Below are 57,671 nucleotides of genomic sequence, written 5' to 3'. Positions count from 1 at the left end.
ACAGCTTGGGCGGATATCGGCCTTCCCCAGCTTTACGGCAGCATCACTGTGGGCACCACCGATCCCACTAAATCCAATTCCGGCAATATGTTCGCCGGCCTTTTGGCCAATACCCTCTGCGGCGGCGTGGCAGACGAAAGCAATCTCCCGGCAATCCTGCCCCGGCTTCAAAGCATCTTTCAGAAACTGGGGTATATGGAAAGTTCGTCCTCCGATCTGTTTGACCAGTTCCTAAAAACCGGCATGGGCGCCAAGCCCCTGATCGCCGGCTATGAAAACCAGCTGCTGGAATTTGCGGCGGAGAACCCGGATACCTGGGAACAGATAAAAGAGGATATCGTGATGATGTACCCGACGCCTACTGTCTGGTCCTCCCATGTATATATAGCGTTGGACGAGGCGGGGACCGCCGGGATTGACGCGCTGCTGGATGAGGACATCCAGCGGCTTGCCTGGGAAAAGCACGGGTTCCGTACCGGCGTGTATGATACCCCGACGGATGCAGAGCATTTTGGCGTATCGGGTATTGCGAATGAGATTACCCAGGTGGCGCCGATGCCTGACGCAAATACCATGGATCAAATTATCAAGGCCCTCTCATAGAGAGTGCAGGAAGGAATGAATAGGATATGGCAGAAGAAATTACTTTGGATACTTTAATGCAGGGGAAAGAGAATACTGCCCTGCAAAAACAGGAGCCGGTGGATGTGGAGACGGTCTGCACCCAGATAGAAGAATTGACCCCAGAGCAGAGAGAGCGGGTAGAAGAGTTAAAAAACAGTATCGACCTGATGGATTCCCAGACTGCGCTTCAGTACGGCATTGGAGCGCAGCGGAATATTTCCAGCTTTTCCGACAACATCCTCACACAGGTGCGCAGCAAGGACAGCGGCTATGTGGGAGAACTGATGTCGGATCTGGTCTTGAAGGTCAAGGATGTGGGCGTCGACCAGTTGGACAACGGCATTTTAGATAAAATCCCTTTTCTGAAGAACGCCTCCCGTGCAATCAAAAAATTTATGCAGCGGTATGAAAAGCTTGAGGTACAGATCGACCGCATCGAGCAGGAACTGGAACAGGCGCGGATGCAGATGCTCAAGGACGTCACCATGTTCGACGGGCTGTATGAAAAGAATCTTGAATATTTCCAGGAGCTGCAGATCTATATTGCCGCTGGCGAGGAAAAGTTGAAGGAATTGCGGGAAACCACCCTTCCAAAGCTCCATGCGGAGGCATCAGCCAAAGGCGATCCCATGAGCGCCCAGGCGGTGCGGGACTTTGAGGATACGGTGAACCGTTTTGAAAAGAAAATCCACGATCTGAAACTCAGCAAGACCATTGCCATCCAGACGGCGCCGCAGATCCGCCTGATCCAGAATAACGACAAAATGCTGGTGGATAAGATCCAGACGGCCGTGCTCAGCACCATCCCGCTTTGGAAAAGCCAGGTTGTCATTGCCCTGGGTCTGCACCGGCAGGAAACCGTGTTGCAGATGCAGAGGAGCGTAACCGACGCCACCAATACGCTGCTCACCAAAAATGCGGAACTGCTGAAGCAGAACAGCGTGGAAGTAGCTAGAGAATCCGAACGCGGCATCGTGGATCTGGAAACGCTGAAAAAGGTCAACGCCGATTTGATCTCTACCATAGAAGAAACCATCAAAATCCAGCAGGAGGGCCGCGCCGCCCGTCAGAATGCGGAAGTAGAGTTAGCGGGAATTGAAGAGCGGCTCAAGCAAACTCTGTTGTCAGCCGTGCAAAATCGATAACTTGCCAAATGCAGAACCCCCTTTCAAAACATCGAAATAGTTTAGAAAAGTGAGCGGCTGTATCGAGCATGGGTGATGTATAAAGTTTGGCGCCAACATAATATCTCAGTATGTCGACACAGCAGGTAAGAATGCAAAAAAGATTGCGGAGCAGTATACCTAAGACCAACTCAAAGAAGATCAAGATGAAGACTAGATGACAATTAAAGAATACATAGGCTCGTTTATGGGTAGCAAATAACAGTTTTTTCGCAGATGGCAGACCCGTACCAGGCTGGTTTCTTAGGATTTTGCCTGCATCTGAAGAACTACTGGGATCACACGGATGAGGAGCATCCTGCCACTGCGGCGGACATCATCCAATACCTTGCCTCCATCGGGATTTCCACCACGCGGAAAACTGTGGCGGAGGACGCTGCCGAGCTGCAGAACAGCGGCTTTGATGTGATATGCAACCGCAGCCGGCAGAACGAATACTTTATCGGCTCCCGCCATATGGAGCTTGCCGAGCTGAAGCTGCTGGTGGACGCAGTGCAGGCCGCCAAATTCATCTCCCCGAAAAAGAGCAAGGAATTGATCGGCAAGGTGACGGAGCTTGCAAGCCCCTATCAAAGCGATACGCTCAAACGCAGTCTCTTTGTGGACGGCAAGGTCAAAACCAGCAACGAGTCCGTCTATTATGCTGTGGACACGCTCCACGAAGCGATCCAGAAGCAAAAAACGGTAGCCTTCCGGTACATCGAATATACGCCGCAGAAGAAAAGGGCGTATAAGCATGGCGGACAGGTATATTATGAATAGCAATTGCCAGCACTGTAAATATGCCCATTCTCATCAATCGTTTCGGTTGCGGATCTTTAGTTTGCACATCTTCGATTTTCCTTATTTCATGGGGGTTTTCGCCTGGCGGAATCAGTTTGTCGATGATTGCGATGACCAGCATTCCGCCGAAAAAAGCAGCAACAGTGATCCAACTGCCTATACGATGTCCCATTTGAGCGACCAGTGCTTCTTGTGCTTTAAAGAAAATTTCAATCATGGAAACATAGATCATAACACCGGCAGAAAAGCCTAGGGCGACAGAAAGAAATTTTCGGTTTGTATGGCGGCAGAGAAAAGCGATGAAACTGCCGACACCGGTACTGAGACCGGCAAGAAGTGTCAGAAAAAAGCTGGAAAAACATGATCCAAAGTATCACTCCGTTCCTAAAACAACAATCAGTTAGTTAATGCTAACTGATTGTTGTTTTATCATGGTTTTCATGGTTTACTGCATTATTCAATTGTATTTTTAAATATGAATCTGTTAAATTTCATATTCAGAAAGAGACGGAACCTTACATAAAAGCAAACCAGAGACGCAAATAAACGCCTCTGGTTTTCGCATAATTATACTGATTCGAATGATACAGCTTTCTTTTCGTTGACATGTCGTTTAATCGCTTCAAAAGATTTGTCACTGATGTCATGTTCGATTTTACAGGCGTCTGCTGAAGCAGTTTCGCGGTCGACACCTAGCCGTATTAAAAATTCCGTTAAAAGCATGTGCCGCTCGTACATTTTAGCTGCAATTTCCTCTCCCATAGCAGTGAGATGCAGATACCCTTCCTGATCTACCGTAATGTATTCCCCTTGCTTTAACAAGCCAACCGCTCTGCTGACACTTGGTTTGGAAAAATTCATATATTCCGCGACATCCAGCGAGCGGACATCGTGATTCTTTTTGGTTAGGATATAGATCGTTTCCAAATACATTTCACCGGATTCTTGTAAATGCATAATAAAAACTCCTTTTAGTGAATTATAATATTATATCATAAAATGACATTTGATTCAAGCCGGGTGGTTATCTTTAAATGATAATCAAGAAAAAAATAATAATTTTTATAGTTTAGCTTGACAAAACAAAAAATATGGAGTATACTGTCAAATAGTTAGCAGTCGCTAACCTTATTTAAGCCGATCAAGTTAGCTTTCGCTAACGCCATAAAGTTGTTCTATTCGGATGATTAGGAGTGTAATTTAAGATGACCTTAAGAGAAGCGGTCGAAGGAACCGAATATATCATAAAGGCGATTGAAACTGACGATGAAGAGATGGATGCCTTTTTGTTTTCTTTAGGATGCTACACGGGGGAATCGATTACCGTTGTATCTCATCTCAAAGGTGGATGTGTCGTTTCTATCAAAGACGGCAGATATAACATTGATCATCAACTGGCAGGTGCTATTATTGTATAATAGCATCTGCAGCGGTTGATATATTTTTTGTTTGTTGGTTAGCGTATGCTAATTATACATAAAATCATGGACAAAATCTGAGGAGGAACCGCTATGAGAATTGCGTTGACAGGTAACCCGAATTCGGGTAAAACCACCATGTATAACGCGCTGACAGGCCGAAATGAAAAAGTCGGTAACTGGGCAGGAGTTACAGTAGAAAAGAAAGAGTATCCTATTAAAAAGAGCTATTACGCAGGGGGAGAGCAGTTAATCGCTGTCGACCTGCCGGGTGCATATTCCATGTCCCCGTTTACCAGCGAGGAAAGCATCACAAGCTCCTATGTCAAAAAAGAGAATCCGGATGTCATCATCAATATTGTTGACTCCACCAACTTGAGCAGAAGTCTGTTCTTTACCACACAGTTGCTGGAACTTGGGATTCCCGTTGTGGTAGCGCTGAACAAAAGCGATGTCAACAAAAAGAAAGAAACTAAGATTGACGCTGAAAAGCTTTCCGAGAAGTTGGGTTGCCCTGTTGTAGAAACAGTATCTATTTCTGCAGAAGGTTTAAAAGCGGTGGTAACGCAGGCGGCGGCTCAGGTCGGTACGGATCAAACAGCTCCGTTCCATCAGGGAAATATCGACCTGACCGATAAAAAGGCAGTAGAGGCTGCAGACCGTAAGCGTTTTGATTTTGTCAATGGAATTGTAAAAGAAGTGGAAACCCGCAAGGTTTTGACGAAAGATAAAAACCTCAACGATAAAATTGACCGCGTTCTGACCAACAAATGGCTGGGCATTCCGATTTTCGCCGTTGTCATGTTCTTGGTATTTGAAATTTCCCAGACTTATCTGGGCACCTGGATTGCTGAAGGCGTGGAACTGCCGAACGGCACCTTTATTCCGGGACTGGTCCCTCTGCTGGAAATGTTCCAGGGCTGGATCGGCGGCCTGATGGAAGGGGCGAATCCTCTCCTTTCGGCACTGCTGGTAGACGGCGTAATCGGCGGTGTGATTGCTGTTGTAGGATTCCTGCCGCTGGTTATGGTCATGTACTTCCTCATCGCTATTTTGGAAGACTGCGGATATATGTCCCGTGTGGCAGTGGTACTTGACCCGATCTTTAAAAAGGTTGGTCTTTCCGGTAAATCCGTTATCCCGTTTGTTATCACTATCGGCTGTGCAGTTCCTGGTATTATGGCAAGCCGTACCATCCGTAATGATCGTGAACGCAGAGCGACTGCAATGCTGGCTCCGTTTATGCCGTGTGGTGCGAAGATCCCGGTCATCGCTTTGTTTGCAGGTGCCTTTTTTGACAATGCAGGCTGGGTGAGCGCGACCATGTATCTGTCCGGTATCGTACTTATTTTCCTGGGCGCATTGCTGGTCAATAAAATTGCAGGCTACAAAAACAGAAAGTCCTTCTTTATCATTGAATTGCCGGAATATAAAGCACCGTCTCTCTGGTTTGCTTTTAAAGCAATGTGCAGCCGCGGCTGGGCTTACATCGTAAAAGCTGCTACTATTATCCTTTTGTGTAACACAGCTGTTCAGATTATGCAGACATTTAACTGGAGCTTCGGCGTTGCGGAAACTTCGGATTCTTCTATTCTCGCTTCCATCGCCGGTCCGTTTGCTTACCTCCTTGTCCCCATCGTGGGCGTTGTGTCCTGGCAGTTAGCGGCAGCGGCTGTAACTGGCTTTATCGCAAAGGAAAATGTCGTCGGTACTTTGGCTGTTTGCTTTGTAGGACTGGAAAACCTGATTGATGCCGATGAACTCGCTTTGATCGAAGGTGCAGGCGCAGAGGCTGCAAGCATTATCGCCATCACCAAAGTTGCAGCGCTGGCTTACCTGATGTTTAACCTTTACACACCGCCTTGCTTTGCGGCGATCGGTGCGATGAACTCCGAAATGAAGAGCAGCAAATGGGTTTGGGGCGCAATCGGCTTGCAGCTGGGCGTCGGCTATACCGTAGGTTATGCGGTTTATACCATCGGAACCCTTATCACGGCTCCGGAAACCTTGAATGTAGGCGCAGCTCTTGCAGGACTTGCGGCAGTGGCTGTGTTTGCGGCTGTTATCATCGGTTTGATCCGCAATACCAATAAAAAGCTGAAAACAGAATATGCTTTGGATAATGCAGGCAAAGCGTATGCTGCAAGCAAATCATAATGGAAAATTTGATTATCCTTTTGATTCTTGCGGTGATCGTGGGAAGCATTCTGGTTTATCTGTATAAAGCAAAAAAACGCGGCGAAAGCTGTATTGGCTGTCCTTATGCAAAACAGTGTGCTTCGAAAGGAAAATGCGATCGCCGGGAAAAGGATCGCAATCAATAAAAGCAAATGATGCGGGGTGCGGACATAGAACCGCGCCCCGCATTTGCTTTTAAAGTCTAGGAGAGCTGTGTATGAAAAAGCATGCGGAATTAACTGCTTCTCAGATACGATATTTGATTGCGATAAAGAGATTATATGAGAGGCAAGGAAGTGTACGCGGAGCAGATATTGCCAGGGAACTAAAAGTTTCAAAAGCCAGTGTGCATCGTATGATGGATTTTTTTGAGCAGGTGCAGTATGTAAAGAGAGATTGTGGTAAACATATTGTACTCACTGATGATGGAATGGGAAAGGCTTTGGAATATGAAAAGTACAGTATGGAATTGAATAAGCGGCTATTTCATTCAGAGCTATGTGACAACATAGAAGAAACAGCAATTTGTTATTTTCTGGCAAATTTATCTGAAGAAAAACTTGCCTGTCTCTTTCCGAAGGAAGCAGGTATTTAAAAGATGGATAGGTTGAATGGTTTACATCATTCTAACACAACCGGATATGATGTTTTTCCGGGAATCCGGCTGTTTTATCATAATATTCATGCAAAGGAATCCTCGCTGGGAATTTGTCAAACTGCAGGCAAAAATTTTTTAGAGATCATCCATTGCCGTGTTTGAAAGCGCATAAAATGGAATCGGCAGCATATATGCTGGAACACACTGAGGAAAGTGTGATTGAAATTGCGAGTAAGCATGGATATGAAAATGCAAGCAAATTTGCAAGTGCTTTTAAATCAGCAAAGGGACTCTCTCCGGTAAAATACAGATCTGTCTGCAAAAGAAGAAATATATCGGATACAGCTTCAATCTAAGGAGGTTATATGATGGAAAATATAATTGTTATTGTGCTGTTAGTAATCATTGTGTTGGTTGCGCTGCGTGCAACAATCAAGCGATTGAAAGGTAAAGGCGGGTGCTGTTCTGGAGGCGGATACAAGCCGAAGAAGAAAAAGCTGAAAACGGTGATTGAGAAAAAAACATTTTATGTGAACGGTATGCACTGTGAACATTGTAAAAACCGAATTGAAGAATCCGTTAACTGTATTGCGGGAGTTTCTGCAACGGTAAACCTGAAAAAGAATCAGGTTTTGGTGGAGTATGAAACTCCGGTAGATGACACTTCTATCATAAATCAGATAGAAAAACTAGGTTATGTAGTGATGTCTGTTTTATAAAGTTTTGGTCGGTTTGGATTATATACAACCTTTTTGGAGCAGAAAGTGGCGGTTTAATTTGCTACTATATTAACAACACCGCAGGAGCGGTGAAAAAAACATCTTTCAGTTAGCTTTAGCTAATCTAATAAGAGGTGAATGGTATGAGCGTGGTCATTGTGGGCGGAAATGAATGTATGGTTCGCCGTTATAAGGAAATCTGTGATGAGTATCATTGTAAATCCAAGGTTTTCCCAAAACGGACGGAGCCCTGAAAGGAATAGGATCACCAGATTTATTGGTGCTGTTTACAGGAACTGTTTCTCATAAAATGGTTCGCTCTACCTTGAATGAAACAAAAGGGAAAGATATTAAGATTGTGCGCTGTCACACCAGTTCGGCTTCGGCCTTGCGCAGTATTTTAAATGAACATGCGTAAAAAGGAGGAGATTCCTTGCCTGACGAAATGATTATCAGACATTGTGCTCCGACCCTTGCCGGAATGAAAACAGGTAATATGTTTACTTAATAAATTGGGATAACGGGAAGGAGGGGAACATGATGAGCGAATCATTTAAAAAGGCTGTTTTGACAAAATCGGGGTGCGATTTTAATATCGACGGAATGAAATTGTTTCGCTTTCATGTTTCCTCTTGTGCCGATTGCTTATTGTGGGATATACCTGAAAAATGTTTAAATCTTATCTTTTGCTCTACTGGTAAAATAAGAATTCGGTTATTGAACGGACAGGCAGTTTATGCTCATCAGCAGGAAATTGTCTGCGTCTCTGAGAAAGTTTGCGTTTTCTTATCTGACACAGAGAAAGAAACATCGGGATTTCTTTTGTCAGTGGAAATTCCAAAAATTCAAAATAGTCTTTGTGCTATAACCAAAATAATCGGAAATTGGAATTTGGATATTCATTTGGCTTTGCAGTATGCAGAGCAAATGAACGGAGGATTTCTGATCAAAGGAAATCCGTGGGTGTTTTCACTGTTTTCCGTTTTAAATATTCTGGATGATATAGAACAGGATTGTTATTGTGTGTGGAAATGCATTGAGCTGTTATATTTGCTGAGTCAAAAAATGATACAAGTACAACAGGTAGAAATGTTACAAAAAAACGGTTCAGTCCATGATCGTTTAAGGAGCGTTTGTTCCTATATGGAACTCCATTTAGATGAAAAAATGACAATTGACAGTTTATGCCGCAGATTTTATTTATCCCCTACTACCTTCAAAAGATATTTTCGAAGTGTCTATGATCAGCCTGTCCATAGCTGGCTGCTACAAAAACGAATGGAAAAAGCGGGTGAACTTCTTCGCTATTCGTCTATGACAGTGCTTGAAATCGCGCAGTCTGTCGGGTATTCCAGTTTGAGTCAATTCAATGTAGTTTTTAAAAAATACTATCATTGTACACCAAGAGAATATCGAAATAGGTCTGATTCCGTTAGTTTTTGTCTGTTTCCAAAAGAATGATTTAGCTAAAGTTGTTATAATAATTAGACAAAATCTATGAAGGAGGGATCTGGTTGAAACAGCACCGTTTTTGGGCATGGGGAGCCGTGATCTGCCTGCTCATGGTAATGATTACAGGATACAAAAGAAAATAACGGAAAGGAAGATTCTATATGAGTTTATACAGTAAATTGGCTCTTTTTGTAGGTGGCGCACTTTTCGGATCGGTTGGAATTAAACTGCTGTCCAGCAAAGACGCTAAAAAAGCATATGTTCACGCAACAGCCGCAGGATTGCGTATGAAAGATTATGTCATGGAAACGGTAACGACCGTACAGGAAAATGCATCGGATATTTTAGCTTCTGCCAAAGATCTGAATGAAGAAAGAGCTGCAAAAGAAGCGGAAGAAGCGGCAGCCGCACAACTTGAAAGTTCTAAGGAAGAGTAACAGAAAAGAGCCGTTGATACGGCTCTTTTTTTATGAAGGAGAAGCGACAAATGAAGGCAATTATTTTACACGAAAGCAAAGGGCGTATCCGTTTTCGAATCAGTCAGAAAAAAATGACTTTGCAGGAAGCAGATGTGCTGGAAAATTGGTTTCAAAAGAAATCATGGATCACACAAGTAACTGTCCATGAACGCACCGGGTGTGTGATTCTGCAATACTCCGGGTCACGTAAGGAAGTGCTGGCGGCTATCCGTGAGTTTAACTTGCAGGAAGCGCAATCACAAATCACTTTGCCACTGCACAGCAGCCGTGAATTAAACCGTAAATTTCAGGAAAAGCTGGTCGGAAAAGTGATACTGAAAGCAGCGTCTATGCTCTTTTTGCCGAAACCATTGCAGATCGCACGAATTGTATGGCATATGCTCCCTTTTTTGAAAAGGGGAATCCGATGCATTTTGAGAGGAAAACTGAAGGTAGATGTGCTGGATGCATTGTCCATAGGAATTTCCGTATTCAGGAAAGATTTCGGAACAGCAGGAACTGTCATGTTTCTGTTGGAACTGGGCGAACTGTTAGAAGAATGGACCAGAAAAAAATCAATGGAAGACCTTGCTCGCTGTATGGCCCTGAATGTGGATCGGGTATGGCTGAAGACACCGGAATCAGAAATTCTGACAGCAGTATCAGATATCCGCCCAGGTGACAAAATCGTGATTCGTACCGGGAGTATGATTCCTATGGACGGTATCTTAGCTGAGGGGGAAGTCACAGTCAATCAGGCTTCTTTGACCGGAGAGTCTGTACCGGTCGTAAAACACCCGGGAAACACCGTGTATGCCGGTACCGTTGTAGAAGAGGGCGAGTGCATACTGGAAGTAAAACAGGTGATGGGCTCGAGCCGATATGATCAAATTGTAACCATGATCGAAAAATCCGAACAGATGAAATCGGCGGTCGAAAGCAAAGCGGCTAACCTTGCAGATAAATTGGTTCCGTATACCTTTATCGGAAGTATCTTGAGCTTTCTGCTGACACGCAATATTCTGCGAGCTTTATCAGTGCTCATGGTGGATTTTTCCTGTGCGTTAAAATTTTCCATGCCGCTGGCGGTACTTTCTGCAATGCGCGAAGCCGGAAAAGAACATATCACTGTAAAAGGTGGTAAGTTCTTAGAAGCGGTGGCAGCTGCGGATACCATTATATTTGATAAAACAGGCACATTGACACACGCTTGTCCGAAGGTTGCGCAGATCATCACTTTCGGAGGGCGAGACGAGTCGGATATGCTGCGTCTTGCAGCCTGTTTAGAGGAACATTTCCCCCATTCTATTGCAAACGCCGTAGTACAAGAAGCGCAGTGCAGAGGGTTATCCCATGAAGAATTTCATTCCAAGGTAGAATACATAGTGGCTCACGGAATTGCCAGTACGGTGAATGAAGAGAAGGTGTTGATTGGAAGTGCGCACTTCATTTTTGAAGATGAGGGAATAACTGTTCCGCTAAATGAACAGGAGCGTTTTGATCATCTTCCTGAAGAATATTCTCATTTGTATTTGGCGATTGGCGGGGAACTTACGGCGGTGATTTGTATTTCCGATCCGCTGCGCAGGGAAGCTAAAGAAGTATTGTCTGCGCTGCGTGCTTTGGGAATTCAAAAAACAGTTATGCTGACAGGCGACAGCTATCGGACGGCATCTGCGGTTGCAAACCGCTTAGGGGTTGACGCATTCTGCGCTGAGGTTCTTCCTGCGGATAAAGCAAAATTTGTAGCCGATTTGCGCCAAAAAGGACATATTGTTTTAATGGTCGGAGATGGTATCAACGACTCTCCCGCCCTTTCAGAAGCGGATGCGGGAATTGCCATCAGTGACGGCGCAGCAATTGCCAGAGAAATTGCTGATATTACCATTGCGGCGGACAGTCTTTGGGAGCTTGTTAAGCTGCGTCGCATTGCAATGGCTTTGATGGCGAGAATTCACTCAAATTATCGGTTTGTCATCGGATTTAACGGGGCGCTGATAGGCTTGGGATTGGCAGGAATTTTACCTCCTGCAGCATCGGCCGCACTGCACAATCTTTCTACGCTTGGCGTCAGCCTGCGTAGTATGAGTGCTCTGCCGAAACCGAAACAGGATAATGACTGCTGTATATAGCCGGACAACCAAAAGAGAGAAATCTTTGTGTGGTTTCTCTCTTTTTATTCATCCATAAAAAATGCAGAAGCACTTGACATTCAGCTTACGGGCAGCTATAATATAGCAGTGATATATAGCGCCGCTATATTTTTTAGGGAGGTGTGTACCATAGATGAGAATCTGACAACCTTGGATCAAATCCATGAGGCGGCAAAGGCGGAGTTTTTGCAAAAAGGCTACAAGGACGCTTCTCTGCGGAATATCGTCAAATCTTTGGGCAAGACGCTGGGAGCCTTTTACGGTTATTATAAAAGCAAAGAAGAACTCTTTGAGGCACTGGTTGGCGAGCATTATCAGTACCTGATTGATCGTTTTAAGGACGCTCAGAAGCAATTTGCCGACCTGCCCCATGAACAGCAGCCGGAAGTGATGGGCGATATATCAGGGGTATGCATGTTTGATATGCTGCATTATGCCTATCAGCATTTAGAGGAATGTAAGCTCATTCTTTGTTGTTCCGAAGGGACCCGCTTTTCCGGGCTGATTGATGAGATGGTGGAAATTGAAGTGGAGGGGACACACGCTTATCAAAGAGTGCTGGCGGAATTAGGCAGACCCTCCCCGCCGCTTGACCCAACTCTGGAGCATATTTTGATCACCGGGATGTTTCATACGTTTTTTGAACTTGTTATCCATGAAATGCCGCTTCCCGATGCGGAAAACTATGTAAAGGAAATGCGGGCCTTTTACACCGCAGGATGGATGAAAATTATGGGGCAATAACGCCCTATAATTTTTGACTTGCAGTTAGCTTAAACTAACTAAATTAGATATCAGAAGGACAAATCATTGTCCTCTGTATCATAAATGAAATGTAAAGGAGGAATTCTCTTGAAAAAACAATCTAATTTATCGCGCCTGCTCACGATTGCGGGAAGTTACCGATATCTGACCTATGCGTCCTGGATCCTCTCCGCAATCAGCGCATTGATCGCACTCGTGCCTTATTATTTTATCTGGCAGGTCATGCGTGAAGTGCTGGAAGTCGCTCCGGATTTCAGCCGTGCGCAGAATCTGACCTACAACGGCTGGATGGCAGTGATGTTTGCGGTCATTGCGGTACTGGTGTACATCGCCGGGCTGATGTGCTCCCATCTGGGCGCATTTCGCATTGCCACCAATTTGCGTTTGCAGTCCATGAACCATATCGTAAAACTCCCCCTGGGATTTGCGGAACATTTTGGCAGCGGTAAGCTGCGCAAAATCGTCAATGAATCCAGCGCCGCTACGGAAACCTATCTGGCGCACCAGCTCCCGGACCGTGCGAACGCCCTTGCAACCCCCTGCGGTCTTCTGGTTCTGCTGTTTGTGTTTGACTGGCGGCTGGGTCTTTTGAGTCTGGCACCGGTACTTCTGGGCTTTCTCATTATGATGGCGATGACCGGAAAGGAAATGCAGCAGAAGATGAAGGAATACCAGAATGCGCTGGATGATATGTCCAATGAAGCGGTAGAGTATGTCCGAGGTATTCCGGTGGTAAAAACCTTTGGCCAAACCATCTTTTCCTTTAAGAAATTCAAAGACTCCATTGACCGTTATAAAGTATGGGTGATCGCCTATACCAAGCAGCTGCGCACGCCGATGATGTTCTATACCGCAGCTATCAACGGCGTATTTGTCTTCTTGATCGCAGGAGCCTTGTTGTTTACGCAGGATCAGGTCACGACAGAATTTTTACTCAATCTGGTATTCTATATCATCATTACGCCGATCATTTCCGTGACGCTCACACGAATTATGTTCCAGAGCGAAAACGCTATGATCGTGGACGATGCTTTACAGCGGATTGACAGCGTTCTGAATTTGGAGCCGCTGAAAGAAACAGCTCATCCCAAGCATCCGAAAGACGGCTCTGTAGAGCTTGAACAGGTGCATTTCAGCTATGACGGAGAAAAGGAGGTTTTAAAGGGCATATCTATTTCTATTCCTGCCGGGCAGACAGTCGCTTTTGTGGGACCGTCCGGCGGTGGAAAAACCACGCTGGCAAATCTGATCTCCCGCTTCTTCGATCCTCAAAGCGGTACTGTAAGGGTAGGCGGCGTGGACGTCCGTAATATTCCGAAGGAAGAACTGATGAACACGGTTTCCTTTGTGTTCCAGAACAGCCGACTGATCAAAGCTTCCATCTTTGAGAATGTGCGTCTGGGCAAACCGGAAGCTACCCGGGAGGAAGTCATGGCTGCCCTAAAAAATGCCCAGTGCGATGATATCCTTGAAAAACTGCCGGATGGTATGGATACGGTGATCGGCACCAAGGGTGTCTATCTTTCCGGCGGCGAGCAGCAGCGGATTGCCATTGCCCGCGTGATGCTGAAAAATACCCCCATCATTATTCTGGATGAAGCCACAGCTTTTGCGGATCCCGACAATGAAACCAGAGTACAGGCGGCTTTTTCCAAGCTGTCTCAGGGCAAAACGGTCATTATGATTGCCCACAGGCTTTCCACGGTGGCCGGTGCAGATCAGATTTACGTTGTAAAAGACGGGCAAATCGCAGAGAGCGGTTCCAGCCGTGAGCTGATGGAAAGAGGCGGTCTCTTCGCCCGGATGTGGAAGAACTATCAGACTTCCGTTCAGTGGAAAGTCCAAAAGGAGGTACAGTAAGATGATCAGACGTCTGCAAAAAAGATATGCCTTGTCCGAACAGGGCGCAAAGGATTTAATCAAGGGTTGCTTCGCCTGCGTTCTGCAAAATATCTCTTTTATGTTCCCTGTTGGGCTGCTGTACTGCATGGTGAGCGATCTGATGAACGGCGGTGTTCCGGAAAGCCGGTTGCCCTTCTATATTGTAGGCTGTATTCTCTGTGTGGGATTGATCCTGCTGACAACCTACTTCCAGTATAACGCCACTTATTTTGCCACCTATACGGAAAGCGGCGTGCGCCGTATTACATTGGCGGAACGGCTGCGGAAAATCCCCCTCTCCTTCTTCGGAAAGAAAGACCTTGCGGATCTTACCAGTACCATTATGGCGGACTGCACCTTTTTAGAGCAGAGCTTTTCCCACTTTATCCCGGAGCTTGCCGGCTCCATCATCTCTACGGTTTTGATTGCCGTCAGCCTGTTCTTCTATGACTGGCGTATGGCGCTGGCGGCTCTTTGGGTAATGCCGGTGGCGTTTGCCATTGTAGGTTTTTCCGCAAAGGTACAGGAAGGTTTCAATCAGAAGTCCATGGATGCGAAAATGGCCTGCGCGGACGGAATTCAGGAGTGCATCGAAACGGTACAGGATCTGAAAGCCAACAACGCTGAAAAAGAATACCTTAAAGGGTTGGAAAAGAAGATCCGCGCAGTGGAACACCGCTCCATTCTCAATGAGTTCGGTTTGGCGGCCTTTGTTGTATCCGCCTCCCTTGTGTTAAAGCTCGGGATTGCCACGGTCGCGCTTGCAGGCTCTGTTTTGTTGATGCAGGGCAGTTTGGATATTTTGACCTTCTTTCTGTTCCTGCTGGTGGTTTCCCGGCTCTATGATCCCTTGCAGGGTGCGCTGCAGAATCTGGCGGCGGTAATTTCCACCCGGACAAATATCGCCCGTATGAATGAAATCCTTGACCATCCCATTCAGCAGGGCAAAAACAGCCTTTCCAATAAAGGATACGATATTACCTTTGACCATGTTGGGTTTGCCTACAACACCGGAGAAACGGTTTTAAAGGATGTAAGCTTTACTGCCAAGCAGGGAGAAGTAACCGCGCTGGTGGGCCCCTCCGGCGGCGGCAAAACAACGGTCTCCCGTCTGGCAGCCCGGTTTTGGGATGTGAGCCGGGGAAAAATTACGGTAGGCGGTATGGATGTCTCGAAAGTGGATCCGGAAACGCTGCTTTCTCTTTATTCCATTGTGTTTCAGGATGTTACCCTGTTTGACAACACCATACTGGAAAATATCCGTATTGGCAACAAAGACGCCACAGACGAGGAGGTTCTGGCTGCGGCACGGCTTGCCAATGTGGATGAATTTGCCGAGAAGCTTCCTGATAAATGGAATACTAACATAGGCGAAAACGGTTGTGAGCTCTCCGGCGGAGAACGCCAGCGTATCTCTATTGCCCGTGCCTTCTTAAAGAACGCGCCGATCATCCTTCTTGACGAAGCCACAGCCTCTCTGGATGTGGAGAATGAAACGCTGATACAGACAGCTCTGTCACGGCTGATCAAAGACAAAACTGTTCTGGTGATCGCACACCGGATGCGCACGGTAGCCGGTGCGGATAAAATCGTCGTGCTTTCCGATGGTATGGTGGCGGAAGAGGGCGATCCGGATACCCTGCTCCGGCAAGACGGTATCTATACCCGCATGGTAAAATTACAGACAGAAAGCCAGAACTGGACGCTGGCATAGTGTGATTTTCTAATGCGGAAACAAACCGGATGACAGGCAAATGCCGCACGCAAAACACGGCTGTTTTTTGCGTGTGGCTTTGTCTTTATCCGAAAATACTTTAGCGCAGTATCTTGACAAAATGAAGCATGGTATGGTAAAATCAATTAGTTAGAATTAACTAACTGTTTTTTATTTATCGTGGTTAGCCTGCGCTAACTATGTGAGGATCGAATGATGATAAAAATAACAATGAAAATCGATGGAATGTCCTGCGAAATGTGTGAGGCCCATATAAACGATGCGATCAGAAAAGTATTTTCTGTTAAGAAAGTGGCTTCTTCTCATAGAAAAGGGATTACGGAACTGCTTATACAAGACCCCGTTGACACGCAGCTGCTGAAACATGCTGTGGAAGAATGCGGGTACAAGGTGTTGGATATTCGTTGTGAACCTCAGGACTATTGTTGATGAGATCATAAATATACGAGGAGATAATGCAATGAACAAGAAAGAATTAAAACAGGAGAATATTCGACTTGGAACTCACGGGGAAGACTACGGAAGCTGGATGTCCAATCCCGTGTTCTATATTATCGGCGGCATCACGGCTCTGGCCGTGGTTTTGGCCGTACTTTCTTTTTCGGTGTTCCATATCATGGCTCTCGGTGTTCTGTTCTCTGTTGTTGCGGCGGCGCTGGTGGCCCTGCTGGTCTGGATCACATGGATCAGGTGCCAGTATGCCTTTGGCGGCGGCGGAATCATGGAACAGGTTCACCGGGTTGTCCTCTCCCATCTGGACTATGACGGCGATGGAAAGATTCTCGAAGTTGGATGTGGCTCCGGAGCACTGGCAATCCGTGCGGCTCTGACATGGCCGAAAGCAAAAGTGATTGGCGTTGATTACTGGGGAGCTGTTTACAATTACAGCAAGACCCTCTGTGAGAAAAACGCCGCAAGTGAAGGCGTGGCCTCCCGGTGTGTGTTCCGGCATGGCGACGCCAATCATCTGGATTTCCCCGATGAGAGTTTTGATGCGGTCATCAGCAACTATGTCTACCACAATGTTATGGGTGCAGATATGCAGAAACTGCTGCTGGAGAGCCTGCGGGTGTTAAAAAAAGGAGGCGTCTTCGCTCTGAACGATGATATGAAGCCAAAAATGTATGGTGATATGGACGCCTTTGCTCAAAAACTGCGGGAGATGGGCTATCAGGATGTCCAGCTCATTGATACCGCGGAAGAAGCCTTCGGCTCCCACCGCCGAGCAGCTATGATGATGCTGGGGTCTTCCCGGCTGCTTGTGGGCAGAAAGTAATGTATCAATACAGGAGGTTTGGCTATGTCCAAGTTAGGCGTTGTGGAGGACACCCTGTTTGTCCCCATGCTGGGCAGGATCTATGCCAGTGAGCACTGTCCGCAGATCATATATGATAAAAAGGCTCTGGAATTAAAAGAAAAGCTGCCGTCCGACCTGCAGGAAAACGGCAGTCAGAGCCAGTATACCCTGCTGGCTTCAGCGGTGCGGTCTGCTAATATGGACCGTTTCATCCGGTCGTTTTTAAAGCGCAGACCGGACGGTGTGATTGTCCAGCTGGGCTGCGGACTTGAAACAACTTATTACCGCTGTGATAACGGAAAGACGCGCTGGTATGCCGTTGATTTGCCGCATGTCATTGACTACCGGCGGGAACTGCTCCCGGAGCCGGAACGGGAGACCTATCTTGCCGGAGATGCCTTTTCCAAGGACTGGATCAGGCAGGTTCGCACGGATTTGCCCGACGCCCCTATCCTTGTTACAGCAGGCGGGCTGTTTCACTATTTTGAGGAAGATAAGGTTATTTCCCTGTTTCGTATGCTCAGACAATTCGGAGATATAGAAGTCGTCTTTGATACAGTGAACAAAAAAGGCATGGCTATGATGCAAAAGAAGTACATGAAACAGGTAGGTCACGCCGATGCGCAGATGTTCTTTTATGTAGATTCGGCAGCGGAACTGGCCGGAAAGATCGGCGGTGGGCCTACGGACGTTACGGAAAAGCCTTATTACCGTTATATTCCCAAAAACGGCTTAAAACCATCCACCAAGGTCAGTATGGCTGTTTCTGACCGGTTTTGTATGGTGAAGATGATTTGTTTGAATTTATAGTGTTTATATTTGAATAGTTCATATCAGAAAAAGAGGGATTTTTGTGTCTGAAAAAGAAAGTTTGACGCCGCTTCAAATTCAGCTGTTGCTTTATTATCTGTCCACAGAACCATCGAAAAGAACTGTGACCGATTCTGCCAGAAATCTTAGGGTTGGCAAATGGGTCATTACACGCGCAATGGATTCATTGGAAAAACTGAATATTGTGGAACGTTTAGGAAATCGTAAAACTGTTTTGACGGTTTCGGGGGAAAAAATAGCCAAAACATATCAAAAACAAATGAAGGTACTGGAACAATACATGCTGTATCAGGATATTCCTCCTGCCCAGATTAAAGAGAATGCATTGCGTGCGTTGGCGGCCGGTTTTTCTGAAGATTTTATCAACCGTTTGACAGAGCAGGAAGGACGTATGGCATTGAAAGAAGTCTTTGCTGGACGGAAAAATATTACTGGTAATGAACTGTGTGAATATCTTAAAGATGGCAGCTATTTTTTTCCATTTATCGTTTATAGAGAACATATTAAAAACCACAATAATATTTCAATGGCGAATGAGGGGTTTGAGCATCCCTGCGAATTGATTGTAAAAAATCGAGAAGGCTTGGTTTATCTGACGGTAAGGACAATATCCGCTCAATCAGCTTCCAGCGGAAAGACTATGGAAGGGCGAATCAAAAAAATACAATACCTATACAAGGGAAAGTTTTTTGACGGCGGCATTGACGGGCGTTATGTGTTTTTTCCGGTAACGGCGCTGCGGTTTATCTCTATGGGAAAAGGCCGGGATACCCTGCTGCACGGAAGCGTATGCCTGAAAATGCAATGCAGTGTTGGGGATATGCATATGCCGGAGAGTACGGCTGTTTTCACCATGTTCATCCATTAAAAGCGGCTGATTCAGAAGAAACGAAAAATTTTTTGGAGCAGTTTTGCAACAAGGAGGATTGTGCCTTTATTACTGTATTCCAGAGCTTTTTGCGATGATAAGCAGCGGATTTGGAGCGGTTTTGCAACACAAAAACGGTTGACAAGGAAAATGCAAATTGCTATAATGACACACGCTAAAAAGACTCCATGAGGAGTATTTTTTAGAACACTTGGTTAGTGTTCGCTAACCAAGTGTTCTAAAAGTGCAATGATATATCAGGGCTGAGCAAGCGCACAGCTTGTTCCCTTGACCAAAATATTTTCATGGGAGGAATGGAAGTGAGAAAATCTTATTCGCCGTAGAAAAGACATATCTTTTTATAGTTTAGTTAGCTAACACTAACTAAATGTTGCTTAGAAAAGAATGGAGGTAGATAATAGTGACGACAGCAAAACAATCGTTGCTGAAACGCGGCCTTGCCGCCGTAATGGCAACAGTTATGACAACAAGCCTGTGCTCTGCAAATGTATTTGCGAGTGAGAGCAAAGCAAATACATATCCTGAAGGATCTCGTGAGGTGAAACAGCTTACAGCACCCGTGGAAGATGGAGTTTATACTGCTTCAATCAATATGATGAATGCCAATAGCAACGGCTCGTATTCTATGGGCAATGCGGCATTGAGAGGGAGCGAATCTTTCTTACAGAAAAATCCGGACGATACAGAATATCAATCGCTTGTAATTGTTGAGGATGGAAAAGCTACAGCATTGGTAGAATTCATGCCCATGGGATACATCGGACAATATGGATTTATGATGGAACTGGAGTCAGCTACTCCGGAAATATTGACGAAATACGGATATCCAGATGATGATTATTGTGTGTTCACTCCTGCAGAGATAATGACAGAGCACCGCACACAGCTGGGAACAGTAGTTTATGATCCGTATAATAATCCTGATTCAGAATATGTTTATGATGGTTCTGATCCGGCAACAATGACTCGTCCGGCAGGCTACGGGCATGATGAGGAGCGGCTAATCAATATTGCAGATCAACCTTATTCTCATCTGATGGCTTTAGATGTAACTCCTGTTGTATCCGCTGATAAAGACGGGAATATTAGCATTCCTGAAAATCCTGAAGATTTTACCGTTATGAACGCTGCGTATGTTCATGTGTTTGTACCGATCATGTTTTCAATCAGCCCAACTTCAGGTGATCAGTATGCCAGAATGCAGGTGGATTGGACCACTGTAGAAAAAGTGGAAAATCCGGAAAGCAACCTGACTTATCAGTTTTGGAAGGCACAGCAGATTGAGCAGGGAAATTATACAGCGGACTCTTATGATGCACTGAGAAGCTGCGTAGAGGATATTCAAACAAAACTTACAAATATCTGGCCGGATCAGACATTGGAAATGTCCGGAACAGGATTTACGGCAGTACCGGTTTTAAATATGAAAGAATATACCGCCGAAGAACAAGCTGATATGGCGGCACAACTAGTTGAAGCAGTTTCCGCCCTGGAAGTGAAGGGCGATAAATCTGCGCTGAATGACTTGCTGGCAGAGGCGGAAGAAAAAGAAGAAACAGCATATACTCCATCCAGTTGGAAAGTGTTTTCTGAAAAAGTTGATCTGGCAAAGCAGGTTCAGCTGGATTCAGAAGCAAGTACCGCAGAAGTAACAAAGGCAGTCGAGGAATTGACAAATGGGATGAACGGACTTGTTGAACGTGCAGATACTGCCGAGCTGAATAATCTGATTCAGGAAGCAGAATTGATTAAAAACAATGGATATACAGAATATTCATGGAATCAACTGCAAACAGCTATCCAGGAAGCGAAAGCCCTTTTGGCAAACGCAGATGCTTCTCAAAACGAAGTAAATAACCAGACTGCTGCTTTGCAGCAGGCGATGGACAGTCTTAAAAAAGACGGTGAATTGGATAAAAATAATTTGGAAGACGGCGTCTATTCCATTTATGGAGAAATGGTAAAAGTGAACCGCAAGGATTTTTCCATGTCGAATGATGCAATTAACCATACTGTTAAATTGACAGTAGAAAACGGACAGTACTACTTGACCATGGATTTCAAAGGTCTTTCCTATCTGAACAAATTCGGTTATTTGGCAGAACTTGCTTACTATGACAATGGGTTTGTGTATGATCAATACGGAGAGATCAATGGAACATTGATTGCGGCAGAAGTGCTGTCCACCCAAAAAAATGCTGACGGAACAGATGTTATGGATGAATTCAACCAGACAGGCGGTTCTTATGAAGGGAAACTCTATCCCGATCAGGTTAAATTCTCGTTGGTATCAGATGCACTTAACGATGAGGACGGTTGTGTTCCGCTTCAAGTGTTTGTGCCGGTAATGGAAGATATTTCTGCCGGAAGCGGCACTCAGAATGTTTTACTCAAACTCGACTGGTCTACTTTGAAAGAAACCACCGAGGATGATCCTGATTTCCAGCCGGAAGAACCTGTAGAACAATCCCCGGCAGTCAACGTCACCGATTCTACAACCGGAATCAAGGTTGAAGCCGATAAAGGCGTTTTCCCTGAAGGCGTTGAGCAGGTAGTAACCCAAATCACTTCCGGTGCTGATTATGACAGAGCTGCTTCTATTTTGAGCGATGTGGGCAAGAAGTTCCGCCTGTTTGAAATTCACTTTGAACTGAATGGCGCTGAGGTTCAGCCCAACGGTATTGTCACCGTGTATTACCCCATTCCCGAAGGATACGATGCCGACAAGGTGGTTTTGTATCGAATCAATGAAGACGGAACAAAAACCCTGGTTAAGGGCACGGTCGAAAACGGTTTCTACAAAGTCATGACAAAGAGCTTCAGTACCTATGCGCTGGTGGAACAGGGAAGCACAATCACCGATGCTGAAAACAGTGCAAACGTCGGTAGCGATATCCCGCAGACAGGAGACAGTACAAATGTACTTCCCTTTGCGCTCCTCGCACTGGCTTCTGGCGGCATGATCGGCGTTCTCTTTATCAGCAGAAAGCGTAAATTTACAGAAGGAGAATAAAACATGAAAAATACCGCAACAAGAGCTTTAAGGGCACTTTGCGGTATGGTTGTAATGCTCGCCCTAATGGCGGGCATTACTTCTGTACCCGTGTTAGCCGCCTCTAACGGCATTTACACCGCAACTGCAACCTCTCATTACCGCCATCCTACTACCGGTGTGATTGAAGACTCCGGCGGCGAAGGTTCTGCCGTACTGGGTCAGTCCATGACAGACAGTGCCCTTAACAAAAGCGCATTGGTAGAGGTGGATGCTAACGGAAATACCTGGGTTACGATTCGTTTGAATTTGATGGATAACATCCAGTCTCCAAAGTTTCAGGTGGATGGCAGTTCCGTGTCAGCAACCTTGATGCAGGAAGATTACAGCAACAATACAGCGGATTATCGTATGAAGGTCAACAGTGAAAATTCAATTATCCGCTGCAATATGTATGTTGTCCCTATGGGGCGTGAGGTTATCTTCTATATTACCGTAGGAAATCTGAAATCCGGTTCCGGTGACTTTATAACCAGTATTACCGTTGAGGAACCGGAACCCACGCCGGAACCTACTCCTGAACCTACACAGACTCCCTCTTCCTCTTCTCAAAGCACAGAATCTGAAAACTCAGTGCAGAACTCCTCAGAAACCCCAGACAGCAGTGCGGAGTCTTCTGAAGAGCCGGAGGCCTCAGAATCGGAAGAATCTTCTGAACCAAGCGGACTTGTTGAGTTTGATGAATCCGGCAATGAAGTAAGCGTGACTTCCGTAGAATCAGAGTCTGAAAGCAATGGTTCCGGAAGTGCGGTTCTTTGGTGGGGAATCGGCGGAATTGTTGTGATCGCCGCAGCAGGAGGCAGCGTATGGTATTTCTGCTTTGTGAGAAAGGGCAAAAATCCCTTTAAGAAAAAATAAAGGGAGGCACAGATCATGAAACTTAAAAAAATCTTTTCTCTTTGCCTTGCTGGGGCACTGGCACTATCAGCCAGCGGGTGTGTGAACCAACATCCGGAGCAGAACACAGATGATGTTTCGGATGAGGTGCGTATCGTTGCAACCTCGCCTGCCGCGGTGGATATCTGCGACCGGCTGGAACTTGACCTGGTGGGTGTTTGCTCGTCAACCCTCAGCACGATTCCCGAACGGTATCAGAATGTGACCACTGTCGGAACTGCTATGAGCCCGGATTTGGAAATCCTTAAATCGCTGAATCCGGACTATGTGCTTTCCCCCAACAGCCTGCAAAGTGATTTACAGCCTAAATACGCTTCTATTGGCGTCAATTCCCTGTTCCTGAATCTGCGTAGTGTGGAAGGTATGTACGCCTCGATTGAAGGTCTGGGCGAAAAGTTCGGACGCGAAGAACAGGCGCAGGCTCTGGTTGATGAATACGAGCAGTTCATGGAAGAATACCGCAGCCAAAACGAGGGGAAAGAATCCCCTACCGTACTGGTGCTTATGGGGCTTCCCGGCTCTTATATTGTGGCGACGGAAAGCAGTTATGTGGGCAACCTTGTGAAGCTGGCAGGCGGTATCAATGTGTACGGTGACGGTGACGGTCAGGAGTTTCTCACAGCCAATACCGAGGATATGAAAACGAAGGAGCCGGACATTATTCTCAGGGCTGCTCATGCCCTGCCTGACGATGTGGTGGAAATGTTTAAGGAGGAATTTGAAACCAACGATATCTGGAAACATTTCGAAGCCGTTCAGGAAGGGCGTGTTTATGATTTGCCCTATGAATTGTTCGGTATGAGCGCAAAGTTTAATTATCCCGATGCGCTGGAAGTACTGCAGCCGCTGCTCTACGGCGAGGAATAATTCAGAATTATAAAAGGAGGAATGTTTGTAATGACAACAACAAAACAGTCGTGGTTTAAACGGAGTTTGGCTGTGCTGCTGGCAGTCATGATGGTTATGAGTATGGGCATGACTAATGCATTGGCGGCGGACTTTTCCACTAAGACTTCAAACCTAATTGAAGTAACGCTATGGTAGGCGAAGTGACAGGAGGCAGCAATTCCGGTCAGAACCAAAACGGAGATACAACAATCCCGCAGACGGGAGACAGTACAAATGTACTTCCCTTTGCGCTCCTCGCGCTGGCTTCTGCCGGAATGATCGGCGTTCTCTTTGTCAGCAGAAAGCGTAAGACAGTGAAATAAAAAAGACTGCATATTGCATGTAAAAAAGCAATGGCCGGGTTGCCGAAATTCGGCGCCCGGCTGTTTGCTTTATCACGAAAAGGAGGCCTGCTTTATGATAAGCAGAAGAAAAAAGATTTTCTCCTTTGGTATTACAGCGGTGCTGCTTGTCGGACTTTTTCTCTTTTCCGTCAATACCGGCAGCTTAAAGGTGACACCTCTGGAACTTTTCAAAGGACTGTTTGTTGCATACAACGAAAATGTGGCGACCATATTCGATCTGCGTTTTCCCCGTATTTTTATCGCAATGTTCGGCGGGGCGGCCATGGCAGTTTCCGGCGTGCTTTTACAGGCTGTGATGAAAAATCCGCTGGCTGATCCGGGAATTATCGGCATCAGCTCAGGAGCCAGCCTTGCAGCGGTGCTGATTACCGCATTTTTCCCGGCGTTATACTTCTTTACGCCCCTGTTTGCGTTTTTGGGCGGTATGATCGCATTTTTACTGGTGTATTCTCTCTCCTGGAAGGGTGGGCTTTCCCCCCTGCGCATCATTCTGGTGGGCGTAGCGGTCAACGCCATGTTTACCGGACTGATGAGCGCGTTTAACTCCGGAACAGGAAGCAATTATTCGGGGGTTGCCAGCATCGTAAATGCAAATATCACCATGAAGACCTGGGATGATCTGCAAACTTTATTATTGTACGGCGTAGTAGGATTGATCGCTTCATTCTTCGTACTCGGTCAGTGCAATTTGCTGGCTCTGGAAGACAAGACAGCAAGAAGCCTCGGCGTCAATGTCAATAAAAGCCGTATCGTGATTTCGGTTATTGCAGTACTGTTGGCGGGCATTTCTACGGCGGTGATCGGTCCCATCAGCTTTTTAGGACTAATCGTACCCCATATTGCAAGGCTTTTGGTAGGAAGCAATCACAAGGTATTGGTTCCTTATACGATCCTGCTGGGTGCTTTTACTCTGCTTTTAGCGGATACGGTTGGGCGTACCATTGCAGCGCCTTATGAAATCAGCGCTTCGGTCATTATGTCCGTGGTAGGAGGCCCGTTCTTTATTATTCTGCTGAGGAGGTCAAGACAAAGCTATGGCCAGTAATATTTTTACCGTAAAAAATCTCTCCTTCTCCTACGGAAAGCAGCAGGTGCTGAACGGATTGGACTTTTCTCTTCACGAGGGGAGAATTACCACACTGATCGGTGCAAACGGATGCGGAAAATCCACATTGTTTAACCTGATGACAAAAAACTTAAAGCCCGATCAGGGGGAAGTGTTTCTGAGAGAAGAAAATATCGCAAATTTGCGTTTAAAAGATTTTGCCAGAGAAGCGGCGATTGTCCATCAATACAATACGGCGCCGCCGGATCTTACGGTCGAAAAGCTTGTAAGCTATGGGCGAACGCCCTATCACACAATGGGGCTTTCATCGGATCCGCAAAAAGATGAAGAAAAAATACAGTGGGCGCTGGAAATCACCCATACAAGCAAGCACAAGGATAAACCGGTAACAGAGCTTTCCGGCGGACAAAAACAGCGTGTGTGGATTGCCATGGCGCTGGCACAGGACACCAAGGTACTGTTTCTCGATGAACCGACCACCTATCTGGATGTCCGTTATCAGCTGCAGATTTTAAAACTCATTCAGAAGCTGAACCGGGAGTACGGTATTACCATCGTTATGGTTCTCCACGATATCAACCAGTCGCTGTATTACAGCGACGAAATCGTAGCGATGAAGGACGGACGAATGATTGCTCACGGTTTACCGGAGGAAATCATTACAAAGGAACTTGTCAAAGAGGTATACGGTGTCGATTTGACCATTCAGTCGGTAGATGGAAAACCCTTTGTGATCCCGGTATAAGGGGGTAACCCTGCATACATGGAAAGGAGGCACAAGCCGTATGAAACAAAGAAAAACAGTGGAGGATTATCTGAAAGCCGTGTATTTGCTGCAAAAGCAAAACGGCTCCGTACGTGGTGCGGATATTGCAGCAGAGCTTCATGTGTCGCGTCCCACAGTTTCCGTTTCGCTGAAAGAGTTGGAAAAAGAAGGCTATCTTTTCTTAGACAGTGCGCGGGAAGTACATCTCACGGATAAGGGGAAAACCGTTGCCAGAGAAACGTATGAGCGCCATCAGACATTCCGGTCCCTTTTAGAAGATCTGGGCGTGGATGGGAAAACTGCGGCGGAGGATGCCTGCCAAATGGAACATGCCGTAAGTCCGAAAAGCTATGAAGCGCTGAGAAAGTGGACGAACAGAAAGAAGGCGAGCGGCTGTGAATAATGCCATGCAATCCCTTTTTTACGGTTTTACATCAGTGCTGCTTGTAATAGCGGTTGCCGCTCTGTGTACAGGCGTTAAGAAAGTGATGAAAAAAATAACAAAAGGCGGACGAAAATATGATGATCAATAAACGGCTCATCGGTACCGTTGCCGAGAGCAAAAAATACATAGCGGGAAATGTAATTTTACAGTGGTGCTCCCTTGCGGCGAATATCGCCCTGATGCTCAGTATTTCCCGGATGCTTGCAGAGCTTTTCAGGGGTTCGGCCTCGGCGCAGCTTTTAACAGTGACGGGAATCGTTGTAATTCTGGCTCTGGCAGTCCGGTTTTTCTGCTCCATCGGGGCCGCCAAAATGGGGTATTTCTCCTCCAAAGCAGTCAAAAAGACCTTGCGCGAGAAGATCTATCAAAAGCTTCTGCGGCTGGGAAACTCCTACAACGAGCAGGTGAAAACTTCGGAAGTGGTGCAGGTGGCAGTCGAAGGCGTGGATCAGCTGGAAACCTATTTCGGCGCATATCTGCCTCAGTTTTTCTATGCGATGCTGGCGCCGCTCACACTGTTTATCGTGCTGTGCTTTGTGAATGTCCCGGCAGCTGTGGTATTGCTCATTTGTGTGCCGCTGATCCCCGTAGCTATTGCGGCGGTACAGACCTGGGCGAAAAAACTGCTCTCTAAATACTGGGGGCAGTACACGGAACTGGGCGACACTTTTCTTGAGAACTTACAGGGGCTCACCACCCTTAAAATCTATCAGGCGGATGCGTTTAAACAGCAGGAAATGAATGAGCGGGCGGAGAAATTCCGCAAAATCACCATGAAGGTGCTGACCATGCAGTTAAACTCCATCACCATTATGGACCTGATCGCTTACGGCGGCGCAGCGCTGGGTGTCATTATGGCGGTGACCCAGTACCAAAGCGGAGGCGTTTCCCTTGAGGGATGTCTGCTGATTATCCTGTTGGCGGCGGATTTCTTTATCCCCATGCGGCAGCTGGGCTCCTTTTTCCATATTGCCATGAACGGTATGGCGGCCAGCGACAAGATTTTCCGTCTGCTGGATTTGGAAGAAACAAAGCTTGAGATTACTGAAAGTTTCCCGTCGGATCATACAATCCGCTGTTCCGGTCTCTCCTTTTCCTATGATCCGGACCGGGAGATCCTCCACGGCGTTGACCTCACCTTCCCTCAGGGCAGCTTTACGGCATTGGTGGGAGAAAGCGGCTGCGGCAAATCCACACTGGCGGCAATTTTGATGGGAAGAAACAGAGGATATACCGGAACTGTTTCGGTGGGCGGCGTGCCCCTTTCCTCCATTCAGGAAGAAAGCCTTCTGCGGAATATTACCTATATCAGCCACCAAAGCTACCTGTTCAAGGGCACGGTACGGGATAATTTGCTTATGGGAAAACCCGCCGCTTCCGATGAAGAACTGTGGGCAGTGCTTTCCCGTGTAAACCTCGCAGAGTTTTTAAAAGCGGAACAGGGGCTTGATACCCGGCTTTTGGAAAAAGCGTCCAATCTTTCGGGCGGGCAGTGCCAGCGGCTGGCGCTTGCAAGGGCGCTTTTGCATGACAGCCCCGTCTATATTTTTGATGAAGCTACCTCCAACATTGATGTGGAGAGCGAAAACGATATTATGCGTGAAATCCATGAGCTGGCAAAAAGCAAAACGGTGATCCTCGTTTCCCACCGGCTTGCCAATGTAGTGGACGCCAACCATATTTATGTGCTGGATCACGGAACCGTTGCGGAAAGCGGGTCTCATGAAGAACTGCTTTCCCGCCACAGTCTGTATGAACGGCTGTGGACCGCCCAGCAGACATTAGAGCAATTTGGAAAGGAGTGTGCAGGCGTATGAAAAAGCGAAGCGGATTTGCTGTTATGGCACGGCTGATCGGACTGGTAAAACCCCTGAGCGGTTACATGGCGCTGGCGGTTTTGATGGGGCTCGTCGGGCATTTGTGCGCCGCCTTTATCACCATTTTCGGCGGATATGGTGTGCTGGCAGCCCTTCGGTTTGAAGTACCTTTTACTCTGACAACGGTTTTTATTTCCGTTCTTGTCTTCGCCCTTCTCCGGGGATTTTTGCGGTATGCGGAGCAGGCGTGCAACCACTTTATCGCATTTAAATTGCTGGCGCTTTTACGCGACCGGGTGTTCCGTGCGCTGAGAAAGCTCTGTCCGGCAAAACTGGAAGACCGGGACAAGGGGGATTTGATCTCGGTGATCACCTCCGATATTGAACTGCTGGAGGTGTTTTATGCTCATACCATCTCTCCGGCTGCCATCGCGCTGTTGTTTACCATTGTCATGTGCCTGTTCATCGGCTCGTTTCACTGGATCCTTGGCGTGATTGCGCTGGCGGCCTATCTGATCGTGGGAATCGTGATTCCAATGGTGATATCCAAATGCAGTGGGGACGACGGACTGCGTTTCCGCACCAGATCCGGTGAGCTTTCGGGCTTTGTACTGGATAGTCTGCGAGGGCTTTCCGAAATCCTCCAGTATGGGCAGGGGAAAAAGCGCCTTGCTAGGATGAATGAAAAGACGGATGAACTCTCCCGGGACGAAGAAAAGATGAAACGCACCGCCGGGCGAAATACAGCAGTTACCAATACGGTGGTGTTGGCGTTTGATCTTATCATGCTGTTTGTCTCGGTCTTGCTGTATCAAAGCGGCGCAGTGGGCTTCGACGGCGTTTTGATCCCTACCCTGGCGCTGTTTTCCTCCTTTGGTCCTGTAATTGCTCTGGCGGCGCTGGGCAGTACCCTGCAAAACACATTTGCGGCAGGCAACCGGGTATTGGACATTCTGGACGAAACGCCGGTAGTAGAGGAAATCAACGGGAAACCGAAAATCACATTCTCCGGCGCAAAGGCGGAACACGTTTCCTTCTCTTACGGCAATGAGACTATTCTTTCGGATGTTTCGGTGACGATTCCGGAAAACGCCGTAGTAGGGATTGTGGGCAGAAGCGGAAGCGGAAAATCCACCCTGTTAAAGCTTCTGATGCGGTTCTGGAAGGTGCAGAAAGGCAGCGTGGCGCTTTCCGACAGATCGGTAGAAGAGATCAACACCAAAAACCTGCGGGAACTGGAAAGCTTTGTCACGCAGGAAACTCAGCTGTTCCACGACAGCATCAAAAACAATCTGCGGATCGCCAAGCTGACAGCCACCGACGAAGAGATCGAAACTGCCTGTAAAAAGGCTTCCGTCCACGATTTTATTATGACGCTTCCAAAAGGCTACGACACGCCGGTAGGCGAATTGGGCGATACTCTTTCCGGCGGCGAGCGTCAGCGGCTGGGACTGGCGAGGGCATTTTTGCACGACGCACCCTTTATGCTTCTGGATGAGCCCACCAGCAACCTGGACAGCTTAAACGAAGCGGTGATCTTAAAATCCCTGCGGGAAGAGAGGGCGGGCAAAACCGTGGTGCTGGTCTCTCACCGGCAGTCAACCATGCGCATTGCCGATACCGTCTATTCGGTAGAACACGGGAGGATGAGCTGATGAAAAGCACAGCCGATAAACGCGAACGGGAAAAGCGGATGGTGTCGGAGATGATTGCCCTGTACTGCCGAAAAAAACATCATACTAAAACCGGCCTTTGCCCCGAATGCGCAGAGCTTGAAGCCTATGCCAGGATGAGGAGCGATAAGTGCCCGTTTATGGAGACCAAAACCTTTTGCTCCAACTGCAAGGTGCATTGCTACAAACCGGTTATGCGGGAGAAAATCCGGGAAGTCATGCGGTTTTCTGGACCGAGGATGTTGTTTTCCCATCCGGTGATGGCTATTTCCCATGTAATAGAATCGAAAAAAGAGAAAAAACGACTGGAGGAATCAAGGTGAAAATAAAGAAGCTTTTATATGTGATTTTAGGCTGTATCGGCTTGGCTCTCGGAGCCGTGGGGGCTGTATTGCCGCTTCTTCCGGCGTTTCCGTTTTTGCTTTTGGCGGCGTTTTGCTTGGCCAAAAGCTCCGAAAAACTGCACCGTTGGTTTACGGGAACAAAGCTGTATAAAAACAATCTGGAAAGCTATGTAAAAGGACAGGGCATGACGTGGAAGACCAAGATCCGGATCATGATTACGGTGACGGTTCTAATGTCGATCGGCTTTATTATGATGCATGCTGTTCCGGTGGGAAGGATCGTTCTGGCTTGTGTTTGGGTATTCCATATCCTTTACTTTGTTTTCCGGGTAAAGACCATTAAACAAACCAATGGTAATCGCTAACATATGAAATGACTTATCCCACCCTGCAGGACTATATCCGAGAAGTCATTATCCCGGATATGCAGGTAAAATTCCGGCAAGGGTTCGGACGGGCTATCCGTACTGAAACGGATACCTGTGTGGTGAGCATTCTGGACTATCGTGCAGCACTCGGAGAACGATAGCAAAAGCGAATCCATCATCTCCCACCAGGCTGAGTCTGGTCGCAATTCGCGTTCGGACTCTTTTCTTTTATATTTGGTAAGCTGCCCGCGTCGGGGATGAAAGAGTCAAACGGGCTTAGCCCGCACCTGCGGTGGGCAATTCGCGCCCGATGGGTTTTGTTTTGCTTTTGAAAAACAATGCCCGCGTCGGGGATGAAAGAGTCAAACGGGCTTAGCTCGCACCTGCGGTGGGTAATTCGCGCCCGATAGGTTTTATTTTGCTTTTGAAAAACAATGCCCGCGTCGGGGATGAAAGAATCAATCAGGCATAGCCCGCACCTGCGGTAGGCAACCCGCGCCCGAAGATTTTCTTTTCTATTTGGTGGAAAAATCGGGCGGAATGCGCGCATTTGATTGGAAAAACAATGCCGTTTTATATAGATTACGGCATGAAAAATGGATAAAAAAACCACCGGCGACAGCTGCCGGTGGTTTTTTATATCACAAAACTGTCCTTGAGCGGCGGACAGTGCGTGTTCGAGCACTCTTGCTTTTTATGGAAATGTTCGGCGGTCAGTCACTCGATATTCCTATATTATACATGTAAATACATTTTGTAGCTGATTTTTTGATTCAAAACGGAAAATAAATCTGAAAAAATCAAAAAACCTATAGTTTTTTACTATGAACTATAGTTTGTTGCATACGGTTATCGTAGCAAACTCAAAAAAAGTGTGTTTTAATGAAAAAGGAAGGAGGGATCTTCCGTTTGTGAAGACCAAACAATCTTTCGAAAAAAGGAGGGATGTCCGGGCGAATGCTGTGTGACTGCAGCCGGCGTACGAATTTCTTTACCTGACTGGAATACAAAATGGGACGCACTTCACCCAAATGTATTCTGAACACCGAAAATGAAGTGGGGAATCAAAACAAGATTCCGAACGTGAGAAAGGAATGAACATGATGAAGCACATGAAAAAGCGGATTCTTTCCGGTCTTTTGGCTGGATTGGTATCTGTGTCTTCGCTGGCAGTGCTTGCGCCCAGCAGCGTGTCTGCAGCAGGACTCGGATACTGGCCGGAGCCGCTGCCGATGGGCAACCAGTGGTACTATCAAAATGAAAGCCTGCAGCCGTATGGCTCCTGCTTCCAGATTGATGAATTAAAAAACTGGAGCCCGGACAACGACCCGGATGCTCGTTACAACCGTGGTTCCATCCCGCTGCGTGATCGCTGGATGGGCCCGTCCGTAAACCCGCTGGCATCCCGCGATGCAAAAGTCATGCCGCTTGCAATGTCAAACGCACGTGCAAGTGAGGCAGCTTCCCAGGGCGGCGACGGCGACTTTGTTTATGCATTCAACAACTTCCAGTATGTTGACACCTATAACTTCTGGGGCGGTTCTTCCGGTGAAGGCCCGATTGCAATTCCTTCGCCTGAGCACATCGACTCCGCACACAGAAACGGTGTTCCGGCAACCGGCACCATCTTTATTCCGTGGGGCGACTACGCTTACGGCAACCGCTTCGTTTCTGAATTGGTTGAAAAGAAACCTGACGGTACGTATCCGGCAGCAGACAAACTGATCGAAATCGCACAGTACTACGGTTTTGACGGCTATATCTTCAACGCAGAGTCCGGTACAGGCGTTCCCGGTTTCAAAGATTTCTTGGCATACATCCAGAAAAATAAACCGGACAACTTCACCATTTCCTGGTACAATGGTTCGGGTTCTCTTTCCACCGGCAGCATCCAGAACTGGATGCAGGACGGCGACACCCGCATCACCGACGAATGGTGGCTCGATATGAGCGGCAACGGAAACGTGGATGGCACAATCGCTGCTGCACAGGAGATGGGCGTTGATCCGTGGAACATTCACTCCACTTGGGAATACTGGCCGATGTCCGGCATGTCCGGCACAAAAGGCGGCGACTATCATGCTCGTTTGGATGAAAACGGTATGCTCAAAATCTCGCTTGGTATTCTCGCACCGACCGTTACGCTGACACAGTCGAAAAACTCGGACGACTTTATGAACGTTCAGGATCAGAAACTCTGGGTTGGCCCAACATTTGATCCGTCTTCGACTTATCGTCCGCGAAACGAATTCTGTGGCTTTGCAAGCATGGTTGCAGACAAAACACCGGTCATCGGCACCGATTTTGTCACAAACTTCACCACCGGCAACGGCTACAAATTCTATGAAAACGGCAAAGTGACCGGCAAAGAAGATGGCTGGTACAACCGTTCTCTGACAGACGTTCTGCCGACATGGCGTTGGATCATCGAGTCTGAGGGTGAAAAACTCTCCGCAAAAATCGATTTCGACGACGCTTGGTGGGGCGGCACATCCATGAAAGTTTACGGCAACATGGATGCAGACAAAGCAAACCACGTAAAACTGTACTCCTCGCAGCTCGACATCACAAAAGATTCGAAGTTCAGCATCACCTACAAGGCACCGAAAGGCGGCGTGGATGTAGAACTGGGTCTGTGCTTCGGCAACGACTACGCTGACGAGAACTTTAAGTTCTATCCGATCGAAACAACAGCAAACGGCGAATGGAACACCGCTACATTCGATCTGTCCGGCGACGCAGGCAAACGTGCGATTGCAATCTCGCTGCGTTTCAACGCACCGGAAGGTGTCAGCGACTACTCCATCAACGTCGGCCGTATGGCATTCACAACAACCGATGCTGCACCGGCAACTGTTACCGATATCACACTCGACGAGGTCATCTACCCGACCGATACCACCATGGAAGCACGCATCTACTGGGAAAAAGCAGACAACGCATTCATGTACATGATTCACCGCGTTCTGCCGGACGACACCCGTGAATTCGTAGGCGCTACCCCGAGCGATGCATTCTATCTTGGAAAATATGACCGCCTTGACAATGAGGAAGCAGCAACCTTTGAAATCACTCCGTACACCGAAAACGGCGTGAAAGGTTCGACCACTTCGTTCGCAATCGACTGGAAAGACATGCCGGAAGATTCGTTCGTTAAAGTTCCGCCGATGGGTGAAAACCTGGCACTCGGCCAGCCGGCAGTTTCGAGCGTTCCCTGCGTTGCAGACGGCCCGGTTGACAAAATCAACGACGGCGTTATCCCGAACTCCAAATGGTGCTCCCAACGTGTTCCGGGCTATGCAGTCATCGACCTTGGCAAAGAGGTTGACATCCAGAGATGGGTGGTTTACCACGCAAACGCACGCGGCGCCGGTGAAGGCGTTGACATGAACACCGTTGCATTCGACTTCTCGTATGCAAAAGACGACGGAAAGCCGCTGCTGACCGGCGATGACTATGCAAGCAAAGTAAGAGTCCAGAGCATGTCGTTTACACGGGTAGACAGTGTCACCGGCAATAAACAGAATGTTACCGACCGTAACCTGTCTGAGCCGATCAAAGCACGTTACATTAAACTCAACGTCACACAGAGTGATAACAGCCCGTGGCATGCAATCCGTGTATACGAGGTTGAAGTATACACCAATCCGGGCGTACTCTCCGTTGCAGCACCGTCTACTCCGCTTGCACGCAACGTGACAGTGAAAAACAACGCAGGCGCAACCGATACCGTCGTCATTGACAACGTCGGCATGCTCTACACCACCGGTACTTATGCAAGCGGCGGCACAATCAGTGAGAACACCGGCGTCGTCAAACTGTACGAAAGCATGGACGCTGAAGAACCGTTTGCACAGGTCAAAGCAGAACAGCCGAACGAATCGTACAAACAGCGTTCTGTTGGTATTGCAAAATTTGAAAATCTTGAACTCAAAGCAGAAGGCGGCCGCCTGTTCTATGAGATTCTCGACGAATCCGGCGGCGAAATTCTCCACAGTGCACGTTACAGTGTGGAATATGCACCGGAAACCGGCGAAGCAATCACCAAACCGGAAGCAAAACTGTTTGGTTCTGTCCGCGGCTTCCAGCTGCGCGATCGTTACGGCATTTTGAACCTGTCCGGTCTGCCGGAAGGTGCAGAAGTCACCGTTTATGCATCTGAGGATGCAGATCACCCGATTCGTTTCTCGAATCCGGCAGGTGCTGACGGCAAAGTTTCGATCGACGGCATTCCGCTGAATGCAGAAGGTGCTGGCAATGTCTACTATGAAGTATTCGTTTCCGGCCGTCCGAACTCCGATCGTTTCAGCGTTTCGTATGACAGTGCAATGGCTCTGCCGGCTGATCTGAGCGGTCTTCAGGAACTGATCGAAAAATGCAGCATTTACACTGAGGAAGAATGCACAACCGCTACATGGCCGGCATTCGAAGAAGCACTCAATGAAGCAAAAGCACTCTCTGAGACAAATACCGAAGAGGCAGAAGCTGCTCGTGCAAAACTGAGCGAAGCATTTGCAAACCTCCGCAAAAAAGCGGATACCCAGCGTCTTGCTGAAGTCACCGCAGCGTTTGATGAAGCACATCCGGAGATGGATTACACCGGTTCGAGCTATGCAAAATTCAAAGCAGAGCTTGACAAATGCTATGCACTCATCAAAGCAGACGATTCGAATGAATTCGAAGTCGAGCAGGCACGCATCAAACTCGAAGCAGCAATGCGCGGCCTGGTGGAAGATAACGGCGCAACCGTTACAGGCGTCACCGTTGATCCGGCAACCATCACACTCGACCGCGGTGTTTCGCAGAAATTCACTGCAACCGTTACCGGCGTAGGCGACCCGACACAGGCAGTCACCTGGACACTCTCCGGCAACCAGAGCAGCAAAACAACCATCAAAGCAGACGGCACACTGAAAATCTCTGTGGAAGAAACTGCAGAAACACTGACAGTGACCGCAACTTCGAAACTGGATGAAGGAAAATCCGCAACCGCAACCGTTACTGTGACAGACGAGGTCGTTGCACCGAACATCACCGTAACAGTCGCACCGGAAACACTCGAAGTCACCGCTGACCCGGGTCAGAAAGGCCAGTTTACCGCAACCGTTGAGGGTGCTGAAGATGAAACCGTTGTTTGGACCATCTCCGGCAACACCGACGAAAACACACTGATCGAAAACGGCCAGCTGTTCCTTGGAACAGACGAGACCGCATACGAAATGACTGTCACTGCAACCTCCGTTGAAAATCCGGATTGCAGCGGTACAGCAAAAGTCATCGTCATCCGCAGCAACAAAGAAGCACTGCAGGAAGCATACGATGCAAACAAAGACCGTGTTGAAGAAGAGTACACCTCCGATACATGGGCAGCATTCAAAGCAGCACTCGACAAAGCTGAAGAAGTGCTTGCAAAAACAGCTGCAACCCAGGATGAGGTTGACGCAGCAGAGGCTGAGCTCGAAAGAACCGCTTTGGCACTGGTAAAACGCGGCAACAAACTGCAGCTTGAGAATCTGATTGCTTATGCAAAAGCAGAGCAGGCAAAACCGGAATATCAGTACGTTGTGCCGGCTGTGAAAAAAGCATTTGAAGAAGCACTCACCAAAGCAGAAACAGTCGTGGCTGATATCGATGCAACACAGGCAGAAATCAATGCGGCATACGACGAACTGCTCGAGATGACATGGATGCTCGAGTACAAAGGCAACAAAGAAAACCTTCAGGATCTGTATGACTTCGCAGAGATGCTCGACCTTGAGCTGTACACCAGCAAAACTGCAGAGCCGGTACGCGCTGCACTGGAAGCAGCGAAAGCAATTCTCGACAACGAGAACGCGCTGCAGGCAGACATTGATGAAGCATACAACGGTCTGAAAGCAGCAGTTGACGGACTGAAACTGAAAGTGAACAAAGATGCACTCGGCGAGCTCATCGAAGGTGCAGAGGCAATTGACCTGTCGAAATATCTGGACAGCAGCAAAACTGATTTTGCAGCAGCACTCGAGAATGCAAAAGCAGTCTATGCAGATGATCAGGCAACAGATAAAGACGTATATGATGCATACAACCGTTTGCAGAAAGCAATCTTTGATCTGCGTTTGATCCCGGATAAATCGGTTCTGGAAGATTTGCTCAACAAAGCATCCGAAATGGACGAAAGCAAGTACACAGCAGAGAGCTTTGCAGTACTCAAAGCGGCAATGGCAGAAGCACAGGCTGTCTTCAATGATACAGAAGCAACCGAAGCAGACGTCAAAGCAGCAGAGGCAAAACTTGAAGATGCAATGGACGGACTGGTTCTGACCGATGCAGGAACAGATACAGACAGCGACAAAGAGGATTCGCCGAATACAGACGACTACACACCGCTCATGGGCGTTGCAGTTGCACTGGCAGCAATCGGCGCAGGCGCACTGATTCTCCGCCGCCGTCTGGACAGAAAATAATCGTAGAAGTCGTTTCTGATACGAGAAGTTTTATACAAACATGAAGCGATTGGCTGTCAAAACGGACAGCCAATCGCTTTTGTGCATCTATGAGAAAACAGCCCGCTTCAATGAATATAAGGAACAATAAAAAAGCAGGAGAACGATTGGGTTCTCCTGCTTTTGCTGTTTAAAAAAATCAGTTTGTGTCTTTTGGCAGATGCTTAAAATACCGAAGAAGCAGCGGAACACAAACGAAAAACGAAAGAACATCCGCAGCGGCTTGGGTGATCTGTACGCCGAGTGTACCGTACAGCGCTGGCAGCAGCAGAATCAGCGGAATGAAGAAAATGCCGTTGCGCAAAGAGGAGAGAAGCGATGCAAGTCCGCTTTTTCCGATACTCTGAAACAGCATGTTTGTACAGACGGCAAACGGCTGGAACAGACATGCCACACACTGAAACCACAGTGCAGGTATACCAAATGAAATGACGGCGGGATCATTGCGGAACAGCGTAATCAGCGGTGCGGCAAATAAAAAGCAGAAAACCGCCGCCGTACCGAGCAGCACTTCACCGGCCGCCGCAGTAAACCAGAAGCCTTTGCGTACGCGTGAAAATTTGCCTGCACCATAGTTGAATGCGGCAACCGGCTGGAATCCCTGACCAATACCGAGTCCGACCGAGAAGATCAGCATGCTGATGCGGTTGACAATACTCATTGCCGCAACGGCTGCGTCGCCGTATACAGCAGCTTGTCCGTTTAACAGCATGGTTGAAATACTGCCGAGTCCCTGACGGATAAGGCTTGGAAATCCGGTGGCAACAATTTTGGCAATATCAGAAAACCGGCGGGAAAACAGGCGCAGAGAGAGCCGGCTTTGTGTGCGGCGAAGCAAAAACATCAGCAGTAACAGAAAAAAGCTCACACACTGCGAAATTGCTGTTGCAGCGCCTGCGCCGGCGGTACCCATGTGAAAGACGAAAATAAACAGCGGATCGAGCGCGATGTTTAAAAGTCCGCCTGAAACAAGACCGATCATTGCAAATGCGGCGCGTCCTTCATAGCGCAGGATATTGTTTAATACACAGCTTCCCGTCATAAACGGCGCAGCAAGGAGAATATATGTCGCATACTGCTTCGCATAAGGGAGGATGGTGTCTGTACTGCCGAGCAGATACATCAGCGGCGTGATGAACAAAAGACCGAATATCCCGATGAGCAGTCCGAACAGCAGCGACAGGAAAAATCCGGTCGAAGCAAAACGGCTTGCGCTGTCGGTGTCTTTTTCGCCGAGCTTTCGGGAGAGAATGCTGCCGGCGCCGTGGCCGAACATAAAGCCGAATGCCTGCAAAATTGCCATCAGACCGAATACGATGCCGATTGCACCGCTTGCGCTTGTGCCAAGCTGTCCCACAAAATAGGTGTCCGCCATGTTGTAGATGCTTGTGATGAGCATGCTGAGAATGGTTGGCACACCGAGTTTGATGATGAGCAGGGAAACGGGCGTTTGTGTCATTTTTTGATACTGGGCGATTTGCTGTGACTCATTCAATGGAGGAGACTCCTTTCTCTTGCTGATATTGTTTGATGATCTTTGAAAACGATTCGAGGAAAAATGAAAAGCTTTCATCCGCGCTGATTGCACCGTGGGATAAATAGCCGCTGTGCGAAAGCGTCAAAAATCCGTGCAGCAAACAGCGAAGCATCCGGTGCAGATGAGTGACGATGTCTTCCGGCAGACCGCTTTGTGAAATCACGTCAATAAACGGCGTGATAATGCAGGGAAGCTCTGCGCGAAGCCGTTCATTGCCGTCCATTTTTATTGCAATCAGCGTCTGATACAGACCGGGATGCTGCTGCGCAAAGGTGCAGTAGGTGTATGCCATGTCGGCGACTGCACGGTCGAGCGGTTTTTGCGCACCCGCTTCACAAAGCATTTCGTGCAGGCGGTGAATGCCGGCAAGCCCAACTTCAACGCGAATTTCTTCCAGTCCGGATATGTGATTATACAGCGATGACGGCTGTACATGGAGCACGTGTGCCAGTTCGCGCAGAGAATACCCCTCGTATCCCGTCTGCTTGGCAAGCGCAATCGCCGCTTCGATGATAACCTCGCGGGAGAGGCATCGTTTTGTCATAAGAAAGCCCCCATTCTTATCGGAATACATATTATTATATACGAACGGTGTTCGTTTTGTCAATAAATATGCCGAACCATGCGATTTAGGCACGAATAGGGGTATGCACAGCGTAAAACTTATGGTAAAATAAAAACCAAACAGATGACCGTATCTGGGCAAAAAAATAAGGAGTTAACATGTATGGAACTTTTGAAACAACGCATTCTCAATGACGGTCGTGTCAAAGAAGGCAATATATTAAAGGTAGAAACATTTTTGAATCACCAGATGGATATTGCGCTGCTCGATGAAATCGGTGCAGAGTTTGCACGTCGGTTTTCGGGTGCACCCATCACCAAAATTCTGACCATTGAAGCGTCCGGCATCGGAATTGCAGCGATTGCATCGCGGTATTTTGGCTCTGTGCCGGTTATTTTCGCCAAAAAGACAAAGTCGAAAAATTTAGACGGCGAACTGCTTGTCACAAAGGTGCATTCGTTTACAAAAGGCGTGACTTATGACGTTCAGATTTCGAAGCATCTGCTGACAGAAGATGATACCGTGCTGATTATCGACGACTTTTTGGCAAAAGGCCAAGCGCTGTTGGGTCTGATTGATCTGGTTGAGCAGGCGGGGGCAAAGCTTGCGGGCTGCGGCATCGTGATCGAGAAAACATTCCAGGAAGGCGGCGGACTGATCCGTAATAAAGGAATCCGCGTGGAATCACTGGCAATGATTTCGTCGATTGAAAACGGTGAGGTCCATTTCGACGGCGAATAATGTGAAAGTGACGGCCAAATGATTGTTTTTTATCACAAATGATGCGCGGCTGTTTGGAGGAGCATTGTGCGGTCGCGCATGTTTGTGATGAATTTCAATATAAAATCCATATTCTTTTCTGCATCACATACTTATGTGAAAACCTTGTTTGATGTTTTCACAAAACGAGGAGGAAATAAAAATGAAACAGAAACTTATACTTGTCAGCGTGCTTGCGCTGGTACTCGTGCTGTTTTCGGGTTGTATGATCAATCCGTCCGCACTGATGGATAAAGAGAATGACGAGTCTTCTGTGACGTCAATTGTGAACGATGCCGAAGACGATCAGGATGAGGACGCGCAGGACACAGAAGAAGGCGAAGACGACAGCATTTTTGGACTGTATGATTCGGTTGAAGCGTATTTGGAAACTGAAGAAATGCAGGAGATGATCGAATCACTGCGCGCTTCTGTGAACGGCATGAATATTGAAGTGTCCGCACAGGGCAACAAGCTCATCTATACGTATACATATACGGACGCGGTGGACCCGTCCGCAATCGGTCCGATCCTTGATGAGCAGATGGAAAAACAGGCATCTACGTTCCAGACAGTTGCAAAACAGGTCAAATTGGTCGTGAATGCCGATGAAGTGCTGGTACAGGTGGTATTCCAGAATCCGGACGGCACCGTCCTTTCGGATACACAGTTCTCCAGCGAAGAATAATTGAATAGATGCGAATGTGATGCAAAAAAGAATCGTTAAAAAAGGGACAGCAGAGTTTATTCTGCTGTCCCTTTTTTCTTTTTGCACACAATCGCAAAAAAATGTGAAGATTTGATTGACAAAAGGAAGAAAATAAGATATGATGACAATAGAGAAACTGTATAAATCTACAAGAGGGAGGTGTGCTGACGATGAAAAGGGGATTGATGTGTTTGCTTGTGATGATAGCATTGCTGATGTGCACAGCATGTTCCGTGTTTGAAGCTTCCGGATTGCCGCAAACATCCATCAAAGATACACCAAAAGATGAAGAAACGGTGCGTGCGGAAGAAAAAACGGAGCAAATGCGTGCATTCATTCGTTCACAGTTTATGAACGATGCCATTGAGGAATTGTCTCGCTATGTGAAAACAAAAGAAGATTTGGTTGTGTGCGCAAATGAAAATATCCTTGAGATATGGATGATGTTTTCAAATGAATCCCCGAAACAGCAGCTTGAAGAGATTGATGCACTATGCAGACCGGTTCTGACAAAAATCCTTGAGGAAATGGAGCGGTTTGGGATTGACGAACCGATTGTCAATTTGTGCATCAATAATGCAGAGGGCTCAAGTTCAAAAATGTACTATATGAATAGCTGATTTCGTTGAGGTCACAGCGGGAGGTGCAGAACATGGAGCAAAGAAGATGTTTTGGGACCGTGCTGCTTGCAGCAGGGATGTGCGCAGTCTTGCTTGCAGGATGCGGCACATCGGAGGAAATTGATCTGTTCCGCGGTGAGCCGGTGATTGAATATTCAGCAGAACAGACGGAATCATCGGTGGATGAGCATCAGGAGATGCTTTATAGCTGGCAGCAAATTATTGAAGAGACGATCAAAGATGAGCCGATTATGACGGATATTCTCAAAAAGCTCAAAGAAGCGTCCGGCGGAGTAAATGATGTGGGCTATCGTGTGGAGCTCAACATCGTCTATTTTGAAGTGAAGGGCTCGCGTGACGATAATGATGCGGTGCGCAACGATATGATGACCGTGTGTGCTGAGGAGATTGAACAGCTGCTTCAAATTCTCAAAGAAAAAGGCGTCGGTTATCCGTGCGCGACCATTGAATATTCAAACGGAAGCAGTACTGGAAGTCATTCGTTTGACTTGGAATGAGATGTGCAGTCACGAAAAGAAAGCGAGGGATGCACAATGAAAAAGCAAATGACCGTTTTACTGGCAGCAGTTTTGTGCACTTCTTTACTTGCGGGATGCGGAACGCCTGGCGAGCAGACGGAAAAGCGGCAGAATCCGCAGGAATCCTCTGCCGACGAGTATGCACAGAAGCTTGCTCAATGGGAAGAAACAAACGAAGAGATCATAAAGACCGATCCGCTGGTTGAGGAAATCTCCCAGATGCTGATTGAGGAATCACAAAGCACAGAGCCGGTGGATATTTCGGTGGATGAGAATTTGATTCGGTTTACCGTCAAAAGCGAGAGCGAAGATCAAGGACTGCTCCAACGGATGGTAGAAAAAACGAATAAGAGAATCGATATATTGATTGTACATATGCAGGAGCGCGGTGTCGGGTATCCGAGCGTCGAGATTGTATGGCAGCGAGCCACGGGACTGACTGCGCACATGTTTACGCCTGCATCATAAACATGTACGGTGCAGACTGCGTTTATCACGGAAACAAAGAGGTGAATCGCATGAAAGGAATTCGAATCGCGCGCTTGCTGCTTGCGGCAGGGATGTGTGCTGTGCTGCTTGCTGCCTGCGGTACGTCGGAGGAGATTGTCCTGTTTGACGATGTGACATCCAAGGCGGCTGACGGTTCCTCGCATGAGGCGAAGATCGAAAAGAATGAGCAGCAGGAAGATTCGGTGTTTGAAATTGAACCGGAACTGCCTGCAGAGGAGCAGGAGCAAAGCATGCTCACACGCGAAGATGTGTGGGGGAAATACGATCTTGAGACGCTGCTTGACGACTGGGAGAAAAAGATACAGGACACAGTAGGCGAAAGTGAGTTCACACCAAAACTTTGCGATGCACTCGAACAAGAGGCGCAGAGTACGGAGCCGGCAGATGTTTCGGTGGAGGAAAATGTGGCAGTTTTCTCGGTGAAAACGACGCGCGAAGAGGCGGACGCGCACTGGGATGTGACGCTTGCCGGCGGCGAATATGTGACGTGGCTGCTTTATGAAATGTACGAAAACGGTGTGCTGTATCCGTGTGTGCAGATTGTATGTACCGATCAAAACGGCGGGTCCAATTCACAGATGTGGAGACTCCCCGACGATTTTGCGTAACATTTTGCGGTGAAAGAAAAGAGGGTGCGTTATGAAGAAAATACCGATGACGCTGACGGCTTTATTGACCGCGGTGATTTGTCTGTGCGGCTGTCAGCAAAAGCAAGGAAAAGAGCTGGTTTCAGACTGGACACAGACGATGCAGAAAGCAGTGGAACAAGAGGCGCTTGTGCAGACAATTTGCGAAACACTCGAAAAAGAAGCGGAGAGCACGGAACCGGTAAACGTTTCCGTCGACGAGAATATTTTGATCTTCTCTGTCAAAACGACACGGACAGATGAAGAGGCATACAATGACATTTTTGATGTCTGCGGCAAAGACATTCAGACACTGCTTTCAAATATTCGGCAAAAAGGTGTCGATTATCCGTGTGCACAGATTCAGTGCACCGATAAAAACGGCAGTGCGACGAAGTCGTTTGCGCTCGAAAGCTAGCAGAATGGAAAAGAGGATGCGTTATGAAACGAAAAATGGCGGTTTTATTGGCGGCGGTGATGGCTTGTGCAATGACATTGTGCGCTTGTTCTGATGACAAAGTGCCTTTGGCTGAGTTTGTGGAATCACCGAAAATGAATGAAGAACTTCAGGATATCTGCAAGGCGGCGGGAGAAAATGTGAATGTCGTCGCATATGCAGAGGGCAAAGAACTAAAAATTGAAATGACCATGCCGAATGCAACCGATGACGAGCGCAGAGCCGCATTTGACAACGCGATTGAAACATATCCGTTTTCCATGCTCGGCAGATATCTGCTGAGCACTGTCACCGAATATGAGCCGACCATTCTTGTTTCGATGGAGCTGAGCAGTTCTGAGTTGCAAAAACGATACGTGCGTTAATCAAAATTTTGTTTGACAAACAAACAGAAATATGTTACATTGAAAATAACGTGTGGAAATGAGAGAATCCGAATCAAAATCTCCATGCAAATATTCTAATTTTGACCACCCGAATCTTTCGGGTCAAGGCCATACGGACAGCCGGGTCAACTGCCGATTGGCGGGCTTTTCCGCCTTATTGATTGAGTTTGAAACTCAAATTTTATAAGTTGGTTCCTTTATAACCAAAGTGCTTTTTGCACATCAACTTGTGAAACGGTCAATACGAGTAGTAAGCGTGAGATATTTGCTATGAAAACTCTGAGATTTTAATGATTTCGATTCGCTTTGGTGCTGTACGCTCATCCTCACAGGTAAAACGAATGAAATCACACAGGCGATATGCGAAAATGCATATTGCCTGTTTTTATTTTTATTGAGGAAAAACGCCGAATTGGGGAGAACAAACGTGGAACAGAATAAAATGAAGCTTTACGGCTTTAACAATCTGACAAAGGCGCTGAGTTTTAATATTTACGACGTGTGCTATGCAAAAACGCCGCGGGAACAGCGCGATTATATCGATTATATCGACGAGCAGTACAACTCCGAGCGACTGACGAATATTTTGCTGACGCTCACCAATATGATCGGCGCAAAGGTTTTAAACGTATCGCGGCAGGACTACGACCCGCAGGGCGCATCGGTGACGATTCTGATTGCCGAACAGTCGATGGTTCCGGTTGCCGGCGAAACACAGGTGGCACATCTCGACAAAAGCCATGTCACCGTGCACACCTATCCCGAATACCATCCGGAAACCTTCCTGGCGACTTTCCGCGTTGATATCGACGTTGCAACCTGCGGCGAGATCACACCGCTTTCGACGCTCGATTATCTGATTAGCTCCTTTGATTCGGACATCATCACGATGGATTACCGTGTGCGCGGATTTACCCGCGATTTAAGCGGCAAAAAGCTGTTTATGGATCACAAAATGACGTCGATTCAGGACTATATCTCGGACGAGATTCTGCACCGGTACGATACGGTGGATTTGAACGTCTACAGCGCAAACCTGTTCCACACCAAAATGATGATTAAAGAAGTGGATCTGCAAAACTATCTCTTTAAAACCGATCTCTATGAGCTGTCGCCGGCAGTGCGGCTTTCGATCATGGAGAATCTGCGGCGGGAAATGATTGAAATATTCAGCGGAAGGAACATTTACTAAACGATGAGAAAAGGACTTACCCAGGAAAACGCCCCGATCTATGAGGCGCTTGTCCGTTTTCAGAAAAACCGGGTCGTGCCGTTTGACGTGCCCGGACATAAACGCGGACGCGGCAACCCGGAGCTTAAAGAACTGCTCGGGGAAAAGTGCGTCATGATGGACGTAAACTCGATGAAGCCGCTCGATAACCTCTGTCATCCGATTTCGGTCATCCGGGATGCGGAGGAACTGGCGGCAGAGGCGTTTCATGCGGCGCACGCATTTTTGATGGTCGGAGGGACAACCTCCGCGATTCAGAGCATGATTCTGTCGGTCGTCAAGCGCGGCGAAAAGATCATTCTCCCGCGAAACGTTCACCGAAGTGTCATGGGCGCGCTTGTTTTATGCGGTGCAGTGCCGGTGTATGTCAATCCCGAGTGTGATGAAACGCTCGGCATTCCGCTCGGCATGCGGGTGGAAGCCGTGGCAGAGGCGATCCGCGAAAATCCGGATGCTAAAGCCGTGCTTGTGAATAACCCGACGTATTACGGCATCTGTTCAAACCTGCCCGCGATTGTAAAGCTTGCGCATGATGCAGGCATGCTGTGTTTAGCCGATGAGGCGCACGGCACACACTTTTATTTTTCTGACCGCCTGCCGATTTCCGCAATGGATGCCGGCGCCGATATGGCGGCTGTTTCGATGCACAAATCAGGCGGAAGCCTGACGCAGAGCTCGCTTTTGCTCATCGGACCTGCGATGAGCGAGGGCCATGTGCGTCAGATCATCAATTTAACCCAGACGACATCCGGCTCGTATCTGCTGATGGCGAGCCTTGATATTGCAAGAAGAAACCTCGCTATGCGCGGCAGACAGGAGTTTGAGCGGGTGGCGGCGCTTGCAGAATACACCCGCCGTGAAGTCAACAGCATCGGCGGATACTATGCGTTCGGCGAGGAATTAAAAAACGGCGACAGCATTTTCGATTTTGACGTGACAAAGCTGTCGATTCATACGCTCGACATCGGCTTGGCCGGCATCGAGGTGTATGATTTGTTGCGCGATGAATATGATATTCAGATTGAATTCGGTGATCTTGGCAATGTGCTCGCGTATTTGTCGATCGGTGACCGACTGCGTGAAATCGAGCGGCTTTGCAGTGCGCTTGCAGAGATCAAACGCATCTATCACGGCGAGAAAAAGGGTCTCATGGTGCAGGAATACATTCCGCCGATCGTAACGCTTTCACCGCATGAGGCGTTTTATTCCGAGAGCGAATCGCTTCCGATTGAAGAGACAAACGGACGCATCTGCAGTGAATTTGTGATGTGCTATCCGCCGGGCATTCCGATTCTTTCGCCGGGCGAGCAGATCACAAAACCGATTCTTGACTATATTGCCTATGCAAAGGAAAAGGGCTGTTCGCTCACGGGCCCGGAGGATGCAAACACCGAGCGGCTCAATGTGATTAAAGGAGTGTAGACGAATGGAGCTTTGGTTTTCCGAACCACATACAAAAAATGTGAAGCTGTCGATCCGTGTAAACCGCCAGCTGTACAGCGGCGAAAGCGAATTTCAGCGTATCGACGTGTTTGAATCGCCGGAGTTCGGCCGGTTTTTGACACTCGACGGCTATATGATGCTCACCGAAAAGGACGAGTTTATCTATCACGAGATGATGGTGCATGTACCGCTGGCGGTGCATCCGAACGTCAAAAACGTGCTGGTCATCGGCGCGGGTGACGGCGGCGTTGTGCGTGAGCTTGTGCGCTATGACACGATCGAGCATATCGACATGGTCGAAATCGACCCGATGGTCGTGCAGGTCTGCCGCGAGTATCTGCCGTTTACAACGACCGGACTCGACGACCCGCGCGTGTCGATTCGGTATGAGGACGGACTCAAGTTCGTGCGCCGGTGCGAGGATGCGTATGACCTCATCATCGTCGACTCGACCGACCCGTTCGGCCCGGGCGAGGGACTGTTTACAAAAGAATTTTACGGCAGCTGCTATAAAGCACTGCATGCGGACGGCATCATGGTCAACCAGCATGAAAGTCCGTTTTATGACGAGGATGTGGCGGCAATGCAGCGCACGCACGCGCGCATTGTGCAGTCGTTCCCTCTAAGCCGCTTGTATCAGGCGCACATCCCGACGTATCCGTCCGGACACTGGCTTTTTGGCTTTGCGTCGAAAAAATACCATCCGCTCCGCGACTTGCGGGAAGCAGAGTGGAATGCGCGCAGACTGTCCTGCCGCTATTATACGACAACGCTCCACAAAGGTGCGTTTTACCTGCCCGCTTATGTAGAGGAGATGCTTGTTGATGTGGAACCCGAATGTTGAAACCTTTTTATGCTGTGACGTGCCGTTTGAGGAAGCGGATACCGTGCTGTTCGGTGCGCCGTTTGACTCGACCACGTCGTATCGACCGGGCACACGGTTTGGCAGCCGTGCGGCACGCAGTGAATCATATGGACTCGAGTCGTATAGCCCGTATCAGGACCGCGATCTGCTCGACAGCAGCGTGTTCGACAGCGGCGACATTGAACTGCCGTTTGGCGACTGCGCGAAAGCACTTTCGATGATCGAAGAGCGCGCTGCTGCGATTTTGGAAGCGGACAAACGGCCGTTTATGATCGGCGGCGAGCATCTTGTAACGCTCGGTGCAGTGCGCGCAGCGGCAGAGCGCTACCCGGATCTGCACATCATTCATTTTGATGCGCACGCCGACCTCCGCGACGATTATTTAGGGCAAAAGCTGTCGCATGCATGTGTACTCCGCCGCTGTCATGACATGTTAGGCGACGGCCGGATCTTCCAGTTCGGCATCCGTTCGGGTGACCGCGAGGAATTTGCATGGGGAAAAGACCATGTATCGACCAATAAATTTAATTTCGAAGGCCTTGCTGCTTGTGTCGAAGCGCTCAAAGGAAAGCCGGTGTATCTGACGGTTGATCTTGATGTGCTCGATCCGTCGGTGTTCCCGGGAACCGGTACACCGGAGCCGGGCGGCGTGTCGTTTGACGCACTGCGTGAAGCGGTCACGCTCGTCTGCGCGAATGCAAACATCGTGGCGTGTGACGTCAACGAGTTAAGCCCCCATTATGACCAAAGCGGGATTTCCACAGCCGCCGCGTGCAAAGTAATCCGCGAAATGCTGTTGGCAATGCAAAAATAACGAACCAAAACCTTCAGGGAGGAATTTTTTATGGCAAGAGTACTCATTATCGGATGCGGCGGCGTTGCAAGCGTTGCCATTCAAAAATGCTGCCAGAACAGCAGCGTGTTCTCGGAGATCTGCATCGCAAGCCGTACCAAAGCAAAATGTGATGCGCTGAAAGAAAAACTCGAGGGCAAAACCGAAACAAAAATCACCACCGCACAGGTGAATGCTGACAACGTGGACGAGCTGATTGCGCTCATTAACGACTATAAACCGGAGCTCGTCATGAACATCGCACTGCCGTATCAGGATCTGACCATCATGGACGCATGCTTGGCTTGCGGCGTCAACTACATGGATACCGCAAACTATGAGCCGGAGGATACAAACGATCCTGAGTGGCGCGAAATCTACGAAAAACGCTGCAAAGAAGAAGGCTTCTCGGCATACTTTGACTATTCGTGGCAGTGGGCATACAAAGAGAAATTCGAAAAAGCAGGACTGTGCGCAGTGCTCGGCTCCGGCTTTGACCCGGGTGTGACCCAGGTGTTCTGCGCATATGCACAGAAACACTGGTTCGATACGATCGACACCATCGATATTTTAGACTGCAACGGCGGCGACCACGGCTATCCGTTTGCAACAAACTTCAACCCGGAAATCAACCTCCGCGAAGTGTCCGCACCGGGCTCCTACTGGGAAAACGGCCACTGGGTCGAGATTCCGGCAATGAGCATCAAACGCGAATACGACTTTGACCAGGTCGGTCACAAAGATATGTATCTGCTCCACCACGAGGAGATTGAGTCGCTCGCAAAAAATATCCCGAATGTAAAACGTATCCGTTTCTTCATGACATTCGGCCAGAGCTACTTAACCCACATGAACTGCCTCGAAAACGTCGGCATGCTGTCGACGGAGCCGGTCGAATTTGAAGGCCATCAGATCGTGCCGATCCAGTTCCTGAAAGCATTGCTGCCGGACCCGGCATCGCTCGGCCCGCGCACCGTCGGCAAAACAAACATCGGCTGTATCTTCACCGGCAAAAAAGACGGCAAAGAAAAAACCGCATATGTCTATAACGTGTGTGACCACCAGGAGTGCTACAAAGAGGTCGGTTCGCAGGCGATTTCGTACACCACCGGTGTTCCGGCAATGATCGGCGCAATGCTGATGCTTACCGGCGAATGGAACAAACCGGGCGTTTACACCGCTGAGGAGCTGAATCCGGACCCGTTCATGGACGCACTCAACAAATGGGGTCTGCCGTGGCAGAAAATTGACGATCCGGTGCTGGTGGACTGATGAAAACACCGTATTTTTTAGTCGACGAGAAAAAAGTGCGTGAAAACGCACAGATTTTAGCCTCCGTCATGGAGAAAACCGGCTGCCGCATTCTGCTTGCGCAAAAGGCGTTTTCGATGTTTTCGATGTATCCGATGCTGCGGAAATATCTTGCAGGCACGGCGGCGAGCGGGTTATATGAGGCAAAGCTTGGGCACGAGGAATTCGGCGGTGAAACGCACGTCTTTTCGGCGGCATACCGTCCGGATGAATTTGAAGAAATCGCCGAGATTGCCGATCATATCGTGTTCAATTCGCCGAATCAGCTGTTAAAATATGCACCCATTGCAAAGGCGCACGGCAAACAGGTCGGCCTGCGCTTAAATCCCGAGTGCTCGACACAGGAGGGTCATGAGATCTATGACCCGTGTGCACCGGGCTCGCGCTTGGGCACGACGAATGCGCAGTTTGACCGATCGCTTGTGCCGATGCTGGACGGCGTTCATATGCACACGCTCTGTGAGCAGAATTCCGATGCGTTGGAGCAGACGGTAGCCGCACTCGAGGAGAAATTTTCCGACGTGCTTCATGCGGTCAAATGGGTGAACCTGGGCGGCGGCCATCACATCACGCGGCCGGACTATGACATCGACCGGCTTGTCCGAATAATCGAGCATGTGCGCGATACGTATGACGTGCAGGTTTATTTAGAGCCGGGCGAAGCAGTCGTGTTAAACGCAGGCGTGCTCAAAACGACCGTGCTCGACTTGATCGAAAACAACGGCGTGCAGATTGCGATTCTCGACACCTCTGCGGCGTGCCATATGCCCGACGTGATCGAGATGCCGTACCGTCCGCCGCTGATTGGCGCCGGCGAACCGAACGAAAAGAAATACACGTATCGTTTGGGCGGACCGACATGCTTGTCGGGCGACGTGATCGGTGATTATTCGTTTGATGCGCCGCTTTCTGTCGGTGATGTGCTCACCTTCGGTGATATGGCGCTTTATACGATGGTCAAAACAAATACATTTAACGGAATGATGCTGCCGTCGATTGCAATGTTAAAAGAAGATGGCGAGATCGCATGCATCAAGACATTCGGTTACGAAGACTTTAAAAACAGATTGTCATAAATCAAACTGATTATACAGACAGGAATCGTTTTAAACGATTCCTGTCTGTTTTTTTGCGAAAAAAGAAGTGGTTTAACGCAGATTTAACACACGCACCGTTTTAGATTTAACGCATGAACGGTAAAGTATGTCCTGTAAGCTAAAACAAAGAAACAAGCGAACAAAAGGAGTAACAAGGTTATGAAGAAAGGCTTTTTGAAAATTGGCGCAGTCATTGCCGCACTCGGCGTGATGACCGCAGCATTTGCAGGATGCAGCACAACAGAAGGCAACGACAGCAGCAACGGCGGCGACGCAGCAGGCACCACCACAGGCAAAATCAACGTCTGCTCCCGTGAAGATGGTTCGGGCACACGCGGCGCGTTTATCGAGCTTCTGGGCATTGAAGAAAAAGACGAATCCGGCGAAAAAGTAGACAGAACTGTCGCAACCGCTGAGATCACAAACAGCACCGCAGTTATGATGACCACTGTCGCAGGCAACAAACAGGCAATCGGTTACATCTCTTTAGGTGCTCTGTCCGACGACGTTAAAGCACTCAAAGTTGACGGCGCAGCACCGACTGTCGACGCAGTCAAAGACGGCAGCTACAAAGTATCCCGTCCGTTCAACATCGTCACAAAAGAGGGCTCTTCGAACCCGGCAGCAGAGGACTTCATCGCATTCATCATGAGCGAAGAGGGTCAGAAAGTTGTTGAAGAAGAGGGCTGCATCAGCAACGGCAACAACGGCGCATTCACCTCGAAAAACCCGACCGGCACCATCACAGTTGTAGGTTCTTCCTCGGTTTCCCCGGTCATGGAAAAACTGATCGAAGCATATAACGCAATCAACGGCGGCCTGACCATCGAGCTCCAGACAAACGACTCCTCCACAGGCGTTTCCTCTGCAATCGACGGCACATGCGACATCGGCATGGCTTCCCGTGAATTAAAAGATGAAGAAGTTTCCAAAGGCGCAAAAGCAACTGTCATCGCAACCGACGGCATCGCAGTCATCGTTAACAAAGAAAACTCCTTCGACGATCTGACCTCTGAGCAGATCAAACAGATCTACATCGGCGAAATCACCACATGGGATGAGCTCGCAAAATAATCAAACGATATCCCTTCTTTAAAAAAATAAAACGAACCCGCACAAAAAACAGTCTGTCCATACTCGCAGACTGTTTTGTGTGCATCAACAAAGATCTCATCAAAGAAAGGAATCTTAGCATGAATCAATGGAAAGAACGAATCATGCACGTGGTGTTTCTGGTGTTCGCGTGTGCATCGATCTGTGCAGTCATTCTGATCTGCCTGTTCCTGTTTGCAAACGGCGTGCCTGCAATCGGAAAGATCGGTGTGCTTGACTTCCTGTTTGGAACCACGTGGCGTCCGGGAAATGATATTTACGGCATTTTCCCGATGATTATCGGCAGTATTTATGTCACAGCAGGCGCAATCGTGTTCGGTGTGCCGATCGGACTGCTCACCGCAGTGTTTCTGGCGCGGTTTTGTCCGAAATGGCTGTATAAAGTATTAAAACCGGCAGTCAACCTTTTGGCCGGCATTCCGTCGATCGTATATGGCTTTTTTGGCTTGGTGGTCATCGTGCCGGCATTCCAGGAGCTGTTCGGCACAAACGGCAAAGGCGTGCTTACCGCATCGGTGCTTTTGGGCATCATGATTCTGCCGACGATCATCAGCGTCGCAGAGTCGTCCATCCGCGCCGTACCGGAATCGTACTATGAAGGTTCGCTCGCGCTCGGCGCCACAAGAGAGCGCAGCATGTTCCGCGCTGTGCTGCCGGCTGCAAAATCGGGTATTATGTCCGGCATCATCCTGGGCATCGGCCGTGCCATCGGCGAAACGATGGCAGTCTGCATGATCGCAGGTAACCAGCCGGTCATCCCGGGCAGCGTGCTTGAGGGTGTGCGTACACTGACCGCAAACATCGTCATCGAGCTTGGCTATGCACAGGGCTTACATAGAGAAGCGCTGATTGCAACGGGTGTTGTGCTGTTTGTGTTTATTCTCATCATCAACCTGCTCTTTTCCATCATGAAACGGAGGAAGTCGGCATGAAGCAGCAACAAAAAAGATCGCTCAAAGCACAGTTACTCAGCTATAAGCGTCATCCGGGCTCGTTTATCGTGTTTTTGCTCCTCTGTCTTGCGACGCTTTTGACGGCAGGCACATTTATTCTGCTGCTTGCGCATATCATCTTAAACGGCATTCCGAATTTATCGTTAGACCTGTTCTCCTTTGAATATACAAGCGACAACGCTTCGATGATGCCGGCCATCATCAATACGCTGTCGGTTACACTGCTCTCCTTGGTGGTGGCAGTTCCGGTCGGCATTTTCTCCGCGATTTATCTGACGGAATATGCGCGCCGCGGCAATAAATTTGTGTCGGTGGTTCGTGTTACGGCAGAAACGCTGTCGGGCATTCCGTCAATCGTCTACGGCCTGTTCGGTTACTTGATGTTTAACATCTGGATGGGCGTCGGTTACTCGCTTATCTCCGGTGTGCTCACCATGGCAATCATGATTCTGCCGCTCATCATGCGCACCACCGAAGAAGCGATTCTGGCGGTTCCGGATCTTTACCGCGAGGGCAGCTTCGGCTTGGGTGCAGGCAGACTGCGCACCGTGTTCTCGGTTGTGCTGCCGGCGGCAATTCCGGGCATTCTGGCAGGCGTCATTTTAGGCATCGGCCGTATCGTCGGTGAAACGGCGGCGCTGATGTTCACAGCCGGCACTGCAACCGAAATCGCTACAAGTGTGGGCGATTCGGGCAGAACGCTGTCGGTTCATATGTACATGCTCTTAAACGAAGGTCTTCACATGAATGAAGCACATGCAACGGCGGTTGTGCTGCTGGTATTGGTTGTCGGCATCAACGCACTGTCCGCATTTGTTGCAAAACGAATTGGAAAGAGGGGAATGGCATGAGTAAGATTGAAGTACAAAACCTTGATTTATATTACGGAGACTTTCATGCGCTCAAACAAATCAACATGGAATTTCGCGCAAACGAAGTCACCGCAATGATCGGTCCGTCCGGCTGCGGTAAATCCACCCTGTTAAAATGCTTAAACCGGATGAACGATCTGGTGGAAGGATGCCGCATTGAGGGCAACGTGCTGTTAGACGGCGAGGATATCTACGGCGATATGGACGTAAACCACCTGCGCAAACGCGTCGGCATGGTGTTCCAGAAACCGAATCCGTTCCCGATGAGCATTTATGACAACATCGCATACGGTCCGCGTACCCACGGCATCCGTTCGCGTGCAAAACTCGACGAAATCGTCGAAACATCGCTGCGCCGTGCGGCAATCTGGGAGGAAACAAAAGACCAGCTGAAGAAAAACGCGCTGAGCATGTCGGGCGGTCAGCAGCAGCGTCTTTGCATCGCGCGTGCGCTTGCAGTAGAGCCGGAAGTGCTTTTGATGGACGAGCCGACGAGTGCGCTCGACCCGATTTCCACCGCAAAGATCGAAGACCTTGCAGCGGAACTCAAAAAGGATTATACTATTATCATCGTCACACATAATATGCAGCAGGCTGTCCGTATTTCCGATACCACAGCATTCTTCCTGCTGGGCGAAGTCATCGAGATGGGCAAAACCGAGCAGGTGTTCTCGATGCCGAAAGAAAAACGTACAGAGGATTATATCACAGGGAGGTTCGGATAATGCGCAATCGTTTTGACCGTCAGCTGTTAAAGCTGAATGAGGAACTTATCACCATGGGCGCACTGTGCGAGGATGTCATCGCCGGTGCAGTGAAGCTGCTTTCTGACGCAAACACCGAAACAGCGGAAACCGTCCTTGCAAAGGACAGCGAAATTGACCAGAAAGAACGCGAGATCGAATCGCTGTGCATGAAAATTTTATTGCAGCAGCAGCCGGTTGCCAAAGATCTGCGCACCGTTTCGTCAGCGCTTAAAATGATCTCCGACATGGAGCGTATCGGCGACCAGGCAGCCGATATTGCAGAGATTTCGATGCATATCGAGGGCGATTCGGTGCCGGGACAGGTGCACATTCACGACATGGCAGTCGCTGTGATCAAAATGGTGACCGACAGTGTCGATTCGTTTGTCAAAAAAGATCTGTCGCTCGCACATTCCGTCATGAAATATGACGATGTGGTCGACGATCTGTTCATAAAAGTCCGCCGCGAGCTGATTCAGATGATCAACGCCGACGAACAAAACGGCGAACGCTGCTTGGATCTTTTGATGATCACAAAATATTTAGAGCGCATCGGCGACCATGCAACAAACGTTGCAGAGTGGGTCGTGTATTCGATCACCGGTGCGCATGATACAGAAGTGGAGTAAGGAAACGACATGATTTATCTTTTGGAGGATGACGACAGCATCCGTGAACTGGTTTGTTATACCCTGACACAAATCGGATGGGAGGCAAAGGGCTTTTCGGCGCCGAGTGCGTTTTTTGAAGCGCTTAAACAGGAGATCCCTGCGCTCATCCTTCTGGATATCATGCTTCCCGAAGAGGACGGGCTGAGTGTCTTAAAAAAACTGCGGGCTGCAAGCAAAACGAAGCACGTCCCGGTGATGATGCTCACTGCCAAGGGCTCGGAGTATGACAAAGTCATAGGACTTGACGCAGGTGCAGACGACTACCTTGCAAAGCCGTTTGGCATGATGGAGCTGACCGCACGCGTCAAAGCACTGCTTCGCCGGAGCGCTGCGGCAGAGGAAAAGACGCAGGAGAAAAAAACGTATCAGATTGAGGGATTGTTTGTCGATCTGGCGCGCCATGTGGTAACGGTTGACCACGAGGAAATCGCACTCACGTTTAAAGAATTTGAACTGCTGTGCCTGCTTTTGGAGAACCGCGGCATTGTCTTAAACCGCGATCAGATTTTAAACCGGGTATGGGGATATTCGTTCGACGGCGAAAACCGCACCGTCGACGTTCATATCCGGACACTTCGCCAAAAGCTCGGCACGTGCGGTGCACTGATTGAAACGGTGCGCGGTGTCGGATACAAAATCGACGGAGAATCGGTATGACAAAACGAATTTTTCGCGTGCTTGTGCTGAGCGCGGCAGTGGTGCTTGTGCTGAGCGTGTGTATCTCCTATGCGGTGTTCAGCGTTTATTTTTCGGCACAGAACGAGCGCGAGCTTTTGACCTGTGCGCGTATGGCGGCAAAAGGCGTGTCGCTTTCCGGAAAAGACTATCTTGAACAGGTGAGTCTTTCGGGATCGATGCGGCTGACCTGGATTGATGCGGACGGGACTGTTTTGCATGATTCAAAGCAGGATGAGAGTACGATGGAAAATCATGCCGATCGTCCGGAGTTTATCGAGGCGGTCAAAACAGGCGAGGGAGTAAGCGATCGGTTGAGCAAAACCATCGGAGAGAAAACGGTCAATGCGGCGTGTCTTGCAGATGACGGCACGGTGGTGCGGGTAAGTGAGGTGCGTCAGTCCTCATGGGGACTGTTTTTAAGCGCGGCGGTTCCGCTTTTGGTTGTGCTGAGCGGATTATTGATGCTTTCCGCGCGGTTTGCAAAGCGTGTTGCGAAATCGCTTGTATCGCCGCTTCTGGCGATCGACTTTGACCATCCGGAGCGCACAGAGGCCACCTATGAGGAGCTGTCCCCGATTTTAAGACAGCTTTCCGATCAGAACAAGCGCATCCGCGCACAGATGGAAACACTGCGCAGAAACCAGCAGGAGTTTGCGGCGATTTCCGAAAATATGAGCGAAGGCATCGTCGTGGTCGGCAGAGAAAAAGAAGTGCTGTCGTATAACACAAGCGCGCTCAAGCTGCTTGGCACCAAAACGGTCACGGGTGCGAGCGTGTTGACACTAAACCGAAGTGAACCGTTTTTTGAGGCAGTGCAGAAGGCACTTTCAGGCGAACACTGCGAAAAGGAAATGGTTCATGACGAGCGCACTTACCGGCTGATTTCGAATCCGGTGCTGGAACAGGCGCAGGTGGTCGGCGCGGTGCTTATTATGCTCGATGTGACCGAACAGGCAGAAAGTGAACGGCTTCGCCGCGAGTTTACCGCGAATGTGTCGCATGAGCTGAAAACGCCGCTCACATCGATTTCCGGCTATGCGGAGATCATTTCCTCGGGAATCGTAAAGCCTGAGGATGTGGGACGTTTTTCCGGACGGATCTATGAGGAAGCACAGCGGCTGATTCGGCTGGTGAATGATATTGTGAATCTTTCGAAGCTGGACGAAGGTGCTGTTATGCCGCAGAAGCAGACGGTTTGTGCAGACGAGATGATAGAAGGCATTGTGCGTGCAATGGAGCCGGCGGCACAAAAACGCGGCATCACACTGCATGTATCGGTGCATTGGCATACGATCTTCGGCGTACGCGCCATTTTGGAAGAAATGATTCAGAACATGGTGGATAACGCCATCAAATACAATAAAGAAAACGGCGAGGTCTTTGTGACGGTGGATCATGTCGACGATCAAACGCGCGTGATCGTATGTGACACCGGCATCGGCATTCCGCTTTGCGAGCAGGAGCGTGTGTTTGAACGGTTTTACCGGGTGGATAAATCACACTCCCGTGCAATCGGCGGAACCGGACTGGGCCTTTCGATCATCAAGCACGGTGCGCTGTTCCACGGGGGAAGCGTTTCGCTTTCGAGCGTTCCCGACCAGGGAACAACGATCACACTGCTGCTTCCGGATCAACCAGGCTAAGCCCGCCAGGCTAAGCCTGGATATAATTCACCCCGCACCGTTTGGTGCGGGGTGTTGTTGATCATGGTCATTCTCAGCGCGGGCGGTAAAATTTCTTTTCTGTAAAAAACTTAATGCGCGAGTTGCCCCACCGCAGGTGCGGGTTAAACCCGGATGTGATTCACCCCGCACTGTTGGGTGCGGGGTGGTGTTGATCATGGTCATTCTCGGCGCGGGAAGAAAAGTTCTTTTTCTGTAAAAAAACTCAGTGCGCGTTATGCCCACCGCAGGGTTAAACCCGGATGTAATTCATCCCGCACCGTTTGGTGCGGGATGGTGTTGATCATGGTCATTCTCGGCGCGGGAAGAAAAGTTCTTTTTCTGTAAAAAACTTAGTG

The 57,671-nt window shown here is 48.5% G+C and carries 58 protein-coding genes and 2 pseudogenes (1 of these 60 running past the window's edge); 56 read left to right on the top strand and 4 right to left on the bottom strand.

The window, feature by feature from the left end; translation table 11 throughout:
* From H6A12_RS07740 to H6A12_RS07730, 3 genes are all read left to right on the top strand, one after another.
* Window positions 1-603: the 3' portion of a hypothetical protein gene (locus H6A12_RS07740; RefSeq protein ID WP_204446574.1), read on the top strand. 453 nt of this gene lie to the left of the window's left edge; 603 of the gene's 1,056 nt are visible here — the last part of the coding sequence; the start codon falls outside the window, past its left edge; the stop codon is at window positions 601-603.
* 26 nt (window positions 604-629) lie between these two features.
* Window positions 630-1,769: a toxic anion resistance protein gene (locus H6A12_RS07735; protein ID WP_243415391.1), complete on the top strand. Its 1,140-nt coding sequence runs from the start codon at window positions 630-632 to the stop codon at window positions 1,767-1,769.
* A gap of 255 nt (window positions 1,770-2,024) precedes the next feature.
* The gene (locus tag H6A12_RS07730) at window positions 2,025-2,570 is read left to right on the top strand and encodes a hypothetical protein (RefSeq protein WP_204446572.1); all 546 of its coding nucleotides are present in this window, start codon (window positions 2,025-2,027) and stop codon (window positions 2,568-2,570) included.
* On the opposite strand, the pseudogene H6A12_RS13430 reads toward H6A12_RS07730, so the two are convergent.
* Both H6A12_RS13430 and H6A12_RS07725 read right to left on the bottom strand, forming a co-directional pair.
* A pseudogene (locus H6A12_RS13430) lies at window positions 2,554-2,934 on the bottom strand (zinc transporter ZupT); the annotation flags it as partial. The gene H6A12_RS07730 and the pseudogene H6A12_RS13430 overlap by 17 nt on opposite strands.
* 224 nt (window positions 2,935-3,158) lie before the next feature.
* A complete protein-coding gene (locus H6A12_RS07725) occupies window positions 3,159-3,548 on the bottom strand; it encodes a metal-dependent transcriptional regulator (RefSeq protein ID WP_204446570.1) in 390 nt (129 codons plus the stop codon).
* A 248-nt stretch (window positions 3,549-3,796) separates the two neighbouring features.
* Here H6A12_RS07725 and H6A12_RS07720 point away from each other — a divergent pair, with 248 nt between their 5' ends.
* From H6A12_RS07720 to H6A12_RS07570, 32 genes and pseudogenes are all read left to right on the top strand, one after another.
* Window positions 3,797-4,009 (top strand): FeoA family protein, encoded by a 213-nt coding sequence (locus tag H6A12_RS07720; RefSeq protein ID WP_204446568.1) that lies wholly within the window; start codon window positions 3,797-3,799, stop codon window positions 4,007-4,009.
* 93 nt (window positions 4,010-4,102) lie between these two features.
* Window positions 4,103-6,166, top strand: coding sequence for a ferrous iron transporter B (gene feoB / locus H6A12_RS07715; RefSeq protein ID WP_204446565.1), 2,064 nt, complete (start codon window positions 4,103-4,105; stop codon window positions 6,164-6,166).
* A complete protein-coding gene (locus H6A12_RS07710; protein ID WP_204446563.1) occupies window positions 6,166-6,333 on the top strand; it encodes a FeoB-associated Cys-rich membrane protein in 168 nt (55 codons plus the stop codon). The genes feoB and H6A12_RS07710 overlap by 1 nt, the downstream gene beginning before the upstream one ends.
* Window positions 6,334-6,404: 71 nt before the next feature.
* A complete protein-coding gene (locus H6A12_RS07705) occupies window positions 6,405-6,782 on the top strand; it encodes a DUF603 domain-containing protein (protein WP_204446560.1) in 378 nt (125 codons plus the stop codon).
* A 113-nt stretch (window positions 6,783-6,895) separates the two neighbouring features.
* Window positions 6,896-7,141, top strand: a complete 246-nt coding sequence (locus tag H6A12_RS13800) for a helix-turn-helix domain-containing protein (RefSeq protein ID WP_430623633.1) — start codon at window positions 6,896-6,898, stop codon at window positions 7,139-7,141.
* A 9-nt stretch (window positions 7,142-7,150) separates the two neighbouring features.
* Window positions 7,151-7,504, top strand: coding sequence for a heavy-metal-associated domain-containing protein (locus H6A12_RS07695; protein ID WP_204446555.1), 354 nt, complete (start codon window positions 7,151-7,153; stop codon window positions 7,502-7,504).
* A gap of 143 nt (window positions 7,505-7,647) precedes the next feature.
* A complete protein-coding gene (locus H6A12_RS13795; protein WP_430623632.1) occupies window positions 7,648-7,758 on the top strand; it encodes a DUF2325 domain-containing protein in 111 nt (36 codons plus the stop codon).
* Window positions 7,759-7,814: 56 nt separating this feature from the next.
* Window positions 7,815-7,922 carry a hypothetical protein gene (locus tag H6A12_RS13790; RefSeq protein ID WP_430623634.1) on the top strand — a complete coding sequence of 36 codons (108 nt, stop codon included), beginning with the start codon at window positions 7,815-7,817 and terminating at the stop codon, window positions 7,920-7,922.
* A gap of 119 nt (window positions 7,923-8,041) precedes the next feature.
* A complete protein-coding gene (locus tag H6A12_RS07685; protein WP_204446552.1) occupies window positions 8,042-8,965 on the top strand; it encodes a helix-turn-helix domain-containing protein in 924 nt (307 codons plus the stop codon).
* A gap of 152 nt (window positions 8,966-9,117) precedes the next feature.
* Window positions 9,118-9,393 carry a DUF6110 family protein gene (locus H6A12_RS07680; RefSeq protein WP_204446551.1) on the top strand — a complete coding sequence of 92 codons (276 nt, stop codon included), beginning with the start codon at window positions 9,118-9,120 and terminating at the stop codon, window positions 9,391-9,393.
* A gap of 50 nt (window positions 9,394-9,443) precedes the next feature.
* Window positions 9,444-11,546 (top strand): heavy metal translocating P-type ATPase, encoded by a 2,103-nt coding sequence (locus tag H6A12_RS07675; RefSeq protein ID WP_204446550.1) that lies wholly within the window; start codon window positions 9,444-9,446, stop codon window positions 11,544-11,546.
* Window positions 11,547-11,687: 141 nt separating this feature from the next.
* Window positions 11,688-12,311 carry a TetR family transcriptional regulator gene (locus H6A12_RS07670; RefSeq protein WP_204446610.1) on the top strand — a complete coding sequence of 208 codons (624 nt, stop codon included), beginning with the start codon at window positions 11,688-11,690 and terminating at the stop codon, window positions 12,309-12,311.
* A 108-nt stretch (window positions 12,312-12,419) separates the two neighbouring features.
* Window positions 12,420-14,192, top strand: coding sequence for an ABC transporter ATP-binding protein (locus tag H6A12_RS07665; protein ID WP_204446549.1), 1,773 nt, complete (start codon window positions 12,420-12,422; stop codon window positions 14,190-14,192).
* 1 nt (window position 14,193) lies between these two features.
* A complete protein-coding gene (locus tag H6A12_RS07660) occupies window positions 14,194-15,927 on the top strand; it encodes an ABC transporter ATP-binding protein (RefSeq protein ID WP_204446548.1) in 1,734 nt (577 codons plus the stop codon).
* Window positions 15,928-16,408: 481 nt separating this feature from the next.
* Window positions 16,409-17,224 carry a class I SAM-dependent methyltransferase gene (locus tag H6A12_RS07655; RefSeq protein ID WP_204446546.1) on the top strand — a complete coding sequence of 272 codons (816 nt, stop codon included), beginning with the start codon at window positions 16,409-16,411 and terminating at the stop codon, window positions 17,222-17,224.
* Window positions 17,225-17,248: 24 nt separating this feature from the next.
* Window positions 17,249-18,055, top strand: a complete 807-nt coding sequence (locus H6A12_RS07650; RefSeq protein ID WP_204446545.1) for a class I SAM-dependent methyltransferase — start codon at window positions 17,249-17,251, stop codon at window positions 18,053-18,055.
* A gap of 43 nt (window positions 18,056-18,098) precedes the next feature.
* The gene (locus tag H6A12_RS07645; RefSeq protein WP_204446544.1) at window positions 18,099-18,944 is read left to right on the top strand and encodes a hypothetical protein; all 846 of its coding nucleotides are present in this window, start codon (window positions 18,099-18,101) and stop codon (window positions 18,942-18,944) included.
* 421 nt (window positions 18,945-19,365) lie between these two features.
* A complete protein-coding gene (locus tag H6A12_RS13685) occupies window positions 19,366-21,978 on the top strand; it encodes an NEAT domain-containing protein (RefSeq protein ID WP_204446539.1) in 2,613 nt (870 codons plus the stop codon).
* A 3-nt stretch (window positions 21,979-21,981) separates the two neighbouring features.
* Entirely contained in the window at window positions 21,982-22,875 is an 894-nt protein-coding gene (locus H6A12_RS07635) for a heme-binding Shp domain-containing protein (protein WP_204446538.1), read from the top strand.
* A gap of 15 nt (window positions 22,876-22,890) precedes the next feature.
* Window positions 22,891-23,781: a heme ABC transporter substrate-binding protein IsdE gene (gene isdE, locus H6A12_RS07630; protein WP_204446537.1), complete on the top strand. Its 891-nt coding sequence runs from the start codon at window positions 22,891-22,893 to the stop codon at window positions 23,779-23,781.
* Window positions 23,782-23,811: 30 nt separating this feature from the next.
* Entirely contained in the window at window positions 23,812-23,958 is a 147-nt protein-coding gene (locus H6A12_RS07625) for a hypothetical protein (protein ID WP_204446536.1), read from the top strand.
* On the top strand, window positions 23,952-24,125 hold the full coding sequence (locus H6A12_RS07620) for an LPXTG cell wall anchor domain-containing protein (protein WP_204446535.1): 174 nt from the start codon (window positions 23,952-23,954) through the stop codon (window positions 24,123-24,125). Before H6A12_RS07625 ends, H6A12_RS07620 begins: the two co-directional genes overlap by 7 nt.
* A 94-nt stretch (window positions 24,126-24,219) precedes the next feature.
* Window positions 24,220-25,212, top strand: a complete 993-nt coding sequence (locus H6A12_RS07615) for a FecCD family ABC transporter permease (RefSeq protein ID WP_204446534.1) — start codon at window positions 24,220-24,222, stop codon at window positions 25,210-25,212.
* Window positions 25,202-25,978, top strand: coding sequence for an ABC transporter ATP-binding protein (locus H6A12_RS07610; RefSeq protein WP_204446532.1), 777 nt, complete (start codon window positions 25,202-25,204; stop codon window positions 25,976-25,978). Before H6A12_RS07615 ends, H6A12_RS07610 begins: the two co-directional genes overlap by 11 nt.
* A gap of 40 nt (window positions 25,979-26,018) precedes the next feature.
* A complete protein-coding gene (locus tag H6A12_RS07605; protein ID WP_204446530.1) occupies window positions 26,019-26,402 on the top strand; it encodes a metal-dependent transcriptional regulator in 384 nt (127 codons plus the stop codon).
* Window positions 26,395-26,532, top strand: coding sequence for a hypothetical protein (locus H6A12_RS07600; RefSeq protein WP_156344215.1), 138 nt, complete (start codon window positions 26,395-26,397; stop codon window positions 26,530-26,532). The genes H6A12_RS07605 and H6A12_RS07600 overlap by 8 nt, the downstream gene beginning before the upstream one ends.
* Window positions 26,522-28,261 carry an ABC transporter ATP-binding protein/permease gene (locus H6A12_RS07595; protein WP_345941231.1) on the top strand — a complete coding sequence of 580 codons (1,740 nt, stop codon included), beginning with the start codon at window positions 26,522-26,524 and terminating at the stop codon, window positions 28,259-28,261. Before H6A12_RS07600 ends, H6A12_RS07595 begins: the two co-directional genes overlap by 11 nt.
* Window positions 28,258-29,916: a thiol reductant ABC exporter subunit CydC gene (gene cydC, locus H6A12_RS07590; protein WP_204446526.1), complete on the top strand. Its 1,659-nt coding sequence runs from the start codon at window positions 28,258-28,260 to the stop codon at window positions 29,914-29,916. Before H6A12_RS07595 ends, cydC begins: the two co-directional genes overlap by 4 nt.
* Window positions 29,916-30,257 (top strand): nitrous oxide-stimulated promoter family protein, encoded by a 342-nt coding sequence (locus H6A12_RS07585; RefSeq protein WP_204446524.1) that lies wholly within the window; start codon window positions 29,916-29,918, stop codon window positions 30,255-30,257. The genes cydC and H6A12_RS07585 overlap by 1 nt, the downstream gene beginning before the upstream one ends.
* Complete coding sequence (locus H6A12_RS07580; RefSeq protein ID WP_204446523.1) at window positions 30,254-30,643, top strand: DUF454 family protein; 390 nt, start codon at window positions 30,254-30,256, stop codon at window positions 30,641-30,643. Before H6A12_RS07585 ends, H6A12_RS07580 begins: the two co-directional genes overlap by 4 nt.
* Before the next feature lie 14 nt (window positions 30,644-30,657).
* Window positions 30,658-30,804: pseudogene (locus H6A12_RS07575) on the top strand (helicase C-terminal domain-containing protein); the annotation flags it as partial.
* A 942-nt stretch (window positions 30,805-31,746) separates the two neighbouring features.
* Window positions 31,747-37,092, top strand: coding sequence for an endo-beta-N-acetylglucosaminidase (locus tag H6A12_RS07570; protein WP_204446522.1), 5,346 nt, complete (start codon window positions 31,747-31,749; stop codon window positions 37,090-37,092).
* 178 nt (window positions 37,093-37,270) lie between these two features.
* On the opposite strand, the gene H6A12_RS07565 is transcribed toward H6A12_RS07570, so the two are convergent.
* Both H6A12_RS07565 and H6A12_RS07560 read right to left on the bottom strand, forming a co-directional pair.
* Window positions 37,271-38,626, bottom strand: coding sequence for an MATE family efflux transporter (locus H6A12_RS07565; protein ID WP_345941230.1), 1,356 nt, complete (start codon window positions 38,624-38,626; stop codon window positions 37,271-37,273).
* The gene (locus tag H6A12_RS07560) at window positions 38,619-39,212 is read right to left on the bottom strand and encodes a TetR/AcrR family transcriptional regulator (RefSeq protein ID WP_204446520.1); all 594 of its coding nucleotides are present in this window, start codon (window positions 39,210-39,212) and stop codon (window positions 38,619-38,621) included. The genes H6A12_RS07565 and H6A12_RS07560 overlap by 8 nt, the downstream gene beginning before the upstream one ends.
* A gap of 183 nt (window positions 39,213-39,395) precedes the next feature.
* Between H6A12_RS07560 and H6A12_RS07555 the strand changes: the two genes are divergently transcribed.
* The 21 genes from H6A12_RS07555 (at window position 39,396) to H6A12_RS07455 (ending at window position 57,294) form a co-directional block, all read left to right on the top strand.
* Window positions 39,396-39,974 (top strand): xanthine phosphoribosyltransferase, encoded by a 579-nt coding sequence (locus H6A12_RS07555; protein WP_204446519.1) that lies wholly within the window; start codon window positions 39,396-39,398, stop codon window positions 39,972-39,974.
* A 181-nt stretch (window positions 39,975-40,155) separates the two neighbouring features.
* The gene (locus H6A12_RS07550; protein WP_204446518.1) at window positions 40,156-40,680 is read left to right on the top strand and encodes a DUF4854 domain-containing protein; all 525 of its coding nucleotides are present in this window, start codon (window positions 40,156-40,158) and stop codon (window positions 40,678-40,680) included.
* 212 nt (window positions 40,681-40,892) lie between these two features.
* Entirely contained in the window at window positions 40,893-41,321 is a 429-nt protein-coding gene (locus H6A12_RS07545; RefSeq protein ID WP_204446517.1) for a hypothetical protein, read from the top strand.
* 32 nt (window positions 41,322-41,353) lie between these two features.
* On the top strand, window positions 41,354-41,839 hold the full coding sequence (locus tag H6A12_RS07540; protein WP_204446516.1) for a hypothetical protein: 486 nt from the start codon (window positions 41,354-41,356) through the stop codon (window positions 41,837-41,839).
* Between the two features lie 36 nt (window positions 41,840-41,875).
* Window positions 41,876-42,328, top strand: a complete 453-nt coding sequence (locus H6A12_RS07535; protein ID WP_204446515.1) for a hypothetical protein — start codon at window positions 41,876-41,878, stop codon at window positions 42,326-42,328.
* 50 nt (window positions 42,329-42,378) lie between these two features.
* On the top strand, window positions 42,379-42,978 hold the full coding sequence (locus tag H6A12_RS07530) for a hypothetical protein (protein WP_204446514.1): 600 nt from the start codon (window positions 42,379-42,381) through the stop codon (window positions 42,976-42,978).
* A 31-nt stretch (window positions 42,979-43,009) separates the two neighbouring features.
* Window positions 43,010-43,414 (top strand): hypothetical protein, encoded by a 405-nt coding sequence (locus tag H6A12_RS07525; protein ID WP_204446513.1) that lies wholly within the window; start codon window positions 43,010-43,012, stop codon window positions 43,412-43,414.
* A 23-nt stretch (window positions 43,415-43,437) separates the two neighbouring features.
* Window positions 43,438-43,818, top strand: coding sequence for a hypothetical protein (locus H6A12_RS07520; protein ID WP_204446512.1), 381 nt, complete (start codon window positions 43,438-43,440; stop codon window positions 43,816-43,818).
* 463 nt (window positions 43,819-44,281) lie between these two features.
* Window positions 44,282-45,031: an adenosylmethionine decarboxylase gene (gene speD, locus H6A12_RS07515; protein ID WP_204446609.1), complete on the top strand. Its 750-nt coding sequence runs from the start codon at window positions 44,282-44,284 to the stop codon at window positions 45,029-45,031.
* A 3-nt stretch (window positions 45,032-45,034) separates the two neighbouring features.
* Window positions 45,035-46,492, top strand: coding sequence for an aminotransferase class I/II-fold pyridoxal phosphate-dependent enzyme (locus H6A12_RS07510; RefSeq protein ID WP_204446511.1), 1,458 nt, complete (start codon window positions 45,035-45,037; stop codon window positions 46,490-46,492).
* A 4-nt stretch (window positions 46,493-46,496) separates the two neighbouring features.
* On the top strand, window positions 46,497-47,357 hold the full coding sequence (gene speE, locus H6A12_RS07505; protein ID WP_204446510.1) for a polyamine aminopropyltransferase: 861 nt from the start codon (window positions 46,497-46,499) through the stop codon (window positions 47,355-47,357).
* Window positions 47,338-48,192, top strand: coding sequence for an agmatinase (speB, locus tag H6A12_RS07500; protein WP_204446508.1), 855 nt, complete (start codon window positions 47,338-47,340; stop codon window positions 48,190-48,192). Before speE ends, speB begins: the two co-directional genes overlap by 20 nt.
* 30 nt (window positions 48,193-48,222) lie before the next feature.
* Window positions 48,223-49,482, top strand: coding sequence for a saccharopine dehydrogenase family protein (locus H6A12_RS07495; RefSeq protein WP_204446506.1), 1,260 nt, complete (start codon window positions 48,223-48,225; stop codon window positions 49,480-49,482).
* Window positions 49,482-50,597: a carboxynorspermidine decarboxylase gene (gene nspC / locus H6A12_RS07490; protein ID WP_204446504.1), complete on the top strand. Its 1,116-nt coding sequence runs from the start codon at window positions 49,482-49,484 to the stop codon at window positions 50,595-50,597. Before H6A12_RS07495 ends, nspC begins: the two co-directional genes overlap by 1 nt.
* 180 nt (window positions 50,598-50,777) lie before the next feature.
* On the top strand, window positions 50,778-51,692 hold the full coding sequence (locus H6A12_RS07485) for a substrate-binding domain-containing protein (RefSeq protein ID WP_204446502.1): 915 nt from the start codon (window positions 50,778-50,780) through the stop codon (window positions 51,690-51,692).
* 119 nt (window positions 51,693-51,811) lie between these two features.
* The gene (gene pstC, locus H6A12_RS07480) at window positions 51,812-52,663 is read left to right on the top strand and encodes a phosphate ABC transporter permease subunit PstC (protein WP_204446500.1); all 852 of its coding nucleotides are present in this window, start codon (window positions 51,812-51,814) and stop codon (window positions 52,661-52,663) included.
* A complete protein-coding gene (gene pstA, locus H6A12_RS07475) occupies window positions 52,660-53,535 on the top strand; it encodes a phosphate ABC transporter permease PstA (protein WP_204446498.1) in 876 nt (291 codons plus the stop codon). The genes pstC and pstA overlap by 4 nt, the downstream gene beginning before the upstream one ends.
* Entirely contained in the window at window positions 53,532-54,281 is a 750-nt protein-coding gene (gene pstB / locus H6A12_RS07470) for a phosphate ABC transporter ATP-binding protein PstB (RefSeq protein ID WP_204446496.1), read from the top strand. Before pstA ends, pstB begins: the two co-directional genes overlap by 4 nt.
* Entirely contained in the window at window positions 54,281-54,931 is a 651-nt protein-coding gene (gene phoU, locus H6A12_RS07465) for a phosphate signaling complex protein PhoU (protein ID WP_204446494.1), read from the top strand. The genes pstB and phoU overlap by 1 nt, the downstream gene beginning before the upstream one ends.
* Before the next feature lie 9 nt (window positions 54,932-54,940).
* Window positions 54,941-55,630: a response regulator transcription factor gene (locus H6A12_RS07460; protein ID WP_204446492.1), complete on the top strand. Its 690-nt coding sequence runs from the start codon at window positions 54,941-54,943 to the stop codon at window positions 55,628-55,630.
* Window positions 55,627-57,294, top strand: a complete 1,668-nt coding sequence (locus tag H6A12_RS07455; RefSeq protein WP_204446490.1) for a sensor histidine kinase — start codon at window positions 55,627-55,629, stop codon at window positions 57,292-57,294. The genes H6A12_RS07460 and H6A12_RS07455 overlap by 4 nt, the downstream gene beginning before the upstream one ends.
* Window positions 57,295-57,671 lie beyond the last annotated feature (377 nt).

This window comes from Merdimmobilis hominis (genome assembly GCF_016901855.1).
Taxonomy (GTDB): domain Bacteria; phylum Bacillota; class Clostridia; order Oscillospirales; family Ruminococcaceae; genus Paludihabitans.
The sequence above is the reverse complement of the archived record's forward strand: the minus strand, read 5'-3'. Positions and strand labels throughout refer to the sequence as shown.

Coding starts and splice junctions, on each gene's coding strand:
- H6A12_RS07735 (WP_243415391.1), top strand. CDS start 630: ATGGCAGAAGAAATTACTTTGGATACTTTAATGCAGGGGAAAGAGAAT.
- H6A12_RS07730 (WP_204446572.1), top strand. CDS start 2,025: ATGGCAGACCCGTACCAGGCTGGTTTCTTAGGATTTTGCCTGCATCTG.
- H6A12_RS07725 (WP_204446570.1), bottom strand. CDS start 3,548: ATGCATTTACAAGAATCCGGTGAAATGTATTTGGAAACGATCTATATC.
- H6A12_RS07720 (WP_204446568.1), top strand. CDS start 3,797: ATGACCTTAAGAGAAGCGGTCGAAGGAACCGAATATATCATAAAGGCG.
- feoB (WP_204446565.1), top strand. CDS start 4,103: ATGAGAATTGCGTTGACAGGTAACCCGAATTCGGGTAAAACCACCATG.
- H6A12_RS07710 (WP_204446563.1), top strand. CDS start 6,166: ATGGAAAATTTGATTATCCTTTTGATTCTTGCGGTGATCGTGGGAAGC.
- H6A12_RS07705 (WP_204446560.1), top strand. CDS start 6,405: ATGAAAAAGCATGCGGAATTAACTGCTTCTCAGATACGATATTTGATT.
- H6A12_RS07695 (WP_204446555.1), top strand. CDS start 7,151: ATGATGGAAAATATAATTGTTATTGTGCTGTTAGTAATCATTGTGTTG.
- H6A12_RS13795 (WP_430623632.1), top strand. CDS start 7,648: ATGAGCGTGGTCATTGTGGGCGGAAATGAATGTATGGTTCGCCGTTAT.
- H6A12_RS13790 (WP_430623634.1), top strand. CDS start 7,815: ATGGTTCGCTCTACCTTGAATGAAACAAAAGGGAAAGATATTAAGATT.
- H6A12_RS07685 (WP_204446552.1), top strand. CDS start 8,042: ATGATGAGCGAATCATTTAAAAAGGCTGTTTTGACAAAATCGGGGTGC.
- H6A12_RS07680 (WP_204446551.1), top strand. CDS start 9,118: ATGAGTTTATACAGTAAATTGGCTCTTTTTGTAGGTGGCGCACTTTTC.
- H6A12_RS07675 (WP_204446550.1), top strand. CDS start 9,444: ATGAAGGCAATTATTTTACACGAAAGCAAAGGGCGTATCCGTTTTCGA.
- H6A12_RS07660 (WP_204446548.1), top strand. CDS start 14,194: ATGATCAGACGTCTGCAAAAAAGATATGCCTTGTCCGAACAGGGCGCA.
- H6A12_RS07655 (WP_204446546.1), top strand. CDS start 16,409: ATGAACAAGAAAGAATTAAAACAGGAGAATATTCGACTTGGAACTCAC.
- H6A12_RS07650 (WP_204446545.1), top strand. CDS start 17,249: ATGTCCAAGTTAGGCGTTGTGGAGGACACCCTGTTTGTCCCCATGCTG.
- H6A12_RS07635 (WP_204446538.1), top strand. CDS start 21,982: ATGAAAAATACCGCAACAAGAGCTTTAAGGGCACTTTGCGGTATGGTT.
- isdE (WP_204446537.1), top strand. CDS start 22,891: ATGAAACTTAAAAAAATCTTTTCTCTTTGCCTTGCTGGGGCACTGGCA.
- H6A12_RS07625 (WP_204446536.1), top strand. CDS start 23,812: ATGACAACAACAAAACAGTCGTGGTTTAAACGGAGTTTGGCTGTGCTG.
- H6A12_RS07620 (WP_204446535.1), top strand. CDS start 23,952: ATGGTAGGCGAAGTGACAGGAGGCAGCAATTCCGGTCAGAACCAAAAC.
- H6A12_RS07615 (WP_204446534.1), top strand. CDS start 24,220: ATGATAAGCAGAAGAAAAAAGATTTTCTCCTTTGGTATTACAGCGGTG.
- H6A12_RS07610 (WP_204446532.1), top strand. CDS start 25,202: ATGGCCAGTAATATTTTTACCGTAAAAAATCTCTCCTTCTCCTACGGA.
- H6A12_RS07605 (WP_204446530.1), top strand. CDS start 26,019: ATGAAACAAAGAAAAACAGTGGAGGATTATCTGAAAGCCGTGTATTTG.
- H6A12_RS07595 (WP_345941231.1), top strand. CDS start 26,522: ATGATCAATAAACGGCTCATCGGTACCGTTGCCGAGAGCAAAAAATAC.
- cydC (WP_204446526.1), top strand. CDS start 28,258: ATGAAAAAGCGAAGCGGATTTGCTGTTATGGCACGGCTGATCGGACTG.
- H6A12_RS07585 (WP_204446524.1), top strand. CDS start 29,916: ATGAAAAGCACAGCCGATAAACGCGAACGGGAAAAGCGGATGGTGTCG.
- H6A12_RS07570 (WP_204446522.1), top strand. CDS start 31,747: ATGATGAAGCACATGAAAAAGCGGATTCTTTCCGGTCTTTTGGCTGGA.
- H6A12_RS07560 (WP_204446520.1), bottom strand. CDS start 39,212: ATGACAAAACGATGCCTCTCCCGCGAGGTTATCATCGAAGCGGCGATT.
- H6A12_RS07555 (WP_204446519.1), top strand. CDS start 39,396: ATGGAACTTTTGAAACAACGCATTCTCAATGACGGTCGTGTCAAAGAA.
- H6A12_RS07550 (WP_204446518.1), top strand. CDS start 40,156: ATGAAACAGAAACTTATACTTGTCAGCGTGCTTGCGCTGGTACTCGTG.
- H6A12_RS07540 (WP_204446516.1), top strand. CDS start 41,354: ATGGAGCAAAGAAGATGTTTTGGGACCGTGCTGCTTGCAGCAGGGATG.
- H6A12_RS07535 (WP_204446515.1), top strand. CDS start 41,876: ATGAAAAAGCAAATGACCGTTTTACTGGCAGCAGTTTTGTGCACTTCT.
- H6A12_RS07530 (WP_204446514.1), top strand. CDS start 42,379: ATGAAAGGAATTCGAATCGCGCGCTTGCTGCTTGCGGCAGGGATGTGT.
- H6A12_RS07525 (WP_204446513.1), top strand. CDS start 43,010: ATGAAGAAAATACCGATGACGCTGACGGCTTTATTGACCGCGGTGATT.
- H6A12_RS07520 (WP_204446512.1), top strand. CDS start 43,438: ATGAAACGAAAAATGGCGGTTTTATTGGCGGCGGTGATGGCTTGTGCA.
- speD (WP_204446609.1), top strand. CDS start 44,282: ATGAAGCTTTACGGCTTTAACAATCTGACAAAGGCGCTGAGTTTTAAT.
- H6A12_RS07510 (WP_204446511.1), top strand. CDS start 45,035: ATGAGAAAAGGACTTACCCAGGAAAACGCCCCGATCTATGAGGCGCTT.
- speE (WP_204446510.1), top strand. CDS start 46,497: ATGGAGCTTTGGTTTTCCGAACCACATACAAAAAATGTGAAGCTGTCG.
- speB (WP_204446508.1), top strand. CDS start 47,338: ATGTGGAACCCGAATGTTGAAACCTTTTTATGCTGTGACGTGCCGTTT.
- H6A12_RS07495 (WP_204446506.1), top strand. CDS start 48,223: ATGGCAAGAGTACTCATTATCGGATGCGGCGGCGTTGCAAGCGTTGCC.
- nspC (WP_204446504.1), top strand. CDS start 49,482: ATGAAAACACCGTATTTTTTAGTCGACGAGAAAAAAGTGCGTGAAAAC.
- H6A12_RS07485 (WP_204446502.1), top strand. CDS start 50,778: ATGAAGAAAGGCTTTTTGAAAATTGGCGCAGTCATTGCCGCACTCGGC.
- pstC (WP_204446500.1), top strand. CDS start 51,812: ATGAATCAATGGAAAGAACGAATCATGCACGTGGTGTTTCTGGTGTTC.
- pstA (WP_204446498.1), top strand. CDS start 52,660: ATGAAGCAGCAACAAAAAAGATCGCTCAAAGCACAGTTACTCAGCTAT.
- pstB (WP_204446496.1), top strand. CDS start 53,532: ATGAGTAAGATTGAAGTACAAAACCTTGATTTATATTACGGAGACTTT.
- phoU (WP_204446494.1), top strand. CDS start 54,281: ATGCGCAATCGTTTTGACCGTCAGCTGTTAAAGCTGAATGAGGAACTT.
- H6A12_RS07460 (WP_204446492.1), top strand. CDS start 54,941: ATGATTTATCTTTTGGAGGATGACGACAGCATCCGTGAACTGGTTTGT.
- H6A12_RS07455 (WP_204446490.1), top strand. CDS start 55,627: ATGACAAAACGAATTTTTCGCGTGCTTGTGCTGAGCGCGGCAGTGGTG.